The 56,696-nt window shown below is 61.9% G+C and carries 53 protein-coding genes, 3 tRNA genes and 3 rRNA genes (1 of these 59 running past the window's edge); 15 read left to right on the top strand and 44 right to left on the bottom strand.

Annotated features, from left to right (window positions below):
- Nucleotides 1-81 precede the first annotated feature (81 nt).
- The 7 genes from iscA to BTHE68_RS07810 form a co-directional block, all read right to left on the bottom strand.
- A complete protein-coding gene (gene iscA, locus BTHE68_RS07780) occupies nt 82-405 on the bottom strand; it encodes an iron-sulfur cluster assembly protein IscA (protein WP_061179369.1) in 324 nt (107 codons plus the stop codon).
- 57 nt (nt 406-462) lie between these two features.
- The gene (gene iscU / locus BTHE68_RS07785) at nt 463-891 is read right to left on the bottom strand and encodes a Fe-S cluster assembly scaffold IscU (RefSeq protein WP_162065836.1); all 429 of its coding nucleotides are present in this window, start codon (nt 889-891) and stop codon (nt 463-465) included.
- 36 nt (nt 892-927) lie between these two features.
- On the bottom strand, nt 928-2,151 hold the full coding sequence (locus tag BTHE68_RS07790; RefSeq protein ID WP_162065837.1) for an IscS subfamily cysteine desulfurase: 1,224 nt from the start codon (nt 2,149-2,151) through the stop codon (nt 928-930).
- Nucleotides 2,152-2,234: 83 nt separating this feature from the next.
- On the bottom strand, nt 2,235-2,759 hold the full coding sequence (iscR, locus tag BTHE68_RS07795; RefSeq protein WP_061179327.1) for a Fe-S cluster assembly transcriptional regulator IscR: 525 nt from the start codon (nt 2,757-2,759) through the stop codon (nt 2,235-2,237).
- Between the two features lie 141 nt (nt 2,760-2,900).
- Entirely contained in the window at nt 2,901-3,383 is a 483-nt protein-coding gene (locus BTHE68_RS07800; protein WP_162065838.1) for a low molecular weight protein-tyrosine-phosphatase, read from the bottom strand.
- A gap of 102 nt (nt 3,384-3,485) precedes the next feature.
- Complete coding sequence (locus tag BTHE68_RS07805) at nt 3,486-4,703, bottom strand: patatin-like phospholipase family protein (protein WP_162065839.1); 1,218 nt, start codon at nt 4,701-4,703, stop codon at nt 3,486-3,488.
- 15 nt (nt 4,704-4,718) lie between these two features.
- Complete coding sequence (locus BTHE68_RS07810) at nt 4,719-5,513, bottom strand: 3-hydroxybutyrate dehydrogenase (protein ID WP_162065840.1); 795 nt, start codon at nt 5,511-5,513, stop codon at nt 4,719-4,721.
- 289 nt (nt 5,514-5,802) lie between these two features.
- Between BTHE68_RS07810 and BTHE68_RS07815 the strand changes: the two genes are divergently transcribed.
- Complete coding sequence (locus BTHE68_RS07815) at nt 5,803-6,648, top strand: 23S rRNA (adenine(2030)-N(6))-methyltransferase RlmJ (RefSeq protein ID WP_162065841.1); 846 nt, start codon at nt 5,803-5,805, stop codon at nt 6,646-6,648.
- A gap of 13 nt (nt 6,649-6,661) precedes the next feature.
- On the opposite strand, the gene BTHE68_RS07820 is transcribed toward BTHE68_RS07815, so the two are convergent.
- Nucleotides 6,662-7,018 carry a hypothetical protein gene (locus tag BTHE68_RS07820; RefSeq protein WP_232077863.1) on the bottom strand — a complete coding sequence of 119 codons (357 nt, stop codon included), beginning with the start codon at nt 7,016-7,018 and terminating at the stop codon, nt 6,662-6,664.
- Nucleotides 7,019-7,130: 112 nt separating this feature from the next.
- On the opposite strand from BTHE68_RS07820, the gene copM reads away from it, so the two are divergent.
- The gene (copM, locus tag BTHE68_RS07825; protein WP_162065842.1) at nt 7,131-7,529 is read left to right on the top strand and encodes a CopM family metallochaperone; all 399 of its coding nucleotides are present in this window, start codon (nt 7,131-7,133) and stop codon (nt 7,527-7,529) included.
- Between the two features lie 112 nt (nt 7,530-7,641).
- Here the strand turns inward: copM and BTHE68_RS07830 are convergent, their stop codons facing one another.
- Together BTHE68_RS07830 and cueR are read right to left on the bottom strand one after the other, a co-directional pair.
- Nucleotides 7,642-7,788: a DUF3563 family protein gene (locus BTHE68_RS07830; RefSeq protein ID WP_008349196.1), complete on the bottom strand. Its 147-nt coding sequence runs from the start codon at nt 7,786-7,788 to the stop codon at nt 7,642-7,644.
- 235 nt (nt 7,789-8,023) lie between these two features.
- Nucleotides 8,024-8,410, bottom strand: a complete 387-nt coding sequence (gene cueR, locus BTHE68_RS07835) for a Cu(I)-responsive transcriptional regulator (protein WP_162065843.1) — start codon at nt 8,408-8,410, stop codon at nt 8,024-8,026.
- Nucleotides 8,411-8,506: 96 nt separating this feature from the next.
- Between cueR and BTHE68_RS07840 the strand changes: the two genes are divergently transcribed.
- On the top strand, nt 8,507-8,713 hold the full coding sequence (locus BTHE68_RS07840) for a heavy-metal-associated domain-containing protein (RefSeq protein ID WP_162065844.1): 207 nt from the start codon (nt 8,507-8,509) through the stop codon (nt 8,711-8,713).
- Complete coding sequence (locus tag BTHE68_RS07845) at nt 8,710-9,672, top strand: dTDP-4-dehydrorhamnose reductase family protein (protein ID WP_162065845.1); 963 nt, start codon at nt 8,710-8,712, stop codon at nt 9,670-9,672. The genes BTHE68_RS07840 and BTHE68_RS07845 overlap by 4 nt, the downstream gene beginning before the upstream one ends.
- Here BTHE68_RS07845 and BTHE68_RS07850 read toward each other — a convergent pair.
- The 8 genes from BTHE68_RS07850 to BTHE68_RS07885 form a co-directional block, all read right to left on the bottom strand.
- Nucleotides 9,666-13,127: an error-prone DNA polymerase gene (locus tag BTHE68_RS07850; RefSeq protein ID WP_232077864.1), complete on the bottom strand. Its 3,462-nt coding sequence runs from the start codon at nt 13,125-13,127 to the stop codon at nt 9,666-9,668. The genes BTHE68_RS07845 and BTHE68_RS07850 overlap by 7 nt on opposite strands.
- Before the next feature lie 7 nt (nt 13,128-13,134).
- Complete coding sequence (locus tag BTHE68_RS07855) at nt 13,135-14,790, bottom strand: Y-family DNA polymerase (protein WP_174257998.1); 1,656 nt, start codon at nt 14,788-14,790, stop codon at nt 13,135-13,137.
- The gene (gene imuA, locus BTHE68_RS07860; protein ID WP_162066828.1) at nt 14,675-15,538 is read right to left on the bottom strand and encodes a translesion DNA synthesis-associated protein ImuA; all 864 of its coding nucleotides are present in this window, start codon (nt 15,536-15,538) and stop codon (nt 14,675-14,677) included. Before imuA ends, BTHE68_RS07855 begins: the two co-directional genes overlap by 116 nt.
- 221 nt (nt 15,539-15,759) lie before the next feature.
- Nucleotides 15,760-15,872, bottom strand: a 5S ribosomal RNA gene (gene rrf / locus BTHE68_RS07865).
- Between the two features lie 134 nt (nt 15,873-16,006).
- Nucleotides 16,007-18,893: ribosomal RNA gene (locus BTHE68_RS07870) — 23S ribosomal RNA — on the bottom strand.
- A gap of 288 nt (nt 18,894-19,181) precedes the next feature.
- A tRNA-Ala gene (locus BTHE68_RS07875) sits at nt 19,182-19,257 on the bottom strand.
- Nucleotides 19,258-19,307: 50 nt separating this feature from the next.
- Nucleotides 19,308-19,384, bottom strand: a tRNA-Ile gene (locus tag BTHE68_RS07880).
- A 62-nt stretch (nt 19,385-19,446) separates the two neighbouring features.
- A 16S ribosomal RNA gene (locus BTHE68_RS07885) occupies nt 19,447-20,980 on the bottom strand.
- The 16S, 23S and 5S rRNA genes sit together here with 2 tRNA genes alongside, the layout of an rRNA operon.
- Nucleotides 20,981-21,536: 556 nt before the next feature.
- On the opposite strand from BTHE68_RS07885, the gene BTHE68_RS07890 reads away from it, so the two are divergent.
- From BTHE68_RS07890 to BTHE68_RS07905, 4 genes are all read left to right on the top strand, one after another.
- Nucleotides 21,537-22,751 carry a DUF2863 family protein gene (locus BTHE68_RS07890; RefSeq protein WP_162065846.1) on the top strand — a complete coding sequence of 405 codons (1,215 nt, stop codon included), beginning with the start codon at nt 21,537-21,539 and terminating at the stop codon, nt 22,749-22,751.
- Nucleotides 22,752-22,943: 192 nt separating this feature from the next.
- A complete protein-coding gene (locus BTHE68_RS07895; RefSeq protein ID WP_162065847.1) occupies nt 22,944-23,753 on the top strand; it encodes a LuxR C-terminal-related transcriptional regulator in 810 nt (269 codons plus the stop codon).
- 68 nt (nt 23,754-23,821) lie between these two features.
- Nucleotides 23,822-24,496 carry an energy-coupling factor ABC transporter permease gene (locus BTHE68_RS07900; protein WP_162066830.1) on the top strand — a complete coding sequence of 225 codons (675 nt, stop codon included), beginning with the start codon at nt 23,822-23,824 and terminating at the stop codon, nt 24,494-24,496.
- A gap of 147 nt (nt 24,497-24,643) precedes the next feature.
- Nucleotides 24,644-25,204, top strand: coding sequence for a BspC domain-containing protein (locus BTHE68_RS07905; RefSeq protein ID WP_162066831.1), 561 nt, complete (start codon nt 24,644-24,646; stop codon nt 25,202-25,204).
- An 82-nt stretch (nt 25,205-25,286) separates the two neighbouring features.
- On the opposite strand, the gene BTHE68_RS07910 is transcribed toward BTHE68_RS07905, so the two are convergent.
- Nucleotides 25,287-26,447: a M14 family metallopeptidase gene (locus tag BTHE68_RS07910; protein WP_162065848.1), complete on the bottom strand. Its 1,161-nt coding sequence runs from the start codon at nt 26,445-26,447 to the stop codon at nt 25,287-25,289.
- Between the two features lie 30 nt (nt 26,448-26,477).
- Nucleotides 26,478-27,257, bottom strand: a complete 780-nt coding sequence (gene yaaA, locus BTHE68_RS07915; RefSeq protein WP_162065849.1) for a peroxide stress protein YaaA — start codon at nt 27,255-27,257, stop codon at nt 26,478-26,480.
- A 56-nt stretch (nt 27,258-27,313) separates the two neighbouring features.
- Here yaaA and BTHE68_RS07920 point away from each other — a divergent pair, with 56 nt between their 5' ends.
- The 7 genes from BTHE68_RS07920 to BTHE68_RS07950 all read left to right on the top strand — a co-directional run bounded on the left by BTHE68_RS07920 (nt 27,314) and on the right by BTHE68_RS07950 (nt 34,540).
- Complete coding sequence (locus tag BTHE68_RS07920; RefSeq protein ID WP_162065850.1) at nt 27,314-27,805, top strand: putative toxin-antitoxin system toxin component, PIN family; 492 nt, start codon at nt 27,314-27,316, stop codon at nt 27,803-27,805.
- A 58-nt stretch (nt 27,806-27,863) separates the two neighbouring features.
- Nucleotides 27,864-29,045, top strand: coding sequence for a pyridoxal phosphate-dependent aminotransferase (locus tag BTHE68_RS07925; protein ID WP_162065851.1), 1,182 nt, complete (start codon nt 27,864-27,866; stop codon nt 29,043-29,045).
- A gap of 74 nt (nt 29,046-29,119) precedes the next feature.
- Nucleotides 29,120-30,661, top strand: a complete 1,542-nt coding sequence (locus tag BTHE68_RS07930) for a 3-hydroxyacyl-CoA dehydrogenase (RefSeq protein WP_162065852.1) — start codon at nt 29,120-29,122, stop codon at nt 30,659-30,661.
- Nucleotides 30,658-31,446, top strand: coding sequence for an oxepin-CoA hydrolase, alternative type (locus BTHE68_RS07935; protein ID WP_162065853.1), 789 nt, complete (start codon nt 30,658-30,660; stop codon nt 31,444-31,446). The genes BTHE68_RS07930 and BTHE68_RS07935 overlap by 4 nt, the downstream gene beginning before the upstream one ends.
- Nucleotides 31,447-31,450: 4 nt before the next feature.
- The gene (locus BTHE68_RS07940; protein WP_162065854.1) at nt 31,451-32,176 is read left to right on the top strand and encodes a histidine phosphatase family protein; all 726 of its coding nucleotides are present in this window, start codon (nt 31,451-31,453) and stop codon (nt 32,174-32,176) included.
- Nucleotides 32,177-32,202: 26 nt separating this feature from the next.
- A complete protein-coding gene (locus BTHE68_RS07945) occupies nt 32,203-33,300 on the top strand; it encodes a phosphotransferase (protein WP_162065855.1) in 1,098 nt (365 codons plus the stop codon).
- Between the two features lie 19 nt (nt 33,301-33,319).
- Nucleotides 33,320-34,540 (top strand): acyl-CoA dehydrogenase family protein, encoded by a 1,221-nt coding sequence (locus BTHE68_RS07950; protein WP_162065856.1) that lies wholly within the window; start codon nt 33,320-33,322, stop codon nt 34,538-34,540.
- A gap of 631 nt (nt 34,541-35,171) precedes the next feature.
- Here the strand turns inward: BTHE68_RS07950 and BTHE68_RS07955 are convergent.
- From BTHE68_RS07955 to BTHE68_RS08070, 24 genes are all read right to left on the bottom strand, one after another.
- Nucleotides 35,172-35,645 carry a MaoC family dehydratase gene (locus BTHE68_RS07955; RefSeq protein WP_162065857.1) on the bottom strand — a complete coding sequence of 158 codons (474 nt, stop codon included), beginning with the start codon at nt 35,643-35,645 and terminating at the stop codon, nt 35,172-35,174.
- A gap of 21 nt (nt 35,646-35,666) precedes the next feature.
- Nucleotides 35,667-36,797 (bottom strand): acyl-CoA dehydrogenase family protein, encoded by a 1,131-nt coding sequence (locus BTHE68_RS07960; protein WP_162065858.1) that lies wholly within the window; start codon nt 36,795-36,797, stop codon nt 35,667-35,669.
- Nucleotides 36,798-36,806: 9 nt separating this feature from the next.
- Nucleotides 36,807-38,003, bottom strand: a complete 1,197-nt coding sequence (locus BTHE68_RS07965) for an acyl-CoA dehydrogenase family protein (RefSeq protein ID WP_162065859.1) — start codon at nt 38,001-38,003, stop codon at nt 36,807-36,809.
- A gap of 56 nt (nt 38,004-38,059) precedes the next feature.
- Nucleotides 38,060-38,509: a DUF1178 family protein gene (locus BTHE68_RS07970; protein WP_162065860.1), complete on the bottom strand. Its 450-nt coding sequence runs from the start codon at nt 38,507-38,509 to the stop codon at nt 38,060-38,062.
- A 198-nt stretch (nt 38,510-38,707) separates the two neighbouring features.
- Nucleotides 38,708-39,307: an NUDIX domain-containing protein gene (locus BTHE68_RS07975; protein WP_162065861.1), complete on the bottom strand. Its 600-nt coding sequence runs from the start codon at nt 39,305-39,307 to the stop codon at nt 38,708-38,710.
- Between the two features lie 45 nt (nt 39,308-39,352).
- Nucleotides 39,353-39,673: a DUF2818 family protein gene (locus tag BTHE68_RS07980; RefSeq protein ID WP_162065862.1), complete on the bottom strand. Its 321-nt coding sequence runs from the start codon at nt 39,671-39,673 to the stop codon at nt 39,353-39,355.
- The gene (gene nuoN, locus BTHE68_RS07985; RefSeq protein WP_174257999.1) at nt 39,673-41,145 is read right to left on the bottom strand and encodes an NADH-quinone oxidoreductase subunit NuoN; all 1,473 of its coding nucleotides are present in this window, start codon (nt 41,143-41,145) and stop codon (nt 39,673-39,675) included. The genes BTHE68_RS07980 and nuoN overlap by 1 nt, the downstream gene beginning before the upstream one ends.
- A 25-nt stretch (nt 41,146-41,170) precedes the next feature.
- Nucleotides 41,171-42,670 carry an NADH-quinone oxidoreductase subunit M gene (locus BTHE68_RS07990; RefSeq protein ID WP_162065864.1) on the bottom strand — a complete coding sequence of 500 codons (1,500 nt, stop codon included), beginning with the start codon at nt 42,668-42,670 and terminating at the stop codon, nt 41,171-41,173.
- A 13-nt stretch (nt 42,671-42,683) separates the two neighbouring features.
- On the bottom strand, nt 42,684-44,753 hold the full coding sequence (nuoL, locus tag BTHE68_RS07995) for an NADH-quinone oxidoreductase subunit L (protein ID WP_162065865.1): 2,070 nt from the start codon (nt 44,751-44,753) through the stop codon (nt 42,684-42,686).
- A 17-nt stretch (nt 44,754-44,770) separates the two neighbouring features.
- Complete coding sequence (gene nuoK, locus BTHE68_RS08000) at nt 44,771-45,076, bottom strand: NADH-quinone oxidoreductase subunit NuoK (protein WP_016345647.1); 306 nt, start codon at nt 45,074-45,076, stop codon at nt 44,771-44,773.
- A 20-nt stretch (nt 45,077-45,096) separates the two neighbouring features.
- On the bottom strand, nt 45,097-45,774 hold the full coding sequence (locus BTHE68_RS08005; protein WP_162065866.1) for an NADH-quinone oxidoreductase subunit J: 678 nt from the start codon (nt 45,772-45,774) through the stop codon (nt 45,097-45,099).
- Nucleotides 45,775-45,928: 154 nt separating this feature from the next.
- A complete protein-coding gene (gene nuoI / locus BTHE68_RS08010) occupies nt 45,929-46,417 on the bottom strand; it encodes an NADH-quinone oxidoreductase subunit NuoI (protein ID WP_008341734.1) in 489 nt (162 codons plus the stop codon).
- Nucleotides 46,418-46,441: 24 nt separating this feature from the next.
- Nucleotides 46,442-47,506 carry an NADH-quinone oxidoreductase subunit NuoH gene (nuoH, locus tag BTHE68_RS08015; RefSeq protein ID WP_162065867.1) on the bottom strand — a complete coding sequence of 355 codons (1,065 nt, stop codon included), beginning with the start codon at nt 47,504-47,506 and terminating at the stop codon, nt 46,442-46,444.
- A gap of 2 nt (nt 47,507-47,508) precedes the next feature.
- Nucleotides 47,509-49,848: an NADH-quinone oxidoreductase subunit NuoG gene (gene nuoG / locus BTHE68_RS08020; RefSeq protein WP_162065868.1), complete on the bottom strand. Its 2,340-nt coding sequence runs from the start codon at nt 49,846-49,848 to the stop codon at nt 47,509-47,511.
- Between the two features lie 63 nt (nt 49,849-49,911).
- On the bottom strand, nt 49,912-51,234 hold the full coding sequence (gene nuoF / locus BTHE68_RS08025; RefSeq protein ID WP_162065869.1) for an NADH-quinone oxidoreductase subunit NuoF: 1,323 nt from the start codon (nt 51,232-51,234) through the stop codon (nt 49,912-49,914).
- Entirely contained in the window at nt 51,231-51,716 is a 486-nt protein-coding gene (nuoE, locus tag BTHE68_RS08030) for an NADH-quinone oxidoreductase subunit NuoE (RefSeq protein ID WP_162065870.1), read from the bottom strand. The genes nuoF and nuoE overlap by 4 nt, the downstream gene beginning before the upstream one ends.
- 152 nt (nt 51,717-51,868) lie before the next feature.
- A complete protein-coding gene (locus tag BTHE68_RS08035) occupies nt 51,869-53,122 on the bottom strand; it encodes an NADH-quinone oxidoreductase subunit D (RefSeq protein ID WP_162065871.1) in 1,254 nt (417 codons plus the stop codon).
- Between the two features lie 9 nt (nt 53,123-53,131).
- The gene (locus BTHE68_RS08040) at nt 53,132-53,734 is read right to left on the bottom strand and encodes an NADH-quinone oxidoreductase subunit C (RefSeq protein WP_061177223.1); all 603 of its coding nucleotides are present in this window, start codon (nt 53,732-53,734) and stop codon (nt 53,132-53,134) included.
- Between the two features lie 21 nt (nt 53,735-53,755).
- Complete coding sequence (locus BTHE68_RS08045; protein WP_006052903.1) at nt 53,756-54,235, bottom strand: NuoB/complex I 20 kDa subunit family protein; 480 nt, start codon at nt 54,233-54,235, stop codon at nt 53,756-53,758.
- Between the two features lie 61 nt (nt 54,236-54,296).
- Nucleotides 54,297-54,656, bottom strand: a complete 360-nt coding sequence (locus tag BTHE68_RS08050; protein WP_162065872.1) for an NADH-quinone oxidoreductase subunit A — start codon at nt 54,654-54,656, stop codon at nt 54,297-54,299.
- Nucleotides 54,657-54,870: 214 nt separating this feature from the next.
- A tRNA-Leu gene (locus BTHE68_RS08055) sits at nt 54,871-54,955 on the bottom strand.
- A gap of 127 nt (nt 54,956-55,082) precedes the next feature.
- Nucleotides 55,083-55,457, bottom strand: a complete 375-nt coding sequence (gene secG, locus BTHE68_RS08060; RefSeq protein WP_162065873.1) for a preprotein translocase subunit SecG — start codon at nt 55,455-55,457, stop codon at nt 55,083-55,085.
- An 88-nt stretch (nt 55,458-55,545) separates the two neighbouring features.
- Nucleotides 55,546-56,319: a triose-phosphate isomerase gene (tpiA, locus tag BTHE68_RS08065; protein ID WP_162065874.1), complete on the bottom strand. Its 774-nt coding sequence runs from the start codon at nt 56,317-56,319 to the stop codon at nt 55,546-55,548.
- A 168-nt stretch (nt 56,320-56,487) separates the two neighbouring features.
- Nucleotides 56,488-56,696: the 3' portion of an NAD(P)H-quinone oxidoreductase gene (locus BTHE68_RS08070; protein WP_162065875.1), read on the bottom strand. 808 nt of this gene lie beyond the right edge of the window; 209 of the gene's 1,017 nt are visible here — the last part of the coding sequence; the start codon falls outside the window, past its right edge; the stop codon is at nt 56,488-56,490.

Genomic DNA, 56,696 nt, shown 5'->3' on the forward strand with positions numbered 1-56,696 from the left:
TAGGTCTATGGATTCAGTGTGCGCTAATGAAAAAGGCGGCACGCGCCGCCTCTTTTGCCGATGCCGCCGGCGTCCTCCGCGTCAGATGCGGAACGATTCGCCGCAGCCGCACTCGTCCTTCGCGTTCGGATTGTTGAACTTGAAGCCTTCGTTCAGGCCTTCGCGGGCGAAATCCAGCTCGGTGCCGTCGAGATACGGCAGACTCTTCGGATCGATGATGATCTTCACGCCCGCCGTCTCGAACACGGTGTCTTCCGGCGCGAGTTCATCGACATATTCGAGCTTGTACGCCAGACCCGAACAGCCCGTCGTGCGTACGCCCAGCCGCAGGCCGACGCCCTTGCCGCGCCGCGTCAGATACTTCTGCACGTGTTGTGCCGCTTTATCCGTCAACGTGATTGCCATAGTCTTCGCTTCTCTCTTCGAGGCGCCACGCACACGCGTCGCGCCCGCTTTCGTCACTCAAGCCGCGTGCTGTTTCGCTTCCGACGCCTGTGCTTCCGGCGCTGCAACGCCATGACGCTGCTTGTAGTCGGCGACCGCCGCCTTGATCGCGTCTTCCGCGAGGATCGAGCAGTGGATCTTCACCGGCGGCAGCGCCAGTTCCTCGGCGATCTGCGTGTTCTTGATGGTGAGCGCCTGATCCAGCGTCTTGCCCTTCACCCACTCGGTGACGAGCGAGCTCGATGCGATCGCGGAACCGCAGCCGTAGGTCTTGAACTTCGCGTCCTCGATCACGCCATCCGCGCCCACGCGGATCTGCAGTTTCATCACGTCGCCGCAAGCCGGCGCGCCGACCATGCCGGTGCCGATGGTGTCGTCGTCCTTCGCGAAGGAGCCAACGTTACGCGGGTTTTCGTAGTGGTCCAGAACCTTGTCGCTATAAGCCATGATTCAAACTCTCCTTTATTCGGTAACGCGTGTCGCTCAGTGCGCGGCCCACTGGATGGACGAGATGTCGATGCCGTCCTTGTGCATTTCCCAGAGCGGCGACAGATCGCGCAGCTTCGCGATCTTGGTCTTCAGCAGGTTGATCACGTAGTCGACGTCCTGCTCGGTGGTGAAACGGCCGACCGTGAAGCGGATCGAGCTGTGCGCGAGTTCGTCGTTACGGCCGAGCGCGCGCAGCACATACGAAGGCTCCAGCGACGCCGACGTGCACGCCGAACCCGACGAGACCGCGACATCCTTCACCGCCATGATCAGCGATTCGCCTTCGACGAAATTGAAGCTGATGTTGAGGTTGTGCGGCACACGCTGTTCCATGTCGCCGTTCACGTACACCTCTTCCATGTCCTGCAGTCCCTTCAGCAGACGGTCGCGCAACATGCGGATGCGCTCGTTCTCCGTCGCCATTTCTTCACGCGCGATGCGAAACGCCTCGCCCATGCCGACGATCTGATGCGTCGCGAGCGTGCCCGAACGCATGCCGCGCTCGTGACCGCCGCCATGCATCTGCGCTTCGATGCGAACGCGCGGCTTGCGGCGCACGTACAGCGCGCCGATGCCCTTCGGGCCATAGGTCTTGTGCGCCGAGAACGACATCAGGTCGACCTTCAGCTTTTGCAGGTCGATCTGGATCTTGCCGGTGGCCTGCGCCGCATCGACGTGGAAAATGATGCCCTTTTCACGCGTGATCTCACCGATTGCCTCGATGTCCTGGATCACGCCGATTTCGTTGTTCACGCTCATGACCGACACGAGGATCGTGTCCGGGCGGATCGCCGCCTTGAGCTTGTCTAGATCGATGAGACCGTCGTCCTTCACGTCGAGATACGTGACTTCGTAGCCTTCGCGCTCCAGCTCACGGGTGGTGTCGAGCACGGCTTTGTGCTCGGTCTTCACCGTGATGAGGTGCTTGCCCTTGCTTTTATAGAAGTGCGCGGCGCCCTTGATGGCCAGATTGTCCGATTCCGTTGCACCCGACGTCCAGATGATCTCGCGCGGATCGCAATTGACGAGCGCCGCGACGTTCTCGCGCGCTTCCTCGACCGCACGCTCCGCATCCCAGCCGTATTGATGGCTGCGCGAGGCCGGATTGCCGAACTGCTCGCGAAGATACGGGATCATCTTGTCCACCACGCGCGGATCGACGGGCGTCGTCGCGCTGTAGTCCATGTAAATGGGCAGGTGGGGAATATCGTTGTTCATCAGTCGCTCCGGGAAAATCGGTCAAAGCTCTTGGCTGGGACGCTCTTTCTATGCGCGCGGCTCGTGCCGGCGCGGCGTTCGTGTCATCCGGCCAGGTTGAAAATGGAATTCGGACCCTTCGGCACGACGCGCGCGGCCTCGACGGCCGATTCGGCGCGGCGGTCGCGCAGGACCGTCGCCGAGCCTTCGCGTGCGCGCTGCTGGTCGACCAGATCCTTCAACGAGACGGAATCGAGATACTCGACCATCTTCTGGTTGAGCGTCGCCCAGAGCTCGTGGGTCATGCAGTGGCCATCGTGCTGCTTGGTGCCTTCGCAGGTGCCCTTGCCGCCGCATTGCGTGGCGTCGATCGGCTCGTCGACCGCGATGATGATGTCCGCCACCGTGACGTTTTCCGCGCGGCGCGCGAGGTTATACCCGCCGCCCGGTCCGCGGACCGATTCGACGATCTCATGCCGCCGCAGCTTGCCGAAGAGCTGTTCGAGATAGGAAAGCGAGATGCGCTGGCGCTGACTGATGCCTGCCAGCGTCACCGGGCCCTGCTCCTGGCGCAACGCCAGGTCGATCATCGCCGTGACGGCGAAACGGCCTTTCGTGGTGAGTCTCATAATTGGGGGCTACCGCTAATACTCGATGATTTTCGTCAAGTATAAATATCCCACAGTTTTAGTCAAGTATCCCGGGCGAGATAAGTAGCTTTTTAATTGAGTTTTTTTGCCTTCGCACGGCTGGCGCGCGAAGGCCTGCCGTCAGGCCGTCAATTGGGCGCGCAAGGCTTTCAGCAGGCCCTCGCACGCGTCCTCGCACTGATCGAGCACTTTTTCAAAGCCTTCTGCGCCGCCGAAATAGGGGTCGACCACAACGCGGCTGTCGTCGCGCGTGGCGAATTCCATCAGCAGACGAATCTTGTCGCGATGCTCGGGCGGACAGACTGCCGTCAACGCGGCTGCGTTGGCGTCGTCCATGACGATGAACAGATCGAAGCGCGTGAAATCGGCGGCGGCGACCTGACGCCCGCGCAGCGTCGACAGATCGTAGCCGCGATTCTTCGCCGCCTTCTGGGCGCGCTCGTCGGGCGGCTCGCCGATATGCCAGTCGCCCGTGCCCGCCGAATCGATCACGATCCGGTCGGCCAGATTCGCGCGCTCGACGAGCTCGCGCATCACCGCTTCCGCGCTGGGCGAGCGGCAGATGTTGCCGAGACAGACGAAGCAGACCGCGATCGAGTTCATCTAAAGCCGGGAGGAGTCGTAAAGCCCGGCGGCGTCAGCGAAGACAGCCGCCGGAATGCGTCCCGGATTATACAAAAGGGCACACTTTCCCGCCCGATCGGCTCACTCGCCGCGATGGATGTCGTGAGTGGCAAAGCGCGATTCGCCGTTGGGCATGTCGAGCCAGTCGCGATGCGCGAGCGTACGGCGGATATCGGTGAGACCGCTTTCCCAGTGCTCGCGCATCGTCGAGAAACCGAACTGGTAATCCTTGTAGTGGCCTTCGTATTCCTTGTGGCGGTAGATCAGGTGAATGATGTTGTAGCGCTTCGAACACGCGAGTTCGGCAGCGAGACGGCACCATTCGTCGCTCTTGCGAGTCTCTTCGGGCACGAGGTCGAGCACGTGCTGCAACACATTCCGGTAGCGCTGCGAGCGCTGCATCTGATCCGTGACGAGACGCGTGCGGCTCGAATACTGCACGTCCTTCATGCGCCCCATCACGTCGACGATGCTGTCCGGCACCGGCCCGCGCGCGCTCCACAAATCGACCTGAAAGGCGAGCGTGTCGCGGCGCGGCGTCGCCTGCGCGATCTCGTAGAGCGGCGTGTTCGACATGAGGCCGCCGTCCCAATAAAACTGACCGTCGATCTCGACCGCGGCGAAGCCCGGCGGCAGCGCGCCCGAAGCGATGAAGTGCTCCGCGCGCAGTTTGATCTGCGCGGTGTCGAAATAGGCGAAATTGCCGGTCGCGACGTTCACCGCGCCGACCGACACGCGCGTCTCGCCGGAATTGATGCGGTCGAAGTCGCAGAGACGTTCGAGCGTGGCCTTGAGCGGCGTCGTGTCGTAGTAGCTCGCGGTTTGCGGCGAACTCGATGCAATCGGCGACGGAGTCGGAAAGCGTGGAACGAAAAAGCCCTTTTGCCCTTCGACGAGCGCACCGAACGCCTGCATCGCGGTGAAAGCCTTGCGGATCTCATCGGCGGATTCGAACAGCGCGCGCTCGACGAAAGCCGGCAACGGGAACCCGAATGCGGGCTGGCAGATCGTCTCCCAGAACTCCACGAGACGCGTCACGCGATGCTCCGGCGCGTTGCCCGCGATGATCGCCGTGTTGAGCGCGCCGATCGAGATGCCGGCGATCCAGTTCGGGTGAATGCCCGCTTCGTGCAGCCCCTGATAGACGCCTGCCTGATAAGCGCCGAGCGCGCCGCCGCCCTGCAGCATCAGCGCGATCGTTTCGTAAGGCGGCAATGGGATGCCAGATTGCGTGCGCGCCTCGTTCTGGTTCCGCGCGCTTCCCCGTCGTACTGCTTGTTCGTTTTCGATTTCCGACATCCCGCGTGTTCTCCCTTATTGCATGAACCAGCCGTGACTCACGACGAACGATTGCCCCGTCAGCGCCGCCGTTTCGAACGCGGAAAGGAACAGCACGGTCTGCGCGACATCGTCGACGGTCGTGAACACGCCATCCACCGTGCCGCCGAGCATCACGCGCCTGACGACTTCCTCTTCGCTGATCTTCAGTTCCTTTGCTTGTTCGGGAATCTGCTTGTCGACGAGCGGCGTGCGTACGAAACCCGGGCAAACGACGTGCGAGCGCACGTTGTGCGCGGCGCCTTCCTTAGCGAGCACGCGCGCGAGGCCGAGCAAGCCGTGCTTCGCGGTCACGTACGCCGACTTGAGCGGCGAGGCCTCGTGCGAATGCACGGAACCCATGTAGATCACGACGCCGCCGCGATCGTCCTTGTACATGTGCTTCAACGCGGCTTTGGTGGTGAGGAACGCGCCATCGACGTGGATCGCCATCATCTTCTTCCAGTCGGCATACGCGTAGTTTTCGATCGGGTTGACGATCTGGATGCCCGCGTTCGACACGAGGATATCCACCGCGCCGAGTTCCGACGCGACGCGATCGATGCCCTGATTGACGGCGTCTTCGTTGGTCACGTCCATCGCGATGCCGATCGCCTTGCCGCCCTTGCCGCGAATTTCCTCGGCGACGGCGTCCGCGGCCGCCTGATTCAGATCGGCGATGGCGACCGCCGCGCCCGCGCCGGCGAGCGTAAATGCGATCGCGCGGCCGATGCCGCTCGCCGCGCCCGTCACGACCGCAGTCTTGCCGTCGAGCTTACCGTTTGATGACATGCGACACTCCTGTTCAGTGGAAGACATCGGGTGTATGACACCATTCATCGGCGCGGCCATCCAGCTGGCCGTTCGGTATAGGACACTTCTCGCCACGCATCGGAATGCTTACGCCTTTCGGCCAGCTGTTCGCGCATGCCCGGCAACGGTTATTGTGCATGAAGGACGTGGCGCGCTGCAGCGAAGCTGGCGTCACGAATAGTGCGACGGACGGCGTGGGCTAGAATGGGCGCCCTTTCGCCGCCGCTTTTCCATCCCGTTTTCTCACGCCCCGTGCGGGCCTCTCGTCATGCTCAGTTATCGTCACGCCTTTCATGCGGGCAATCACGCCGATCTGCTGAAACACGCGATCGTCATCCAGATGCTTCGCTATCTCGGCCTGAAGGACAAATCGTATTGGTATATCGATACGCACGCCGGCGCCGGCGTCTACTCGCTCACTGAAGGCTTCGCGACGAAGAACGCGGAGTTTCAGACCGGCATCGGCAAGCTTTGGGATCGCGGCGATCTGCCGCCGCTCCTCGCGGACTACGTCGATGAAGTGAAGGCGTTGAATCCCGAGGGCGACCTGCGCTTTTATCCCGGCTCGCCGTACCTCGCCTGGCGCGCCATGCGCGAGCAGGATCGCATGCGGCTTTTCGAGCTGCACAGCACGGAAATCGATGTGCTGCGCCACAATTTCCGCGATGCCGGCCGGCGCGCGATGATCTACGAAGGCGACGGCTTCGACGGCATCAAGGCGCTCCTGCCGCCGCCGTCGCGCCGGGCGCTCGTGCTGATCGATCCATCGTATGAGGACAAGCGCGACTATGCGCGCACGCTCACGTGTCTCGAGGAAAGCCTCAAGCGTTTCGCGACGGGAACCTACGCAGTCTGGTACCCGATCGTCACGCGCATGGAGTCGCAGCGCTTCGCCGACCAGTTGAAAGCGATTCAGCCGAACGGCTGGCTGCACGCGGCCCTGACGGTGAGAAAACCGCCGACGGATGGCTTCGGCCTGTACGGTAGCGGGATGTTCGTGTTCAATCCGCCGTACACGCTGGCGAAGGGACTGAAGACGTCACTGCCCTTTCTCGTCGACGCGCTCGGCGAAGACGGCGATGCGTCCTTCAAGCTGGAACATCGCGCGGACTGAGTCCGGCCGACGCTCAGGGGTAAGGCGCGCGCGGGTTCCTCGGCCGCACTCCGTGACCCGGCTGCACCGGAACGCTGCTCTGTCCGCTCGAATACTCGACGTACGGCGACACCACGATCGGCTGGTCCGGCTGCTGCGGGAGGCCGGGCAAGGTTGCCATCGGCACCATGCCGGGGCCGCCGAGCGGACCGCTCTGAAGCACCGTTCCGCCGCTCGCGCCGCTGTGGATGCCGGTCTGCGTATCGAGCACGAGGGGCTCGCCGCCTGGCTTGGCGAATGCCACGTGCGATGCGGACAGAGTCAGCGCAAGCGTGATCGCAAAGCGCATGCGGCGGCGGATAGTCGTCGTGTGATAGATGTGGCCTCGCATCGCTCGCTCTTTTATGTAGACGAAACTGCTTTACCTTACCCCGGTGGCAAGCTTTAGGCTAGGCGTTCCGATCTGGAAGCATGTTGGCAACCGCCCTTTCACAGGAGATTCGATGAAATCAACAAGAATCGCGCTGGCGATCTTCACCGCCCTCTGCAGTGCAACCGCAATCGCGCAGACCGCCGCGCCCGCGAGTGACGCGATGCCCGGCATGAACATGGAGCAGCACGCGCCCAAGGCCACGGACGTCTCGTCCACCGCCGCGTTCCAGGCCGCCGATCAGAAAATGATGTCGGGCATGTCGAGCATCGAATACACGGGCGACGCTGACCGGGACTTCGTCGCGCACATGATTCCGCATCACCAGGGCGCGGTTGAAATGGCGAAGGTCGAATTGAAGTACGGCAAGGACGCGAAGCTGCGCAAACTGGCGAAGGATGTCATCGCCGCGCAGGAAAAAGAGATCGCGTTCATGAAGCAATGGCTGGAACAGCATCCGCCCAAGCATTGACGGCGGACGTACGGCCCGGCGACGCGCATGCCGCGCCCCAAAGAAAAAGCCCCGCAATGCGGGGCTTTTTCAACTTTCACGTGCGCGCTTTTTTGCGCCAAGAACGAAACGCTTATGCGTTGTAACCGTTCGTTTCGAGCGAGCGAATGCGCTGTTCGAGCTGGACGATGTCCGTCGATTGCGCAAGGTACGCTTCGCGGCGACGCTGCTCGGCAGCTTCAAACCAAATGCTCAGTTTTTCGATCAGGAATGCAAACATGATGTTCTCCAAGGTCTCTAGACGATCCCTGGTAGTTCGGGTCAGGGATTACCCGCATCAGGGAATACCCGGATTATAGAGGAAAACCCTGACGGAGTGCTAGTGAAATGCTTGAATACTGTGCATACGGATTCGGAATGGTGCGGGCAAAATCCTTGCTTAAACTGCTGTTTTTTCAGACGATTAGTTGATTTGTCCGCATGTTCGCTCACGAGTGAGCACCGCAATGGTGCATTTACTGCGCAAGCTTGTCCAGGATCGGGCAATCCGGTCGGGCGTCGCCGTGACAGTGATTCGCAAGATGCGACAGCGTGTCGCGCATCTCCGTCAGTTCGGCAATTCGCCGGTCCAACTCCGCGACGTGTTCCAGCGCGATCGACTTCACTTCGGCGCTTGCACGCGACCGGTCTTGCCATAAGGCCAGGAGTTTTCGAATATCCTCGACGAGAAAGCCCAGCCGGCGCGCCTGCCGCACGAAACGCAGCGCGTGGACCTCCTGGTGGCCGTACACGCGATATCCCGACGATGTCCGCCCGACCGGATTGAGCAATCCGACGCTTTCGTAATAGCGGATCATCTTTGCCGTCACGCCCGACGCGCGGGCCGCTTCGCCGATATTCATGCCTGTTCCCCAAAAATGTCGCTTCGACTCTACACCTTCCTATGATGGCAAGGTATACGATGTCGTCGATCAACGCTTTTTCAAGGGGAAACCGCAATGACCGAATTCGAAGTTCAAGGCATGAGTTGCCAGCACTGCGTCGCGGCCGTGACGCGCTCGATCCAGGAAATCGATCCGCAGGCGCAGGTTCGCGTGGATCTGGAGCGAGGCCGGGTCGCCGTTGAATCGGCGCAATCGAATGATGCGTTGAAGGAAGCCATCGACGAGGCTGGCTACACGGTCGTCGGCGTCGCTTCCGCATGAGCGCGAGCGCGAGCGCGAGCGCGAGCGCGAGCGGGCGTTTTACCGTCGCGCTCATCGGCGCGTCGGGACTTCTTGGCCGTGCCGTCGCCGCCGAGCTGGCGAGCGCGCCCGGCGCTAGAGACTGGCGCATCGTGTGCACGGCTCGTAGCCGCGCCGACGCGCAGAACGTGAAACTCGATCTGCTCGACCATGACGCGGTGCGCGCCTTCCTTCGCGAACGCGCGCCCGATGCGATCGTCGTCGCGGCGGCGGAGCGGCGTCCGGACGTCTGTGAAAACGATCCGGCGCTCGCTCGCGCGTTGAACGTGGAGGCCTTGAGCGTGATTGCGAGCGAGGCGCGCTCGCTCGGCGCATGGGTGCTGTCGATATCGACCGACTACGTGTTCGACGGCACCACTCCTCCCTATCTCCCCGACGATACTCCCGCGCCGCTCAATGCCTACGGCCAGAGCAAACTGGACGGTGAACGCGCGTTGCTCGCGGGCGATCCGGCGTCCTGTGTGCTGCGCCTGCCGCTGCTTTACGGTCCGTTCACCGAGTGGAACGAATCGGCGGTGACGAGCCTCACGCCCGCGACGGTCAAGTCCGCCGATCCGGCGAACGCGCCCGCCTTGATGGACGCCTGGGCGACGCGCTATCCGACTTTCACGCCGGATGTCGCCGTGGTGATTCGCGGCATGCTCGAACATCACGCGGGAGGCGAAACGATCTCGGGCATCACGCAATGGTCTGGCGACGAACCGATGACGAAGTTCGATATCGCCCGACGCATCGCGCGCGTGCTGAACGTGGACGCGCAGCTCGTCGCGCAACGCACGCCGACCGACGCGACGCCGCGTCCGCGCGACTGCCATCTCGATTCCGGCCGGCTGGAAGCACTCGGCATCGGCCGGCGCACATCGTTCGATGTCGCCATCGCCGGACTGCTCGCACGATATCCGGACGTTTCGTCTCAGTGAAAATCGCGGCTCGGTGTGGCAAGGCGGCCGAGCAGCGCGCTATGGTCTTCGAGCCGCTGCGCCACCAGATGCCGCACCTCGCCCTCCATCTGCCAGACGCCATGCACACCGAGCAGCGACGCCCCTAGCAGCACCTTGCGCTGCTTCTCGACGAGTCCGGGCCAGACGATCACGTTGATCGCGCCGGTTTCGTCTTCTATCGAGACGAAAATCGTCCCGTTCGCCGTGCCTGGCCGCTGCCGCACGGTCACGATGCCGCACGCCCGCACGAAGCGTCCGTTTCTGATGTCTGCCAGTTCGGCGGCTGTCTTGAAACGCATGCGCGCAAGCTTGCTGCGCAAGAGAGCGAGCGGATGACGATTGAGCGTGAGCCCGAGACTCGCGTAGTCGTCGACGATTTCGCGGCCTTCCGATGCCTCCGGCAGCAGGAGCGGCGCCTCGCTCATCGGCGCGTCGCGCAGCAATTCCGGCGCGCGCTGCTGCGCGGTGACCGCCCACCATGCCTGACGCCGATGCCCCGCGATGCTCGCGAGCGCATTTCCCGCCGCAAGCGCTTCGAGCTCGCGGCGCGACAAGTCCGCACGACGCGTGAGATCGTCGACATCGGTGAATGGCGCCTGCGCGCGCGCGGCCATGATGCGCTCGGCCGCCGTCTGCGGGAGACCCTTGATCAGTTGCAGACCGATCCGTACGCCCGGACCTTTCGCGCCGTATTGCCGTCCATCCAGTTCGACGCGCTTTCTGAGCTTGCGCGCCCCGCGCCGCACCGTCTTCCGAAACACGCGATCCGACTCGGCCGCGCCGTAGAACTGCTGACGCCGCCGTTCCTTGCCTGCATCGAACACGATGCGCTCGCCGTTGCCGGAGCGCGCTTCCAGCACCGATTCCCAGTCGCTCAGCGAAACATCGGGCGCGAACACCGGCACGCCGTGGCGCTTTGCGTCCTGCACGAGTTGCGAGGGCGAATAGAAACCGAGCGGCTGGCTGTTCAGCAGACCGGCGAGGAACGCCGCGGGCTCGTAGCGCTTGATCCACGCGCTGATATAGACGAGCAGCGCGAAGCTCGCCGAGTGACTCTCCGGAAAGCCGTATTCGCCGAAACCCTCGATCTGCTTGCACACGCGCGCCGCGAAATCATGCTCGTAACCGCGCGCGAGCATCTTTTTCATGAGATCGGCCTGATATTTCTCCAGATGACTGCCGCGACGCCACGCTGCCATCGCGCGGCGCAACTGGTCGGCCTGCTCCGCCGTGTAGCCGGCCGCGACCATCGCGAGCTTCATCACCTGCTCCTGAAAGATCGGCACGCCGAGCGTGCGGCCGAGCACCGGCCGCAGTTCCTCTTTCGGATATTCCTCCTCTTCCAGCCCTTGCTTGCGGCGCAGATACGGATGCACCATGCCGCCCTGAATCGGGCCGGGCCGCACGATCGCCACTTCGATCACGAGGTCGTAATACTTCTGGGGCCGCAAGCGCGGCAGCATGCTCTGCTGTGCACGCGATTCGATCTGAAACACGCCGATGGTGTCCGCGCGGCAGCACATCTCATAGACGGCCTTGTCCTCGCGGCGAATATGCGCGAGACCGAAGCCCGGCACGCCGCGCCGCAGCGCGACGAATTCGAGCGCGCGCCGGATTGCCGACAGCATGCCGAGCGCGAGCACGTCCACTTTCAGGAGCTTCAGCTGATCGATGTCGTCCTTGTCCCACTGGATCACGCAGCGGTCTTTCATCGCGGCGTTTTCGATCGGCACGAGCCGCGACAACCGCTCCCGCGCGATCACGAATCCGCCGACATGTTGCGACAGATGTCGCGGAAAGCCGCGCAACTCGCGCGTCAAGCGGATGAGATGCTTCGTGACATGCGAATCGTCGCTGAAGCCCGCTTCCCTGAGATAGCCCGCGACCGCCGACGGCCCGTCCCACCACTGCTGCGACTTGCCGATGCGCTCGATCAGCGACGCATCGAGCCCGAGCGCCTTGCCGACATCCTTCAGCGCGCTGCGCGTGTGATACGTGATGAGCGACGCCGCCAGCGACGCGCGATGCCGTCCGTATTTCCGATAGATGTACTGGATCACTTCCTCGCGCCGCTGATGCTCGAAATCGACATCGATATCGGGTGGCTCGTTGCGCGCTTGCGAAATGAAGCGCTCGATCAGCAAGTCCATCCGGACCGGATCGAGCTCGGTGATGAAGAGGCAATAGCAGATGATCGAATTCGCCGCCGAGCCGCGCCCCTGGCACAGAATCCCTTTGCTGCGCGCAAACGCGACGATGTCATAGACCGTCAGGAAGTACTTCTCGTATTCCAGCCTGGCGACGAGCACCAGCTCCTTTTCGATAAGACCGATCGTCTCGGCGTCCATGCCGTTCGGCCAGCGTTGCAACGCACCGGCAATCACCTGCTTGCGCAGATAGCTCGCGGGCGTCTCGCCGGGCGGCACGAGTTCTTCGGGATATTCGTACCTGAGTTCGTCGAGCGTGAACGTGCAGCGTGCGGCCACCTTCAGCGTTTCCCTGATCGTCTCTTTGGGATACAGCGCGCCGATACGCAGCCGCGTGCGCAGATGCCGCTCCGCATTCGCTTCGAGCGCATAACCGCATTCGGCGAGCGGCCGGTTCAGGCGAATCGCGGTCAAGGTGTCCTGCAACGGCTTGCGCGAACGCGCATGCATCAGCGCGCCGCTCGCCGCGACGAGCGGCAATCCACTCGCTTCGGCCATCACGCGGCACGAAGCGAGACGTTCGTCGTCGCTGCCGTCCTGCCAGAGCTCCAGCGCGAGCCACGCGCGGCCCGCGGCGAAACTGGCCAGCCAGTGCGCGCGATCGAGCGTGTCGGCGAGCGTCGCCAAGCGCTGCGGCACGAGAATCAGGAGGCAATCGGGCAAGTGCTTCAGATGGGCGATATCGCCGCGCAGGTCTGCCGCATCGGATGAGGCGGCGGGATCGGTGAAGTCTTCCGGGCCTAGCTTGTAACTGCCTTTGGGCGCACGCGAGCGCGCAAGCGAAATCAGCTCCGACAGATTGCCGTAGCCTGCACGATTCGTCGCGAGCGCGATCAGTGTGCAGAATGCTTTGCCGTCGTCATCGGTGAGATGCAGTTCGCTGCCGATGATCAGCTTCAGTGCCTGCGTCTTCGGCGGCGGTTCACCGGCAAGCCGCGCGGCTTCGGCAGCGGCCTGCGCTTTCGCTTCGATATCCTTGATTGCGGCATGTGCACGCACGACGCCCGCGAGCGAGCATTCGTCCGTGATCGCGAGCGCGGTATAGCCATGTTCGAGCGCGGCCGCCGCCAGTTCCTGCGGATGCGACGCGCCGCGCAGGAACGAAAAGTTGCTCAGGCAATGCAGTTCGGCATAACCGGGCAACAACGCCGACGAGCCTAGCGATGCCGCCTTGTCGTTGTTTTCGTCGCCTTCGCCCAGGCTGATGATGTCGCTCAAATCATCCATGGCGGCATCATCCGAAAAAACCGTGCAGGAACCAGTACCCGCTCAGACGTTCGCGATAGAGCCAGAACATGCGACCGCGATCGTCGGCGGCGACGTAGTAATCGCGCTGGACGCCGTTGCCGTCCCACCATCCTGCCTCGATGCGCTCGGTCCGGCTGATGAGCTTCAGCGGACGTTGATAGAACGGCCGCTCATTGCGCAGCATCAGCTTTTGGGGCGTTTCGAGTATCCACGAAGGCCGCGGCTGCGAAGGAACGGCCAGATCGGGAAGCGCGAGCGGCACGTCGGATTCGGTTGGCGCTTCGGCTTCTGTCTCTGCTTCCGTCTCGATCGGCGCGCTCGTTTTTGCTGTTTGAGCCTCCAGCGACTTCTTTCCTCGCTTCGACTTTGCTTCGTGCCCGGGCTTACAGGCTTCGACCGTCATCGCCGCTTCGGGCCGGTGATCGTCCCGCGCGACCAGTTGCACGACATTCTCGGCGCCGAGCCGCGCGCTCAGACGTTCGAGCAGTTGCGCCATCGATTCACTGTCGGAACCTGGCATCGGAAACAGGGTGTCGGGCGGCGGCGCGTGTTCGCTGATCTTGTCGGCCAGAAGCTTCATTTCGATCACGGGCGCTGCGAGCGTCGTCTGATTCAGCTTCTCGCGCAACAGCCAGAGGATGTGATCGGCTTCGCGCGTCGGTACGGCCCACGCCACCTTGAACGTCGACGTTTTCGGCGCATGACGGGCGGCCAGTTCGTGCTCGAGCAACAGCGAGAATTCGCTGACGGCCGCATGATGCGCGCTCAGCCAGCCTGCGAGTTGCAGCACGAGACGGCGGGCGGCGAACAACAACGCGTCGGCGTTTTCCACGCGCGCCTGCAGTTCGAGCCGCGCTTCGAACGACGCCGGCGCGCAAAACGCCTCGCGCGGGTCGGGCGCCTGTCCGTATGCCTGCGCGAGCCATTGCAGGACGCCTTGCCCGAACCGTCGCGCGACACCCTTGCGCGGCAGACGGCGCAAATCGGCAAGCGTCGCACAGCCGATCTGTTCGAACGCGTTGCCGTGCGAATGCGCCGACGGCACGAGCGTTACGGGCAGCTCATCGAGCACGCGTATGAGCGTCGTCTCTTTCACGATACGCACGCGACGCGCCACACGACGCGTGCGCGCGTGCGCCAGCAACCATGCGCCCCACGCAGTCGGCGCGCAACCCATGCGCGAGGTGAAGCCGCATCCTTTCACCGTCGACGTCACCCTGGACAGCAACGCGCGCAATCCGCCGAAGAGCCGCATGCTCGCGCCGACTTCGAGCAGCACCGTGTTCGCATGGGTCAGCACGACTTTGGGCGTGAACGCGAGCAACGCCAGCGCAACGGCTTCGAGTGCGCGCTGCTCTTCGCGAATATCGACGGCGAGCAACGTCAGCTGGGGCGCCAGCGCGAACGCATGCGAGCGCGTACAGCCAGGCCGCACGCCGAGCCTAAACGCGACGAGATCGGGCATCAGGATGCGCGCGTGATCGGCGAGCGCGAAGCAGGGCTGATCGATTTCGTCGACGCGGCTGTCATTCGGCGTCGATGCTGCTCCAGGCGAGATCGAACTCGCCGATGCCGAGGGCATCGATGGCGGCCTGACTGCTTCGAGCGATAAAAGCGGCAATGTCACCGCTATCCACAACATGTTTGACCTCTCGTGCTTTCCTTGCCTGATGCGCGCGACGAATATGTTCGGGCAGCGCAGGCATCTGCAACGGCACGCTCAACCGCAACGGCTTGCCCAGCAACGGACCGCGCCGCTTGATGATGTCGATCTCGAGCATGACGGCCTGCATCCATTCGCGACGGTTCATCGTCTGCGCGTTGGCGGGAAGTATCGGCTTGCAGACCATGCGCAGCGGCGCGGCAGATGATTGCTTCGCCGCTTTGAGCGGGCGGAACAGGAACGCCAGCGACTGCGCTTCCTGAGCCGCCACTTGCAGCCTTCGCAGCGCTTCTGAACGCACTTGCGGTAGCCAGATCAGCACAGCGCCGATGCCTTCCTGCTTCAGCGACTGTTCCGCCGCCCAGAGCACCTGATCCTCCGGCGCCTTGACCCAGACGAGTTTGTTCACCGAGATGTTCATCGCCCGAAGCGCCGCCAGATTGGGCTTCCACGGGGGCGCGACGAATATGACGGAGCGGCCTTTGCTTGCTGTCAGCTCTCGAAGCGTGTGCGCGAGCAGCCTGATTTCACCGACGCCGCTCTCCTCGATCAGCAATTCGGTGACTGAGCCAGGCATCCATCCGGCGCCGGGCAAGGCGAGGTCGAGCGTCCGAAAACCGCTCGAGACGATGTTCGAGTCGGGATCGTTGATCGGACTGCCCTGCCAGACCTGACGCTGCAGATGCGATGTCAGCCCGATATCGAGCAATGAAAGTGCTGCACCCATGAGTTTCCCCGTCCAGCGCGAATACAAGGGCCTGCTCATGGTTCGAGCGCTCGGCGACCTCTGGTTTTACTGTATATTTATACAGTATTTTGCTGTGGGAAGGTAAACAACCGGTGGGCCGGCGCACGCTGTCAGGCCACGAAGGGAGAGGAGAAGGATGTGGGGCAGAAACGCAAAAACCCCACCTTTGCGGGGTGGGGTTTTTGTTTGCGGCATGAGGAGCCTGACGATTACCTACTTTCACACGGGAACCCGCACTATCATCGGCGTGGAGTCGTTTCACGGTCCTGTTCGGGATGGGAAGGGGTGGGACCGACTCGCTATGGTCATCAGGCATGACTTGTTGTTGAGCGCCTGTGGGCGCACAACCAATCTGGGAAGAAGCGGTAAAGAATTCGGGTGGCGATTGTCGCACACGCTGTGACTCGCCAGTGCGGGCTCCTGAGGAGGCACAAACACACTGGTTATAGGATCAAGCCTTACGGGCAATTAGTATCAGTTAGCTCAATGCATTACTGCACTTACACACCTGACCTATCAACGTCCTGGTCTGGAACGACCCTTCAAGGGGCTCGAAGCCCCGGGGATATCTCATCTTAAGGCGAGTTTCCCGCTTAGATGCTTTCAGCGGTTATCTCTTCCGAACATAGCTACCCGGCGATGCCACTGGCGTGACAACCGGTACACCAGAGGTTCGTCCACTCCGGTCCTCTCGTACTAGGAGCAGCCCCCTTCAAATATCCAACGCCCACGGCAGATAGGGACCAAACTGTCTCACGACGTTTTAAACCCAGCTCACGTACCTCTTTAAATGGCGAACAGCCATACCCTTGGGACCGGCTACAGCCCCAGGATGAGATGAGCCGACATCGAGGTGCCAAACACCGCCGTCGATATGAACTCTTGGGCGGTATCAGCCTGTTATCCCCAGAGTACCTTTTATCCGTTGAGCGATGGCCCTTCCATACAGAACCACCGGATCACTATGACCTGCTTTCGCACCTGCTCGACTTGTCGGTCTCGCAGTTAAGCACGCTTATGCCATTGCACTATCAGCACGATTTCCGACCGTACCTAGCGTACCTTCGTACTCCTCCGTTACACTTTGGGAGGAGACCGCCCCAGTCAAACTGCCTACCATGCACTGTCCCCGATCCAGATCATGGACCAAGGTTAGAACCTCAAACAAACCAGGGTGGTATTTCAAGGACGGCTCCACGCAAACTAGCGTTCACGCTTCATAGCCTCCCACCTATCCTACACAGATCGGTTCAAAGTCCAATGCAAAGCTACAGTAAAGGTTCATGGGGTCTTTCCGTCTAGCCGCGGGGAGATTGCATCATCACAAACACTTCAACTTCGCTGAGTCTCGGGAGGAGACAGTGTGGCCATCGTTACGCCATTCGTGCAGGTCGGAACTTACCCGACAAGGAATTTCGCTACCTTAGGACCGTTATAGTTACGGCCGCCGTTTACCGGGACTTCAATCAAGAGCTTGCACCCCATCATTTAATCTTCCGGCACCGGGCAGGCGTCACACCCTATACGTCCACTTTCGTGTTTGCAGAGTGCTGTGTTTTTATTAAACAGTCGCAGCCACCAGTTTATTGCAACCCTTTCACCCTCCTGGCGCAGGCCAGTCAAGCTACAAGGGCGTACCTTATCCCGAAGTTACGGTACCAATTTGCCGAGTTCCTTCTCCCGAGTTCTCTCAAGCGCCTTAGAATACTCATCTCGCCCACCTGTGTCGGTTTGCGGTACGGTCACTATTAGACTGAAGCTTAGAGGCTTTTCTTGGAACCACTTCCAATTGCTTCGCTTCCTAAGAAGCTCGCGCCACACCCTTGAATTACGCGCCCGGATTTGCCTAAGCGCCTTCTCCAATGCAGCGACCGGGACGTCCAACACCCGGACAACCTTCCGCGATCCGTCCCCCCATCGCATCTAACAATGGTGCAGGAATATTGACCTGCTTCCCATCAGCTACGCATTTCTGCCTCGCCTTAGGGGCCGACTCACCCTACGCCGATGAACGTTGCGTAGGAAACCTTGGGCTTACGGCGAGGGGGCTTTTCACCCCCTTTATCGCTACTCATGTCAGCATTCGCACTTCCGATACCTCCAGCACGCTTTTCAACGCACCTTCGCAGGCTTACGGAACGCTCTCCTACCACACACGTATCTTTCAACGTGTATCCGCAGCTTCGGTGACTGGCTTGAGCCCCGTTACATCTTCCGCGCAGGACGACTCGATCAGTGAGCTATTACGCTTTCTTTAAAGGGTGGCTGCTTCTAAGCCAACCTCCTGACTGTTTTAGCCTTCCCACTTCGTTTCCCACTTAGCCAATCTTTGGGACCTTAGCTGGCGGTCTGGGTTGTTTCCCTCTTGACACCGGACGTTAGCACCCGATGTCTGTCTCCCGTGATTGCACTCTTCGGTATTCGGAGTTTGCTATGGCGTAGTAATCCGCAATGGACCCCACAACCATGACAGTGCTCTACCCCCGAAGGTGATACACGAGGCACTACCTAAATAGTTTTCGGAGAGAACCAGCTATTTCCAAGTTTGTTTAGCCTTTCACCCCTATCCACAGCTCATCCCCTAACTTTTCAACGTTAGTGGGTTCGGTCCTCCAGTACGTGTTACCGCACCTTCAACCTGGCCATGGATAGATCACTTGGTTTCGGGTCTACGCCCAGCAACTGATCGCCCTATTCGGACTCGCTTTCGCTACGCCTGCCTTAATCAGTTAAGCTCGCTACTGAACGTAAGTCGCTGACCCATTATACAAAAGGTACGCCGTCACCCGTTTCCAGGCTCCGACTGTTTGTATGCATGCGGTTTCAGGATCTATTTCACTCCCCTCCCGGGGTTCTTTTCGCCTTTCCCTCACGGTACTGGTTCACTATCGGTCGATCACGAGTATTTAGCCTTGGAGGATGGTCCCCCCATCTTCAGACAGGATTTCACGTGTCCCGCCCTACTTGTCGTACACCTAGTTCTTTCAACCTATTTTCGCCTACAGGGCTATCACCTGCTAGGGCCGCACTTTCCAGAGCGTTCGGCTAATAAGTCAAATAAAGAGTACAGGCTGATCCCATTTCGCTCGCCACTACTCTGGGAATCTCGGTTGATTTCTTTTCCTGCGGTTACTTAGATGTTTCAGTTCACCGCGTTCGCTTCACTAAGCCTATGTATTCAGCTTAGGATGACCCATACGGGCCGGGTTTCCCCATTCGGACATCTACGGATCAAAGCTCGTTTGCCAGCTCCCCGTAGCTTTTCGCAGGCTACCGCGTCCTTCATCGCCTGTGATCGCCAAGGCATCCACCACATGCACTTGTTCGCTTGACCCTATAACGAGTGTGTCTGCTTGCGCTTGTCACGTCCCGTCATAGGCTGAGTATTCGCGTTGTGCCGTATTCCAAAGCGATCTCTCGATCACCTTTTCATACTTGATACAATCACTACCCTTAAATCTCTACTCACACCCATCTCTAAGTGCTTTCGCGATTCTCTTTACTACTTCTTCCAGATTGTTAAAGAACGTTTAGCCGACAAGCGTGTTGCACTGCTTGCAGCATCAACTGGCTATAGTCGCCAATGCCAAGTGCTTGCAGCAAACACTTGGCATTGAAGACTTGGTGGAGGATGACGGGATCGAACCGACGACCCCCTGCTTGCAAAGCAGGTGCTCTCCCAGCTGAGCTAATCCCCCTTCCGTGGCCTGACTAGGAACGGTTGCTCCGTCAGCACGCCTCTCTCGGGTGGTGGGTCTGGTTGGATTCGAACCAACGACCCCCGCCTTATCAAGACGGTGCTCTAACCGACTGAGCTACAGACCCTTAGCCTGTCTTTCTTACAGCCGATAAGCGTGAGCGCTTAATGTTGAAGTGCGAAGCTCGAGAAAGGAGGTGATCCAGCCGCACCTTCCGATACGGCTACCTTGTTACGACTTCACCCCAGTCATGAATCCCACCGTGGTAAGCGCCCTCCTTGCGGTTAGGCTACCTACTTCTGGTGAAACCCACTCCCATGGTGTGACGGGCGGTGTGTACAAGACCCGGGAACGTATTCACCGCGGCATGCTGATCCGCGATTACTAGCGATTCCAGCTTCACGCAGTCGAGTTGCAGACTGCGATCCGGACTACGATCGGTTTTCTGGGATTGGCTCCACCTCGCGGCTTGGCAACCCTCTGTTCCGACCATTGTATGACGTGTGAAGCCCTACCCATAAGGGCCATGAGGACTTGACGTCATCCCCACCTTCCTCCGGTTTGTCACCGGCAGTCTCCTTAGAGTGCTCTTGCGTAGCAACTAAGGACAAGGGTTGCGCTCGTTGCGGGACTTAACCCAACATCTCACGACACGAGCTGACGACAGCCATGCAGCACCTGTGCGCCGGTTCTCTTTCGAGCACTCCCACCTCTCAGCGGGATTCCGACCATGTCAAGGGTAGGTAAGGTTTTTCGCGTTGCATCGAATTAATCCACATCATCCACCGCTTGTGCGGGTCCCCGTCAATTCCTTTGAGTTTTAATCTTGCGACCGTACTCCCCAGGCGGTCAACTTCACGCGTTAGCTACGTTACTAAGGAAATGAATCCCCAACAACTAGTTGACATCGTTTAGGGCGTGGACTACCAGGGTATCTAATCCTGTTTGCTCCCCACGCTTTCGTGCATGAGCGTCAGTGTTGGCCCAGGGGGCTGCCTTCGCCATCGGTATTCCTCCACATCTCTACGCATTTCACTGCTACACGTGGAATTCTACCCCCCTCTGCCACACTCAAAGCCTGCCAGTCACCAATGCAGTTCCCAGGTTAAGCCCGGGGATTTCACATCGGTCTTAACAGACCGCCTGCGCACGCTTTACGCCCAGTAATTCCGATTAACGCTCGCACCCTACGTATTACCGCGGCTGCTGGCACGTAGTTAGCCGGTGCTTATTCTTCCGGTACCGTCATCCCACCACCATATTAGGGCGATGGTTTTCTTTCCGGACAAAAGTGCTTTACAACCCGAAGGCCTTCTTCACACACGCGGCATTGCTGGATCAGGGTTGCCCCCATTGTCCAAAATTCCCCACTGCTGCCTCCCGTAGGAGTCTGGGCCGTGTCTCAGTCCCAGTGTGGCTGGTCGTCCTCTCAGACCAGCTACAGATCGTCGCCTTGGTAGGCCTTTACCCCACCAACTAGCTAATCTGCCATCGGCCGCCCCTATAGCGCGAGGTCCCGAAGGATCCCCCGCTTTCTTCCGTAGATCGTATGCGGTATTAATCCGGCTTTCGCCGGGCTATCCCCCACTACAGGACACGTTCCGATGTATTACTCACCCGTTCGCCACTCGCCACCAGGGTTGCCCCCGTGCTGCCGTTCGACTTGCATGTGTAAGGCATGCCGCCAGCGTTCAATCTGAGCCAGGATCAAACTCTTCAGTTCAAACCTGTTACTGTTTTTCGGTTCCGTTAAGAACCGGTCGCTCACTCAACGTACTGACGATGATTAATCCATCTCTCGACAGATAAACCTTCCTCTGATACTTCGCGTGAGACTCTTGATACTTTTGCTATCGCTTCAGCCCCGAAAGACTGAAACCGCACTCGCTATCAAGCGCCCACACTTATCGGCTGTTAGTTTTTAAAGAGCACATCGCAAGAATCACATCAACTTCCGTCTTGCGTCGCTGCATCAGCAGCAGAGAAACGAGATTATGAACAACGTTTCGGCTTCTGTCAACAAGAACTTCGAACTTCTTTTCTCGCCGACCGCACCGGGAACCGCCTCATCCCGCCTCCTTCGCGTTCATCGAATCGCGAAGGAACGGAATTCTAGTCAGTGAATCCCGGCTCCGCAAGGGGTGTATGAAAAACTATTCGATCCTCCCTAAGCGCCTATCCCGTCCGACAGACCCACGTGCTGCATCGCCACACGATAAAACCATCCGCCGAGCGACTACAATCAAAGGTTCACCGCACCAATTCACTCTTGTATCGATATGCGCTCGCGACTTGCAAAACGTATTCCCCCGGACGCCGACAAGCTCGTCAGCCTCTCTCTCGCGCTCTTCGCGTCCGGCAGCCGTGTCGAGGATCGCTTCTGGGAAGATCGCCTCGACACGCTCATCGCCAAACTCGTGCGCAACGGCAATCAGACGACGCTCGACGCCGCGCTCGACCATCTGCAGCAGAATCATCCGGACGCGTATGGCGCCCTCGCCGACATGGCCGAGACCCACAGCGAGTCGTTCAACATCGATATCGACGGCACGCCCCACGAAGCATTGCTCATCGCCGCCCCGGTGCTCGCGTGGACGCGCTACGCGATCCCGTCCGGCGCGCTCAAGGGCGACGCCATCGATGCGTTGCGCACGCAGATGCAGGCGCATGTCCTCGCGGCGGGCGCGCGCGTGGCGGTCGCGCCGTACCTCTATAGCATCGACCAGCTGCCGCGGCATCACGTCGATACAGCGCGCCTCGCGCAACAGCTGCTGCAAACGGTCTTGAGCGGCAACGTCGCACGCTTGAACCTCGCCGATCTTCCGGAAACCTCGCCGATTCTCGCCGACCCGCGATTCCTGCTGGCACTGGTCGTCGTACCGGCCGGCGGGGCGTTGTTCCGCTGGCAGGAAGACGAGAACGGCGGGCGCGTCGAGCGTGGTCAATGCCTGGAGCAATGGGCCGCGCAAGGCGGGCCGAGTTTCGCGGCCATTCTGCCCGGCTGCGAGTTCGAGTGTCTCCTGCCCGACGCCTACTACTCCGCCTGCCGCGACGCCGATGAACAGGTTCGCCCGCACACGGTACGAACCGCCGTGCGCTATCTGTTCGACACGCTCGGCGCCGCGCCCCAGGACTTGCGCGCCGTCATCGCAGGTTTCGGCGAGCGTCGTATAGACGAATACCGCATCGGCTTCACACGACGCGGCAGCAACGACGTGATCTACGGCGTCGTGTGGCCGCTCTATGGACGCGAGAACGGCGAACTGGGCATGGATGAGGATGCCGCCGATCTCGAAGGCGCCAACGGCGCGGTCGAGGAGATCGTCGAATTGCTGAAGAAGGCGGGCGTGTCGGACGTGCGTCGCCATGCCGGACGCTTCGAACCAGAGTTCTGCGATGACTGCGGCGTGCCGCTCTATGCGGATCCGCTCGGCGAGATCGTCCACGCCGAAATGCCTGAGGACGCTGAACCGGCGCAGCCTCATTTCCACTGAAAACCGGCGAATAGCCGTTTTCGACCTCAACCGAACCCCGCCCTCGTGCGGGGTTTTGTGTATTTATGCCTATGCCGTTTGGATAGGGGGCCAAATCACCTCAAATTTGTCAACATAGCGCTGACGCCGACCCGTTCTCTGGCGTCAAGTCCCGAAGCCGAGGGCGACGGGTGTTTTGACGAGAGGTAAAGCATGAAAATTAATATCATTGGTTCCGACGCCGAGCGCCGGGCGGGCCTTAAAACATTGCTGCGCCGTATTGCGCGCCAAGCGCAATTCACCGAGGCGAAGGACTGGAGACAAGCCCGTTCCGCCTTGAAACGCTCCAAACCCGACATGATCGTAATCGACTGGGCGCCCGACCTGCGCACCGGCGACCTGCAGATCCTGCTCGACACCGCGCCCCGCGTGCCCGCGGCCATCATGGTCGACCGCTGTGGCGCCGCGCTGGTCTATGCGCTGATCAGCGCGGGCGCCATGGGCGTGATCCCCCGCACGCTCGAACCGATCGTGATCCTTCGCGCGCTGGAGATGGTGCTCGTCGGCGGCCACTATATTCCGCCAGACGTCGTCGATCCGGCACTGACGCTCGAACTCGCCGCCCGCCGCGCGCAGGCCGGCAGCCAGCTTCCACCCAGGCTTCGCCTGCATCCGACGCTCTCGCCCCGTCAGCAGCAGATCATGCGCTGCGTCCACATGGGCAGCACGAACAAGATGATCGCGAAGACGCTCGGCATCAGCGAAGGCACGGTCAAAATTCACCTTGCGAGTATCTTCCAGCAACTGGGCGCGGCGAATCGCGCCGCGGCGGTCGCCATCTACAACGGCGTGCAAAACTCGCATCTCGAGATTCTGCGCAACGCCAGCGAGAACGCGGCGCGAGTCGTTTCTGGCCAGCCAGGCGTAATTCCGCTGCGCAGGACCAGGACGCGTTATCCGTCGCTCCTGGACAACGATGCAGCCACGCTCCCGATGGCCGCCGAGCCGGAATCGCCGTTCTAGCAACAAACGATGCAAACGGGCTCGTCCTTCGCGCACACGTTTTACGCGCAGCGAGTAATATGCAAGGCATGGGGTTCTTCTACACACCGCTACCGCTTTGGCTGACCGTCGGCGGCTGGATCGCCGCCGCGGGACTGCTCACGCTCGCGCTACTGCAGCGACCGTTCGCTCGCCTGCAGGACGCCACGCTGCAGAACGTGTGGCTCGGCATTATCGTCGCGGTTTCAGTGCTGTGGGCGTGCAACGCATGGTTCGACGACGGACCCGTCATTCATCTGTTGGGCGCGACGCTGATGGTCACGCTGTTCGACTGGCGGCTCGCGCTCATCGGCACGGCTGCCACCACGGGCCTCGCCGCCGTCGTGCTCGATGCTTCCTGGCTCGCGGTGGCGACCACCTATCTCCTTTTCGGCGCGCTGCCTGTCGCCGTCTCGACCCTGCTGCAACGCCTGAGCAACGCCTGGTTGCCGCGCAATCTTTTCACCTTCATCGCGGGACATGGCTTCATCACGTCGGCCATCGCGGTGGCGGCGGCATGCGGTGCGACCGTGCTGCTCGAAATGGCCCTCGCAGGCGGCCCGATCGTCATCCCCGCGGCGTTCACGAGAAGCTCGATCCTTCTCGGCGCGGGTGAAGCGCTCTTCACCGGTCTGCTCACCATCCTGATCACGGTGTACAAGCCCGCGTGGATCACCACGTATGATGTGCGCCGCTATCGCCTCGATCGCGGTCCGCGCGTCTAGGTTTCGCGAAGCGCACCGACCCGTCGCCATGGGGATTGCCCGATATCGGATTTCGCGCAGTTGGAACGCGCGCAAAGTACGATAAGATTGAACTCCTTCCCCACACGGCGCATCTTACTTGCCCGTGTCTTCTTAGCGCCAGACTTGATGGAAAGTAACTACGCACCGCGCCGGCTCCTGCGGCTCGTCGGCCGGTTAGCGGTATGTGCATCGTTGGCATGCGCGGTGTCCGCTTTTGCCGATTCGCTCGACGAGCGCAATGAACTGATTCACCACTTCGTGACCGAATTCAACGCCAATCCGCTCGTGGCGGATTGCGCCGCGCATGGCAACTTCATCGCCAGCACCTCCGCGGCATTCGATCACGTCGACTTCCCGCCCGCCTCGTTCGATGCCTCGCACTCCACGATCGAACCGTGGAACGATTCGTTCGACGAGAAGAAGCAGCGAATCAAAGTGGACAACGTCGTGACCGTCGAAGGTCAGGGCATGCCGAAAAACGGCGAGCGCGATCCCACGCCGCTCAAGTTCCGCTGCGGCTATGTCGGCAGTCAGATGCTCGCATTCGGATGGAACGATCCCGTGCCGCCGCTGCGCGCACGCGCCGAGCCGTCCACGCGCAGTACGAAGGGCAAGCACAGCGCGAAAGGCAAGACGAAAGGCACTGCAAAGTCGTCGTCGACAAAGAAGACGACCAAGAAGCACTAGTCACTCTGCCACGCAGCGAAGACACGAAAAAAAGAGCCTGGCCACGCGAAGTGGCCAGGCTCTTTCTACATCCACAGGCACTTCACGCGTCGAGCGATTTGAGATGCCACAGAATGGCCTGAAGCATCGATGCGCCGAGCGCCGCACTACGCGCGCCGTTCCAGCCGACGCTCTCATCCGGCAGATTCGCGTTGTCCTTGAATGGCATTTCCAGGGTGAGCGAAAGACACTTGTACTCGTTGCCGATGTACTTCGACGCCAGCTTCAGCGCATCCGTCTGATACTTGCTCGACTCGTAGCCGTACACGTCCTGAAAATCCGGACTCGCCTGCTTGAAGAATTCGACGAATGCCTTCTGCTCCTTCGCCTGCTGCGCGGTGAAGCCCGGCAGCATCTCCGAGCCGGCGACGAACACGTACGGAATTGCTTCGTCGCCGTGGATATCGAAGAACAGGTCGCAGCCGGTCTCCTCGATGGCCTCGCGCACCACGAACACTTCAGGGCTGCGCTCGACGCTCGGCTCCATCCACTCGCGATTCAGGTTCGCGCCCGCCGCGTTGGTGCGCAGGTTGCCGAGCACGCTGCCGTCCGGATTCATGTTCGGCACGATATGAAAGATGGCCCGCTCGAAGAGCGAGCGCGCAACCGGATCGCCCGCCCAGTCGCCGAAGCCCGCGAGACGCTTCACGAGCCCTTCGACGAACCATTCCGCCATCGTCTCGCCCGGATGCTGGCGCGCGATGATCCAGATTTTCTTCTTCGGCTCAGCCTCGCCGAAATCCGGAATGCCGAGCGACAGCACCGACATCGGGCGGCCCTGCACGGTGCTGCCGAGTTCGGTCAGCGTCGCGAGCGGCATCTGCTGGACCGCGCCGAGAAACTCCGAGTGCCGCTCCTCGCTGTACGGCTCGAAGTACGCGTAATAGATGCGGTCGAAGTCCGGCGTGTGATCGATCTTCATCACCTTGCCGTCGTACTCCGTCGACACGCGGAACCAGTTCACGCGGTCGTAGCTCGCGACCGCTTCATAGTCGCGCCAGCCTTCCGGGAACGCGCACTGCGCCGCGTTCTCGAAGGTCATCACGAGACGCTCGCCGCGCGCGCCGGATACGCGGAAGTAAAACCATTGTGCGAAATCGGCATGCGAGTCCGGGCGAACGCGCAGCCGGATGTCGGCGGGATCGTCGGCGTTGATGACTTCGATCGCGCCTGCGTCGAAGTTGCTTGAAATGGAGAGAGTCATCTGCGTTTCCTTTGCTTGGCCGCCCGCGCCTCATTCCGAGACGCGGCGACGAAATACATATGTCGTATCGTTCGACGCTTTCGCATCGAACGCGTAGCCTTCCTTGTCGAAGCCCTTGAGCGCTTCCGGCTCGTCGATGCGGTTTTCGACCGCATAGCGCGCCATCAGGCCGCGCGCGCGCTTCGCGTGAAAGCTGATGATCTTGTAGCGCCCGCCCTTCCACTCCTCGAACACGGGCGAGACGACAGGAGCTGCAAGCAGCTTCGGCTTGACCGACTTGAAATATTCCTCTGACGCGCAATTCACCAGCACACGCGCGCCGCGCTGCTTCTTCAACTGCTCGTTGAGCGCGGACGTGATGCGCTCGCCCCAGAACGCGTACAGATCCTTGCCGCGCGCGTTCGGGAATTTCGTGCCCATTTCGAGCCGATACGGCTGCAACAGGTCGAGCGGCCGCAGCAAACCGTACAGCCCCGACAGCACGCGCACATGGTTCTGCGCGAAATCGAGGTCGCCCGCCGACAGCGTCTTCGCGGCGAAACCTTCGTAGACGTCGCCGTTGAACGCGAGCACCGCCTGTTTGGAATTGCGCGCGTCGAAGGTCTTCGACCAATCCGCGTAACGCTGGAAATTCAGCGCCGCGAGCGGGTCCGAAATGCTCATCATGCCGCCGATCTGCTGCGGCGAGAGTGCGCGCAGCCCGTCGATCAATTCGGCGGCGTCATCGACGAATTGCGGCAGCGTGTGTTTCTTGATATGTGCAGGCGTCTCGTAGTCGAGCGATTTGGCAGGCGAGAGAACGATTATCATGGAGGCTCGCCGGCACGCCGCCGGCGATCATTGGCATAAACCCCTGATTGTATCGAATGGAAAATTCCGCCGCGCTGCCGCCGTCACCGATGCGCGTGGTGCTCGATTCGAATGTCTGGATCGACATCCTCGTATTCGACGACCCCGCCACGCGCCCGATTCGCGCGGCCCTCGAAGCCCGCGCGCTCGAAGCGCTGATCGACGAGCGCTGCCTCAGGGAACTCACGCGCGTGCTCGACTATCCGCAGTTCGTACGCATGGCAGTCGACAAGCCAGCCGCGCTCGGGACCGTCGCGCGTCTTTCCACGCTCGTCACGGCGACGCTCGACGAAAACGAACGCCCGTTGCCCAAATGCCGCGACCGCGACGATCAGAAGTTTCTCGAACTCGCGCACGCATCGGGCGCCGGCTGGCTCGTGTCGAAGGACCGCGCGGTGCTGAAACTCGCGCGCCGCGTCGCGCGCGACTTCGCGTTTCGCATCGCCGAGCCGAAACCCTTCGTCATCGAACTGGAAGCGCACATCGCGCCGCTCGCGGTCATCGGCTGACGCTGTCTTAAAATAGCGTCCGCACTGTACCGATCGCTTCGTCCACGCCCACATGATCATGAACGCCACCCACGAATTGCCGCCGACACCGCCCGAGCTTTCCTTCCCGTCGCGCTTGCCCAACGTGGGCACGACCATCTTCACCGTGATGAGCGCGCTCGCCGCGCAAAAAGGCGCGGTCAATCTCGGGCAGGGTTTCCCCGATTTCGATTGCGATGCGCGCATCGTCGATGCCGTCGCCACCGCGATGCGCGACGGCCACAACCAGTATCCGCCGATGGCGGGCGCCGCGCCCCTGCGCCAGGCGATCGCGCGCAAGATCGACGCGCTCTACGGCCGCGCCTACGACGCCGACACGGAAATCACCGTGACCGCCGGCGCGACGCAAGCCTTGCTCACAGCCGTGCTGTGCTGCGTGCAACCCGGCGACGAAGTGATCGTCATCGAGCCGATGTACGACAGCTACGGGCCGTCGATCGAACTCGCGGGCGGCAAGCCGGTGTTCGTGTCGCTCGAAGCGCCCGATTACGCCCTGCCTTTCGACAAGATCGCCGCCGCGATCACGCCGAAGACGCGCCTCCTGATGATCAACACGCCGCACAACCCGACCGGCCGCGTGTGGCGCGCGGACGACATGAAGAAGCTGGAGGAGATCGTGCGCGGCACCAACGTGCTGATCCTCTCCGATGAAGTCTACGAGCACATGGTCTACGACGGCGCGCCGCACGAAAGCGTCTCGCGCTATCCGGAGCTGGCGAAGCGCAGCTTCGTCGTGTCGAGCTTCGGCAAGACGTTTCATGTGACGGGCTGGAAGGTCGGCTATGTCGCCGCGCCGGCCGCGCTTTCCGCCGAGTTCCGCAAGGTGCATCAGTTCAACGTGTTCACGGTGAACACGCCGATGCAGATCGGCCTCGCGCATTATCTCGACGACCCGAAGCCGTATCTCGAGCTGCCCGCCTTCTATCAGAAGAAGCGCGACTTCTTCCGCGCGGGACTCGCGAACACGCGCTTCTCGCTCTTGCCCTGCGACGGCACGTATTTCCAGTGCGTCGACTATTCGAAGATCAGCGACATGCCCGAAGCCGACTTCGCGCAATGGCTCACGAGCGAAATCGGTGTGGCTGCGATTCCGGTGTCGGCGTTCTATCACGAGAGCCATGAATCCGGCGTCGTGCGCTTTTGCTTCGCGAAAAGAGAAGAGACGCTCGCGCTCGCGCTCGAACGCCTCGCCAGACTCTGAGCGAGGCGCGCCCGCCGAGCCGCATCGAACCCGACGCCACGCGCGTTCCCATCCTCGAGGAGCAGAACCGCATCATGACTCAGCACGAATACAGGATCGAAACGCTCGGTATCGTCGGCAGCGGCGCGATGGGACGCGGCATTGCGCAGATCGCCGCGCTCGGCGGACTGAACGTGCGTCTCTACGACACCAACCCGCAAGCGCTCGCCGCCGCGCGCGAGTATTTGTCGGACACCTTCGCGAAACTCACCGCGAAGGGCAAGCTCAAGGAAGCCGATGCACATGCGGCGCTCGCGCGCATCCGCGATGCGGGCGACACGAGCGAACTGTCCGATTGCGACGCCATCGTCGAAGCGATCGTCGAGAATCTCGACGTCAAGCGCGAGTTGTTCCGCGAACTCGAAGCGGTCGTCGGCGAGCATTGCATTCTGGCGTCGAATACATCCTCGCTGTCGATCACCGCGATCGCCGCCGGATGCGCGCATCCCGCGCGCGTCGCGGGCTTTCACTTCTTCAATCCGGTGCCGTTGATGCGCGTCGTCGAAGTGATCGACGGCCTGCGCGGCGACCCGCGCGCCGGCGACGCGTTGACGGATCTCGCGCGCCGCATGGGTCACACGCCGGTGCGCGCGAAGGACATGCCGGGCTTCATCGTCAATCATGCCGGGCGCGGCATGAACACCGAGGGCTTGCGCGTGGCGAGCGAAGGCGTCGCGAGCTTCGCGGACATCGACCGCATCATGCGCGAGCAGGCGGGCTTTCGACTCGGTCCGTTCGAGCTGCTCGATCTCACCGCGCTCGACGTCTCGCATCCGGTGATGGAATCGATCTATCACCAGTTCTATGAAGAGCCGCGCTTCAGGCCGTCGCCGATCACGGGCACGCGGCTCGCGGGCGGGCTCATCGGGCGCAAGGCGGGCGCCGGGTTTTATCGTTATGCCGATGGCAAGCAGGACGTGCCGCCCGAACCCGCAGCGCCGACGAAACTCCCGACGCGCGTGTGGATCAGCCGCGCATGGCACGCGGGACGCGAGGAAGTATTGAAGCTGATCGCCAAATGCGATTGCTCGGTGCATATCGACGCGGGCCACACGCCCGAGCCGGATTCCCTGATCATCGTGACGCCGCTCGGCTTCGATGCGACGACCGCGGCCGTCAACGAACATCTCGATGCGAAGCGCGTGGTCGCGGTCGATACGCTTTTTCCGCTCGATACCGTCGCGCGCCGCACGATCATGACGACGCCCGCGACCGCGCCCGCGATGCGCGACGCCGCGCACGCCCTCTTCGCCTTCGACGGCGTGCCCGTCAGCGTGATCCGCGATTCGACCGGCTTCGTCGCGCAGCGCGTCGTCGCGACGATCGTGAATATCGCCTGCGATATCGCGCAGCAAGGCATTGCGACGCCCGAGGACATCGACCTCGCCGTGATGCTCGGCCTCGGCTATCCACGCGGCCCGCTCGCGCTCGGCGACGCGCTCGGAGCCGCGACCATCCTCACGATTCTGCGCAACATCTACGCCGTGCTCGGCGACCCGCGCTACCGGCCCGCGCCGTGGCTGACGCGGCGCGCGCAGCTCGGACTTTCGCTTACCCATATCGAGGAGCTCAGATGAGCGCCGAACTACTGACAGAACGTCCCGCGGGCAGCGACACCACGCTCGTGCTCAAGTTGTCCAATCCCGGCGCGCGCAACGCGCTGCATCCGGACATGTACGCCGCCGGCATCGAAGCGCTGAGCACGGCGGAGCGCGACAACAGCGTGCGCGTGATCGTGCTGACCGGCGCCGACAACTTTTTCTGCGCGGGCGGCAATCTGAACCGCCTGCTGGAGAACCGCGCGAAAGATCCGTCGGTGCAGGGCGAAAGCATCGACATGCTGGCCGAATGGATCACCGCGCTGCGCGAATCGACCAAACCGGTGATCGCGGCGGTCGAAGGCGCGGCCGCCGGCGCGGGCTTTTCGCTCGCGCTCGCCTGCGATCTGATCGTCGCCGCCGATGACGCCCGCTTCGTCATGTCGTACGCCCGCGTCGGCCTCACGCCCGACGGCGGCGCATCGTGGTTCCTGTCGCGCGCCTTGCCGCGCACGCTCGCGAGCGAAGTGCTGCTCGAAGCAAAGCCGATCGGCGCGGCGCGCCTGCATGAAGTGGGCGTGGTGAACCGGCTGACGAAGAAAGGCATCGCGCTGGATGCGGCCATCGCGTGGGCCGACGATCTCGGCAGCGTGTCGCCGAAAGCGCTGGCGCGCATCAAGTCGCTGATCAACGCCGCCGATGTGCAACCGCTCGCCGCGCATCTCGACATGGAACGCGACAGCTTCGTCGACGCGCTCCATCACGGCGATGCGCTCGAAGGCATCACCGCGTTCCTCGACAAGCGCCAGCCGAACTATCGCTAAGCTCATGGCTCACTACGAATTGCCGAAGCGCCGCCGCATCTTTCTGATGCGTCACGGCGACGTCACGTATTTCGACGACAGCGGCCGCGCGATCGATCCGGAAAGCGTGCCGCTCAACGAACGCGGGCGCGAGGAAGCGAGCGCTGCGGGCCGCGAATTCGCCGCGCGCAACATCCGTTTCGATCGCGTGATCGCGAGTGGATTGCCGCGCACGATCGAGACCGCGCAGCGCGTGCTGGACGCGACAGGACAGCGCATCGGCGTCGAAACGTGGTCCGAGTGGCAGGAAATTCGCGGCGGCAAACTCAAGGACCTCACGACCGCCGATATCGAGCGCGCGTTTCTGTCGGTGTTCGATGGCGTCGTGCCGGAAGAAACGCAATTCCTCGGCGGCGAGACGATCGGCCAGTTGCTCGACCGCGCGTTGCCTGCGCTCGCGCGTTTGCGTGAGGATCGCGCGTGGGACACGGTGCTGCTTGTGCTGCACGGCGGCATCAATCGCGCGCTGCTCTCGCACGCGATTACCGCGGGCGGACGCGCGTTCTTCGGGCATCTGGCGCAGGCGACGGGCTGCATCAACGCGCTCGACGTCGGCGAAAAAGCGGGCGACTGGATCGTGCACGCGATCAACCATTCGCCGCCCTCGCCGCTGCACGCCGACGTGCGCAACACGACGATGGAACTGCTCTACGCGCAATTCGTACGCTACAAGGCCGGCGACATGGACTGACGTCGCCGTGCAAACCGGAGGAGACGATGCAGGACGAAGAACAGAACAAGCAGTCCGATTTCTCCGCGTTCGAAGGAACGCGTCCCGTGCAGGACAAGCAGCGCTTCGACACCGATGCGCTCGCAAGATGGCTCGCATCGAACGTCGATGGTTTCAGCGGCCCGTTGACCGTCGAGCAATTCGCGGGCGGCCAGTCGAACCCGACCTTCAAGCTCGTCACGCCCGCGCGCAGCTACGTGATGCGCGCGAAACCGGGACCCGCCGCGAAGCTGTTGCCATCCGCGCATGCGATCGAGCGCGAGTATCGCGTGATGGACGCGCTCGCCTCCACCGATGTTCCCGTCGCGCGCATGCTCGCGCTGTGCGAGGACGAAAGCGTGATGGGCCGCGCGTTCTACGTGATGGACTTCGTGCAGGGCCGTGTGCTGTGGGATCAATCGCTGCCCGGCATGACGCCCGCCGAGCGCGCCGCGATTTATGACGAAACCAACCGCGTGATCGCCGCGCTTCATGCGGTGGACATCGAAGCCGCCGGACTGTCTGGCTACGGCAAGCCGGGCAATTACTTCGAGCGGCAGATCGGGCGCTGGAGCAAGCAGTATGTCGCATCGGAGACCGAAGAGATCGATGCGATGCATCGCCTGATCGAGTGGCTGCCGCAGCACATTCCGCAATCGCAGCAGGCGCGCGTGAGTGTCGTGCACGGCGATTACCGGCTCGACAATCTCATCTTTCATCCGGCCGAGCCGCGCGTGCTCGCCGTGCTCGACTGGGAGCTCTCGACACTCGGCGATCCGCTCGCCGATTTCGCGTATCACTGCATGGCGTGGCATGTCGATCCATCGCAGTTTCGCGGAATCGCGGGGCTCGACTGGGCCGCGCTCGGGATTCCCGATGAAGCCGCCTATGTGCAGCGCTATTGCGAGCGCACGGGCTTCACGATCGAAGGCGACTGGAACTTCTATCTCGCCTACAACATGTTCCGCATCGCCGCGATTCTGCAGGGCATCATGAAACGCGTCGTCGATGGCACCGCCGCGAGCGCGCAGGCCGTCGATGCGGGCAGACGCGCGCGGCCGATGGCCGAACTCGCGTGGCGATACGCGCAGAAAGTCGGTCGATGAGAACGCAGGAGACAAACGCATGAACTTCGACTACACGCCCAAGGTGCAGGCATTGCGCGCAAGGCTGCTCGCATTCTTCGACGCGCACATCTACCCGAACGAGCGCGCCTATGCCGAAGAAATCGCGGCGAATCGCGCGGCCGGCAACGCGTGGATTCCGACACGCCTGATCGAAAGTTTGAAAGAGCAGGCGCGCGCCGAAGGACTGTGGAATCTCTTTCTGCCTGCATCGGAGCGCGGCGCCGGACTCACCAATCTCGAATACGCGCCGCTGTGCGAAATCATGGGCCGTGTGCCGTGGGCGCCCGAGGTGTTCAATTGCAGCGCGCCGGACACCGGCAACATGGAAACCATCGAGCGCTACGGCACCGATGCGCAGAAAGCCCAATGGCTCGAACCGCTGTTGCGCGGCGAAATCCGCTCGGCGTTTCTGATGACGGAGCCGGAAGTCGCGTCGTCGGATGCGACCAATATCCGATGCAGCATCGCGCGCGACGGCGACGGCTATGTGATCGATGGCCACAAGTGGTGGTCATCGGGCGCGGGCGATCCGCGCTGCAAGGTGTATATCGTGATGGGCAAGACCGACGCGCAAGCGCCGAAGCACGCGCAGCAGTCGATGATTCTCGTGCCCGCCGACGCGAGCGGCATCACCGTGCATCGGCCCCTGAACGTGTTCGGCTATGACGACCCGCCGCATGGTCACATGGACATCACGCTCGATCGCGTGCGCGTGCCGGCGACGAACATCTTGCTCGGCGAGGGGCGCGGCTTCGAAATCGCGCAGGGCCGGCTCGGGCCGGGGCGCATTCACCACTGCATGCGGTTGATCGGCCTGGCGGAGCGCGCGCTCGAACTGATGACGAAGCGCACGCTCGGGCGCATCGCGTTCGGCAAGCCGATCGCGCAGCATGGCGTGACGCAGGAGCGCATCGCCGAGGCGCGCATCATGATCGAGCAGGCGCGGCTGCTGACGCTCAAAGCCGCGTACATGATGGACACCGTCGGCAACAAGGGCGCGCGCGGCGAGATCGCGATGATCAAGGTGGTCGCGCCGAATGTCGCGTGTCAGGTCATCGACTGGGCGATCCAGGCGCACGGCGCGGGCGGCGTCAGCGACGACTTTCCGCTGGCGTACGCGTATGCCGCGGCGCGAACGCTGCGGCTCGCCGATGGCCCCGACGAGGTGCATCGCAATGCCATTGCAAAGCTGGAGTTCGGCAAGTACGCGGATGTCTGAGGATGGCGGACTGCGCCGGATCCCGTTAGCGTGTCGGTCTATTAGCGTTGCCCCTGTGCGGGGCGGCACCTACTTTCTTTGCTGCTGCAAAGAAAGTAGGCAAAGAAAGCAGCTCGAGACGCCCGCGGTCATACGCAATTTGGGTGTTCTTCTCGTTGTTCGTGGCCTCTGTAGCGAGTGCCCTCCTGGGCCTAATCGGGCGTGGACCGCGCACGGTCTGTCACATCGCACCGCACGCGTGGCTGGTTCAGCACGAAATGGCTCCGGTCCGCTACGCGACCGATGGGTACATCGGGTCTGCGTGTGCTTCTGCGTTTCTACTTTCTCGTTGGTTTCCCTTGCATACCCAACGGCAGCGCGTAGCGCTGTGCCGGAACTCTTTCGTGCTGAACCAGCGTCCCTTGGGTACTAGCTTGTCGGACCGTGCGCGGTCCAAGCCCGGTTAGGCCTACGAGGGCACTCGCTACAGAGGCCGCGAGCGACGAGAAGAACACCTAAATTGCGTGTGACCGCGGGCGTCTCGAGCTGCTTTCTTTGGTTACTTTCTTTGCAGCAGCAAAGAAAGTGACTGCCGCCCCGCACAGGGGCAACGCTAATAAACCAACACGATCACGGGATCCGGCGAAAAACCCTAGACCACACGCGGACTTCCCTCCCCGCCTGGCTCACGCAAGCCGAACAACGCGGCCGAATCAACCGTGAGCACGAGCTCGCCGTGCTGGTTATGCGCTTCCCACCGCGTCTGCACGATACCGCGATCCGGCTTGCTCTTCGACACGCGCTTGTCGAGCACGCGCACGCTGAGCCGCACCGTATCGCCGACGCGCACGGGTTTGATCCAGCGAATATTGTCGAGCCCGGGCGAACCCATCGAGGTCGAATCGCCGACCATATCGCGCACGAGGATGCCCATCATCGCCGAACACGTATTCCAGCCGCTCGCGACGAGACCGCCGAAATGCGACGCCTCGCCCGCCTTCTCGGAAAGATGAAACGGCTGCGGATCGTAACGCTCCGCGAATCCGACGATCTCTTCTCTCGTGAACGTGTGCGCGCTCAGTTGAACCGCGCTGCCGATTTCGAAATCCTCAAAGGCGTATTTCATGCGTAAGCTCCTCGTTGAGCGTCAATCTTCGGTGACTGAAAAAGCGGGAAGCGCGGCAAAGCGCGCGAGGTGATGATCGACATCTCCGAGCGTCGTCTCGATGATCGACAGGCGCTTGAACCAGTGCGCCGCCGGCAGTTCGTTGGTCATGCCCATGCCGCCGTGCAACTGCACCGCCTGCTGACCGACGAAGCGCGCAGCCTGCCCGACGCGCGCCTTCGCCGCCGAGATGGCTTGCGCGCGCGTCGCGGCGTCGTCGCTGGTGTAGCGCGCGGCGGCCAGATACGTGATCGAGCGCGCCTGCTCCGTGTGAATCAGCATGTCGACCATGCGATGCTGCAGCGCCTGAAAACGCGCGATCGGCACGCCGAACTGCTGACGTTCCTTCGTATAGTCGACGGTCGCGCGATTGAGCGCGTCGAGTGCGCCGAGCGCTTCCGCGCACAGCAGGAAAGTCGCGTAGTCGGCGATCCGCTCGAGCGTCGCCGCGCCCGTATCGTGACCGCCTAAGCGAGTCGCCGGGGTCTGGTCGAACGTGAGCGTGGCGGCACGTTGCCCGTCGATCGTGCGGTATTCCGCGATGCCGACCTTCGCCGCATCCTTTCCGACGATGAACAGCGCCACTTCGCCTCGCACGCGCGCGGGTACGATCCAGTAATCGGCTTGCGCGCCGTGCTGCACCATCGACTTCGTGCCTTCGAGCGTGACGCGATCGCCCGCTTCGCTCGCGATCGTGCGCAGATCGAAGAGATCGTGGCGCGCATGCGGCTCGTGGAACGCGACCGCCAGACGAATCTCACCGCGTCCCGCGCGTTCGAGCAACTCACCGGCGACGGCACTGCCCTTTTCCGCTGCGAGCCGCAACGCTTCGATACCGACAGCCGTCGCCCAATAAGGCTCGACGACGAGCGCGCGCCCCAGTTCCTGCATCACGACGAGCATGTCGACCGGGCCGCCATCGAAGCCGCCTTGCGCTTCGGGGACCGGCAGCGCGAGCAGACCCAATTCGGCGAATGCACGCCAATGCTTTTCATCGACGCCCGCCTCTGACGCGACGATCTTCTGCCGCGCATCGAACGCATATTCCTTGTCGAGGTAACGGCGCAGCGCATCGCGGAACTGCTGCTGTTCATCGCTGAAAGTGAAGTCCATGCGCGCTCCTCAAAGTCCCAGAATCATCTGCGCGATGATGTTCTTTTGAATCTCGTTCGAGCCGCCGTAGATCGATGTCTTGCGAAAGTTGAAGTAGTACGCGGCGAGCGGCGCGGCATCGTCGTCGCCGGTCAGGCTGTGCGCGCGTTCGCCTTCGAGGAACGCGGGATCGAAGGCCGCCGCCTGCGGGCCGATTGCCTCGACCATCAGTTCGGTCAGCGCCTGCTGCACTTCGGTGCCCTTGATCTTGAGCATCGACGCTTCCGGGCCCGGCCCCTTGCCGCCCGCTTCGCTCGCGATGACTCGCTGCACGGTCACTTCGAGCGCGATCAGTTCGATCTCGAGCGCGGCCACTTTTGCGGAAAACAGCGGATCGTGGAGCAGCGGTTTGCCGCCTTTGGTGCGATCGAGCGCGAGACGCTTGAGAAACAGCAACTCCCGTTTCGATTGCCCGACGCGCGCGATGCCCGTACGCTCGTGACCGAGCAGATACTTCGCGTACGTCCAGCCGCGATTCTCCTCGCCGACGAGATTCGCCACCGGCACTTTCACGTCTTCGAAAAAGACTTCGTTGACTTCGTGATCTTCGTCGAGCGTGATGATCGGCCGCACAGTGATGCCGGGCGTCTTCATGTCGATCAGAAGGAATGAGATGCCCTCCTGCTTCTTCGCATCGGAGTCGGTGCGTACGAGGCAGAACATCATGTCGGCGTGCTGGCCGAGCGTCGTCCACGTCTTTTGTCCGTTCACGATGTAGTGACCGTCACGCCGCTCGGCGCGTGTGCGCAATGATGCGAGATCGGAACCGGAACCTGGCTCCGAGTAGCCTTGGCACCACCAGTCGGTGCCATCGAGAATGCGCGGCAGATAGCGGGATTTCTGCTCGGCGCTGCCGTACTTCATCAGCACCGGCGCGACCATCGAAACGCCGAAAGGCAGCACCATCGGCGCGCCGGCGCGAGCGCATTCTTCGTCCCAGATATGGCGTTGAGTGACGTCCCAGCCGGGGCCGCCGTATTCCGTCGGCCACGCGGCGGCCGACCAGCCGCGCGCGGCGAGCAGCTTGTGCCAGCTCGCGTAATCGTCGCGTGTCAGACGCTTGTGATGGAGGACTTTGTCGCGCAGCGCGCGAGGAAGACTGGCTTCGAGCCAGGTGCGGACTTCGGCGCGAAAGGCGTCGTCGGCGGGGGAATAGTTGAGGTTCATGCGCGGTGTCTCCTTCATGGCCCGGACCGGACCAGAAGAGACGCCGCGCGCGAATGTTACTGCAGCGGCTCTTTCAATGCGTCCGGAACAGGCAACGGCATCACGTCGATCCCTTCTTCGAGCAAGGCATGCGCGTCCTCGGGCGTCGTGACGCCGCGAATGTTGCGCGCCGGCGCTTCGTTGTAGTGAATGCGCCGCGCCTCTTCGGCAAACCGCTCGCCCACGTTTTCGGTCTTCCCGATCAGCTCACGCATGAATTGCAGCGCGCGCGCCTGCAGCGCCGCCGCGTCGGGCGCGACTTCCGTCTGCGCAGGCTGCGGCGCCGCCTCGCCTCGCGCCGACGACAGATTCAGGCGCGGCGCGGACGGCATGCGGCTCACTTCGGTCGCCGAACAAACCGGACATGCAACCAGTTTGCGCGACAACTGCGACTCGAACTCCTCGGTCGAGGCGAACCAGCCTTCGAACCGGTGTTCGTGCGAGCACTTTAAATCGAGAACCTTCATGCTGATGGGGCTTCGTCTGGAGTTTATCTCAAAAACGCGTTTTGTGAACGATCGTTCGCAAGATCGGAAGAATGGCGCGCGCGCGTCATCGATGGAACATTCATTCTAGCCGCTCGGCCCTCGCGACGCTTTTGTTGACGCAAAAACGACGAAAGCGGCCATCGAGGCCGCTTTCGCATGCATGCGCCTGACGCGCGCTCAGTCCGTGATCGTCTCTCCGAGCTTCCATTCGCCCGAACGGACTTTCTCCAGCCAGAACGCGCCGATGATCGTCTTCACGTCGCTGATGGTGCCGTCCTTCACCCAGTTCATCAGTTGCGCTTCATCGGCGATGAAGGTTTCGAGGAACTCGCCTTCGTCGAGCTTCGCATCGCCCGAACTCAGGCCGCGCGCGAGATAGATGTCGATGAACTCGGTCGAGTACGAAATCACCGGATGGATACGCGTGAGAAACGTCCATTCGCGCGCGGTGTAGCCCGTCTCTTCCTGCAACTCGCGTTTCGCGCACGTGAGTTCGTCTTCGTTGGGATCGAGCTTGCCCGCGGGAAATTCGAGCAGAACCTTCCCTACCGGATAGCGAAACTGACGTTCGAGCAACACACGGCCATCGTCGAAGACCGGCAGGATCATCACCGCGCCAGGATGCTCGACGAATTCGCGCGTCGCGTGCTTGCCGTCCGGCAATTCGACGGTGTCGCGCTTGAGCGTGAGGAATTTGCCCTCGTGCAGCGTGATGCTTTCGACCTTCTTTTCGATGAGGCCGTCGTCTTTGCCGGGAATCGAGGAATGATCTGCCATCTTGAGCCTTGTGCCTTGAAGCAGGCCGCTGACGGCGCGAAGCCGTCAGCGACGCTTGACGAGATATTGATACGTGAAGCCCGGAAACGCGAACACCACGAAGAGACTGAAGGTGATGGCATAGAACTGCCATTCCTGAGCGAAGCGGTTGCCGGCGCGCGCTTCCAGCATGAAGCCGAGCGCGCCGACCGCGAAGTAAAGAACGATGAGCTCGCCGATGCGAATCCACGCGCTCTTCTTCGCTGTCCTGTGTCCCGTCGGCGCCGGAAGCGGCAACGGGACGACGGCGAAGAGGCGCTGATTCAGAAACGGCAGGTTGGCGAGAACGAGCGCCAACAGCACGATGAACCAGCCTGCCGCCGACATTACAGCGGCAGCGTGTGCGAGATCGCCGTCAGGCACGCGGTCATCAGCGGGCCCGGAACCAGACCGAGCACCAGCACGGCGAGGCCGTTGAACGCGAGCAACGAGCGGTTCAGGCCGCCAGCGACGATCGGCGATGCGTCTTGAGGCGCATCGAAGTACATCAGCTTCACGACTCGCAGGTAGTAGAACGCACCCACCAGCGAGGTCATCACCGCGAGAACGGCGAGCCACGTGAGGCCGGCGTTCATCGTCGCTTCGAGCACGGCAAGCTTCGCGTAGAAGCCGACCGTCGGCGGGATGCCGGCGAGCGAGAACATCATGATCATCATGACGAACGCGAACACCGGGCTGCGCTGGTTCAGGCCCTTGAAGTCCTCGAGCATTTCGGCTTCGAAGTCGCGGCGCGCGAGCAGCATGACCACGCCGAAGGTGCCGAGTGTCGTCACCAGATAGATGATGCTGTAGAACATCGCCGAGCTGTATGCGCCGGCCGCGCCGGTCAGCTTGCCGTCGACGACGCCCGCGAGCAGGCCGAGCAGCACGAAGCCCATGTTGGAGATGGCCGAATACGCCAGCATCCGCTTGATGTTCTTCTGCACGATACCCGTGATATTGCCCACGATGAGCGACAGCGCCGCGAGAATCACCAGCATCTCCTGCCAGTCGATCGCCAGCGGCAGCAGGCCCATCACCAGCAGACGCAGGCCCCACGCGAACGCCGCGACCTTCGGACCGCCGCCGGTGAGCAGCGTCATCGCAGTCGGTGCGCCCTGATACACGTCGGGCACCCACATGTGGAACGGCACCGCGCCCATCTTGAACGCCACACCCGCCACGACGAAGATCACGCCGAACAGCAGCACGGCATCGTTGATGCGTCCCGAAGCCACGGCCTTCAGCACTTCGTTCAGTTCGAGCGAACCGGTCGCGCCGTAGAGCATCGAGATGCCGTACAGCAGGAAGCCGGATGCGAGCGCGCCGAGCACGTAGTACTTCATCGCCGATTCGTTCGACTGCGGCGCGTCCTTGCGCAGCGCGATGACCGCGTACAGCGACAGCGACATCAGTTCGAGGCCGAGATACAGCGTGAGGAAGTTGTTGCCCGAAATCATCACGCACTGGCCGAGCAGCGAAAACAGGCCGAGCAGGAAGAAGTCGCCGCGGAACAGGTCGCGATCTTCCAGATACTTCTTCGAATAGATGATCGACACCGCGTAGCCGAGGCACACCACCGCCTTCATCGCGCTCGCGAACGGATCGACGATGTACATGCGCGTGAAGAAGTAAGCCGGCGTCGGATTGAGCGCGGTCGTCGCGAACCACACGCCACAGACGATCGTCGACACGAGCGCGATCAGATACGTCGTATTACGGCTCTTCTCGCCGAACACCGTGTCGTTCAACCAGGCGACGACGACCGCGGCCATCAGGACCGCGTCGGGCCACAACATACTCATAGGAGCGTTTTGCATGATCTTTTAGTTCCTCCGCACGACGTTACTGAGCCAGCGGCAGCTTGGACTGCGCGACGTGGGAGAGCAGGTTTGCCACGGATTCGTGCATCACGTCGGTAAAGGGCTTCGGATGCAGGCCCATGTACAGCGTGAACAGCGCCAGCACGGCGAGCATCAGGAATTCGCGCTTGTTGATGTCCTTGAGCTTCGCGACGTGGTCGTTCGCGACCGCGCCGAAATACACGCGCTTGTACATCCACAGCGTGTAGGCCGCGCCGAGAATCAGCGTGAAGGTGGCGAGGAAGGCGATCCAGAAGTTGTACTTCACGGCCGCCAGAATCACCATGAATTCGCCGACGAAACCCGAGGTGCCCGGCAAGCCGCAGTTGGCCATCGCGAAGAGCATCGCGAACGCCGCGAACTTCGGCATCGTGTTCACGACACCGCCGTAATCCGCGATCTGGCGCGAGTGGACGCGGTCATAGAGCACGCCGATCGAAAGGAACATCGCGCCCGAGATGAAGCCGTGCGAGATCATCTGGATCAGCCCGCCTTCGACGGCGAGCTGGCTCGACGGTCCGAACATGAAAAAGCCGAGCGTGACGAAGCCCATGTGCGCGATCGACGAATACGCGACGAGCTTCTTCATGTCGGCCTGCACCAGTGCGACGAGACCGATGTAGATCACCGCGATCAGCGACAGCGTGATGACCACCGGCGCCAGGAAATGGCTCGCGTCCGGCGCGATCGGCAGCGAGAAGCGCAGGAAACCGTACGCGCCCAGCTTCAGCATGATCGCCGCCAGCACGACCGAGCCGCCCGTCGGGGCTTCCACGTGCGCGTCAGGCAACCACGTGTGCACCGGCCACATCGGCACCTTCACGGCGAACGCCAGGAAGAACGCGATGAAGAGCAGCACCTGTGGCGTCATGTCGAGCTTCGCGGCGTGCCACGCGGCGAGATCGAACGTATGCGTCTGCGTGTACAGATACAGCAACGCGACCAGCATCAGCAGCGAGCCGGCCAGCGTGTACAGGAAGAACTTGAACGCCGCGTACACACGGTTCGGTCCGCCCCACACGCCGATGATGATGTACATCGGAATGAGCGTGGCTTCGAAGAACACGTAGAACAGCAGACCATCCGCCGTCGAGAACACGCCGATCATGATGCCCGAGAGGATCAGGAACGCGGCCATGTACTGCGACACGCGCTCGGTGATCACTTCCCAGCCGGCAATGACGACGATCACCGTGATGAGCGCGGTCAGCACGACGAACCACATCGAGATGCCGTCCACACCGAGGTGGTACGTGATGTTGAAGCGCTCGATCCAGTTCGACTGTTCGACGAACTGCAGCGCGGCCGTGGACGTATCGAAGCCGGTGATGAGCGGAATCGTGACGATCAGCCCGAGCACCGAGCCGATCAGCGCGACCCAGCGCGCGGGCGCCGGGTTCTGGTCGTTACCAACTGCGAGCACCAGCAGGCCGAAAATGATCGGCAGCCAGATCGCGACACTGAGAATCGGAAAAGAGTGCATAGGATCCCTCGCCTTATTTGCCGCCGAGCGTCACAAACAGGGTCAAGAGCCCCAACATGCCGATAATCATGGCGAACGCGTAGTGATAGATGTAACCGGATTGAAGGAAGCGGATCACACCGGCGAACCAGCCCATGAACCGCGCACTGCCGTTGACGATGCCGTCGATGACGACCACATCGCCCTCTTTCCACAGACCGCGGCCGATGGCGACCGCGCCCTTCGCGAACACGACCTCATTGATCTTGTCGCAGTAGTACTTGTTGTCGAGCAGCACGTAGATCGGACGGAAGGTCTTCGCGACGACCGCCGGCAGATCCGGACGCTTCATGTAGAAGAACCACGCGACGATCACACCCAGCGCCGCGAGCCACACCGGACCCGGCGTGATGATGCCGTGCAGCGCCATCGCGACCCAGCCGTGGAACTCTTCGGCCATTTCCTTCAGACCTTCGTGGTTCTCGCCGATGAAGATCACCTTGTCGAACGCCACGCCGTGCGCGAAGAAGTCGCCGTAGATCATCGGGCCGATCATGATCGCGCCGATGATGATCGACGGGATCGCGAGCAGCACGAGCGGCAGCGTCACCACCCAGGGCGTTTCGTGCGGAACGTGCGCGTGGCCATGACCATGATCGTCGTGATGACCGTGCGAGTCGTGACCGTGGCCGTGCGCTTCGGCCTGGCCCATCGGCGAATCGGGATGCTTCGGACCGCGGAAGCGCTCTTCGCCGTGGAACACCATGAAATACATGCGGAACGAGTACAGCGACGTGACGAACACGCTCGCCACCACTGCGAAATACGCGAAGCCCGAGCCCGCCAGATGCGAGTACTTCACCGCTTCGATGATCGAGTCCTTCGAGTAGAAACCCGAGAAGAACGGCGTGCCGATCAGCGCGAGCGAACCGATCAGCGACGTGATCCACGTGATCGGCATGTACTTGCGCAGGCCGCCCATGTTGCGCATGTCCTGATCGTGGTGCATGCCGATGATGACCGAGCCCGCGCCGAGGAACAGCAGCGCCTTGAAGAACGCGTGCGTGCCGAGGTGGAACACGGCAACCGGGTACGCCGAGACGCCGAGCGCGACCGTCATGTAGCCGAGCTGTGAGAGCGTCGAATACGCGACCACGCGCTTGATGTCGTTCTGCACGACGCCGAGGAAGCCCATGAACAACGCTGTGATGGCACCGATGACCGTCACGAACGAGAGCGCCGCATCCGAGTGCTCGAACAGCGGCGACATGCGCGTCACCATGAAGATACCGGCCGTCACCATGGTCGCCGCGTGAATCAGCGCGGAGATCGGCGTCGGGCCTTCCATGGAATCCGGCAGCCAGACGTGCAGCGGGAACTGCGCCGACTTGCCCATCGCGCCGATGAACAGGCACACGCAGGCAACCGTCAGCAGGCCCCATTGCGTGCCGGGGAAAGTCATCGCCGCGAGCTTGTCGCCTTGGGCGAACACGTCGCCGTAGTTCAGCGAACCCGCGAACGAGAGCAGCAGACCGATGCCCAGCAGAAAGCCGAAGTCGCCCACGCGGTTCACGATGAACGCCTTCATGTTGGCGTAGATCGCGCTCTCACGCGTGAAGTAGAAGCCGATCAGCAGGTACGACACGAGACCCACCGCTTCCCAGCCGAAGAACAGCTGCAGGAAGTTGTTGCTCATGACGAGCATCAGCATCGAGAACGTGAACAGCGAGATGTACGAGAAGAAGCGCTCGTAACCCACTTCCTCGTCCGCCATGTAGCCGATCGTGTAGATGTGCACCATCAGCGAGACGAAGGTCACGATGACCATCATCATCGCCGTGAGCGAGTCGACCAGGAAGCCGACTTCCATCTTGAGCGTGCCGACGTTCATCCATTCGTAGATGGTCGCGTTGAAGCTCGCGCCATGCATCACGTCGTTGAAGACGATCGCCGAAAGGATGAACGAGATGAAGACGCCGAGGATCGTGATGCGATGCGAACCCTTGCGCCCCACCGCCTTCCCGAATAGCCCTGCGATCAGCGAGCCGGCCAGCGGCGCCAGCGGAACCGCGAGCAGGAGGTTTTCATTGAGTGTCGTGGACATAACAGCCTAGCCTGAAATTAACCTTTGAGCTGGTCGAGGTCCTCGACGTTGATCGTGTCGAGGCTACGGAACAGGGTCACGAGAATCGCGAGACCGATCGCGGCTTCAGCCGCGGCCACGGTCAGCACGAAGAACACGAAAATCTGGCCATGCACGTCGCCCAGATAGTGCGAGAACGCGACAAAATTGGTGTTCACCGCGAGCAGCATCAATTCGATGGCCATCAGGATGATGATGATGTTGCGGCGGTTCAGGAAGATGCCGACGATGCTGATCGCAAACAGGATCGCACCGAGCACGAGGTAATGGGCAAGACTCAACATATTCGTATTCTCCTTCGCGCTCAGCCCTTGTTGTCGACCGTACCCGCGCCGATATTGCCGGTCACGGCCGGTTCCGTGGTGGCGTCCGGCGCCTCTGTCTCGGACTTCATCTTCACGATGCGAACGCGATCTTGCGCGCGCACCTTGACTTGCTGGCTGACGGTTTGCGTCTTCTTGTCTTTCTTGTCGCGGATCGTGAGCGAGATCGCAGCGATGATGGCGACCAGCAGAACGAGACCCGCAATTTCAAAGGCGAAGATGTAGTCCGTGTAGATGACCTTGCCGATCAGTTGCGTATTCGGCATCACCCCCGCACCGCTGACGGCTGCGCCGACGACCGGCGTGATGGTTGCGCCGTAGCCGTGCCAGAGGATCAGCGCGGTCTCGATCACGATGATCGCGCCGACGATGCTCGCGAGCGGCACGAAGCGCTTGAAATCCCGTCGCAGGACATCAATGTTGATGTCGAGCATCATGACCACGAAGAGGAACAGCACCATCACGGCGCCCACGTACACGAGAACCAGCAGAATCGCGAGGAATTCGGCTTGCAGCAGCATCCAGATCGCGGCCGCGTTGAAGAACGAGAGCACGAGGAAAAGCGCGGATGACACCGGGTTGCGCGAGGTGATCACCTTCAGCGCGGAGACGACCAGCAGCAGCGCGAAGATATAGAACAGTACGGTTGTGAATTCCATGATTACCGGTTCATCGTTAGGCCATCATCAGGCATGGTGTGTCGGCGCTTTCGGACAGGAGCCGCCCTCGGCGCGCGCCGCAGTGTGCCAAACAGCAACAACAAAATCGCTCTGGCGCGATGCCGAACCGCGTGGCTTCGGCATCGAACTCATATCAACGATAAGGCGCGTCCGCCGCCTTCGATGCGGCGATTTCCGTTTCGTAACGATCGCCCACCGCAAGCAGCATGTCCTTCGTGAAGTACAGGTCGCCGCGCTTTTCGCCGTGATATTCGAGGATGTGCGTTTCGACGATCGAATCGACCGGGCAGCTTTCTTCGCAGAATCCGCAGAAGATGCACTTGGTCAGGTCGATGTCGTAGCGCGTCGTGCGACGAGTGTTGTCCGCGCGCGTTTCCGATTCGATCGTGATCGCCATCGCCGGGCACACGGCTTCGCACAGCTTGCAGGCGATGCAGCGCTCTTCGCCGTTTTCATAGCGGCGCAGCGCGTGCAGACCGCGAAAACGCGGCGAGATCGGGGTCTTCTCTTCCGGGAACTGCACCGTGATCTTGCGCTGGAACGTGTAACGGCCCGTCAGCGCCAGACCTTTCAGCAGCTCGGTCAGGAAGAAGGTTTTGAAGAAGTTCTGAATAGCGTTCATGATGTTTTCGTCCGCTCTTGTCTCTTACTTCCAGATGTTGAGCGGCGACATGATCCAGAAGCCGACCACCACCACCCAGATCACCGACACCGGCAGGAACACCTTCCAGCCCAGACGCATGATCTGGTCGTAGCGGTAACGCGGGAAAGTCGCGCGCGCCCAGATGAACACCGACAGCAGCAGGAATACCTTGAAAACGAACCAGAATACGCCCGGAATGAACGACAGGAAGCCAAACGGTGCATCCCAGCCGCCGAGGAACAGCGTCGTCGCGATCGCGGAGATCACGATCATGTTGATGTACTCGGCAAGGAAGAACAGCGCGAACGCCATGCCGGAGTAATCGATCATGTGACCCGCGACGATTTCCGATTCGCCTTCCACCACGTCGAACGGGTGACGGTTCGTTTCAGCGATGCCCGAGATGAAGTACACGACGAACATCGGCAAGAGCGGCAGCCAGTTCCACGACAGGAAGTTGACGCCCCAGCCCGCGAACATGCCGCGTTGCTGCGAGTGCACGATCTCGGACATGTTCAGCGTGCCCGCGACCATCAGCACCACGACGAGCGCGAAACCCATCGAGATTTCGTAGGACACCATCTGCGCCGCCGCGCGCATCGCACCCAGGAACGCGTACTTCGAGTTCGACGCCCAGCCCGCGAGGATCACGCCGTACACGCCGATCGACGAAATCGCCATGGCGTACAGCAGACCCGCGTTGATATCGCCGAGCACCGCCTTGGCCTGGAACGGAATCACCGCCCAGACCGCGAACGCGGGCACCACGGTCATGATCGGCGCGATCATGTAGATCCATTTGCTGGCCGCCGTCGGCTGAATGACTTCCTTGAGCAGAAGCTTCAGCACGTCTGCGATCGGCTGCAGCAGACCTGCGGGACCGACGCGGTTCGGCCCGAGACGCACGTGCATCCAGCCGATGAGCTTGCGTTCCCAGAGAATCAGGTACGCCACGCACAGCAGGATGACCACCGAAACCACGAGGATGCGGACGATCGCCCACACCGTCGGCCATGCGACGCCGAGAAGCTGCGTGCCGCCTGCGTTGATCGTATCGAACAAGCCCATTTTTACGCCTTCTCCACTACCAGTTCACCGAACAGGCCGCCGAGCGCGGCGCCAGCCGTCGTGCCCGCCGACACGCGGACCACCGATTCCGCGAGATTCGCATCGCGGACCGCGGGCAGCGTCACCGACAGGTTGCCTTGCTTGATACGCACCGCTTCGCCGTCCTTCAGGCCGAGCTTGTCGAAGAGCGAGGTCGGCAGACCCGCCACGTTCGCATCGCGTGCGGCCGCCGTCAGATGCAGCGACGGCGCGCGGCGCACGAGCGCGTCGGCGTGGTAGATCGGCACATCGGCGAGACGCTGCAGGCCGCTGCCGTTCAGCACGACATTCGATGCTGCGCGCTTCGCCGCCACCGTCGTCTTGTTCGACAGGCGCGCGCTCAGGTCGCCCGTGCCGAGCGCTGCAACGCGCACTTCTTCGGCCGTGTCGAATTCGAAGCCCGGCAAGCCGAGGATCGTGCCCAGCACGCGCAGCACCTTCCAGCCCGGACGCGTGTCGCCGAGTGCGCGCACGACGCCGTTGAACGACTGTGCCGTGCCTTCCGCGTTGACGAACGTGCCCGACGTTTCCGTGTACGGCGCGATCGGCAGCAGTACGTCCGCGTAGTCCATGCCGTGCTTGAACGGCGACATCACGACGACCATTTCCGCTGCCTTGAGCGCGGCGATTGCTTGCGCCGGATTGGCCGTGTCGTATTCCGGTTCGGCGTTCAGGAGCACATAGCCCTTGCGCGGCTGCTCGAACGCTTCGCGTGCGTTGAGACCGCCCTCGCCCGGCAATGCATCGACGAGATGCGCACCGACCGAGTTCGCGCCTTCCGTGAGGAAGCCGAGCGTCGCGCCGGTATTGTCGGCGATCCACTGGGCCGCCGCCTGAATCTGTGCAAAGTCCGGATGCTGAACCGCGACGTTGCCGAGCAGCACGACGCGCTCTTCACCCGCCGACAGCGATGCCGCGACATCCTTGGCCGCCGCCGACACGTCGCGACCCGCGAACGCGTCCGGCAGCGCGACGCCGCGCGCTTCGGCGACCGCCGCCGCGATGCCCGCGAGCTGATCGAGCCACGCCGAGGGCGCGGCGACCAGGCGATGCGCGGTCGGAATCAACGAGTCGTCGTTGCTGGCGTTCAGGAACGTGACCTTCGCGCCGTTCTTCGCTGCCTGACGCAGACGCGCGGCGAACAGCGGATGATCGCGGCGCAGGAACGAGCCGATCACGAACGCGGTGTCGATCATCGACAGATCCGCGATCTTCGTGCCGAGCCACGGCGCCCCGACGCCCATCGGCGCCGAGAAATCGTTCTGGCGCAGACGGAAATCGACGTTCGGCGTACCGACGCCTTCAGCCAGTTGCTTGAGCAGATGCAGCTCTTCGACCGTGCTGTGCGGCGTGGCGAGCGCGGCGATGGCGTTCGCGCCATGATCCGCCTTGATGCCCTTCAGGCCCTTCGCCACGTATTCGAGCGCGGTCTGCCAGTCGGTTTCGATCCAGTTGCCGCCCTGCTTGAGCATCGGCGCGGTGAGACGCTCGTCGCTGTTCAGGCCTTCGTACGAGAAACGGTCCTTGTCCGAGATCCAGCATTCGTTGATGGCTTCGTTTTCCATCGGCAGAACGCGCATCACGCGATTGTTCTTCACCTGAACGACGAGGTTCGCGCCGACGGAATCGTGCGGGCTCACCGACTTGCGGCGCGACAGTTCCCAGGTACGCGCGCTGTAGCGGAACGGCTTGCTGGTCAGCGCGCCGACCGGGCACAGGTCGATCATGTTGCCCGACAGTTCCGAATCCACCGTCTTGCCGACGAACGACGTGATTTCCGAATGCTCGCCGCGGCCCAGCATGCCGAGTTCCATCACGCCGGCGACTTCCTGGCCGAAGCGCACGCAGCGCGTGCAGTGGATGCAGCGCGACATCTCTTCCATCGAGATGAGCGGGCCGACGTTCTTGTGGAACACCACGCGCTTCTCTTCGCTATAGCGCGACTGCGACTTGCCGTAACCGACGGCCAGATCCTGCAACTGGCACTCGCCGCCCTGATCGCAGATCGGGCAATCGAGCGGGTGGTTGATCAGCAGGAATTCCATCACCGACTGCTGCGCCTTCACGGCCTTGTCGGAGGTGGTGCGAACGATCATGCCGGCCGACACGGGCGTCGCACAGGCGGGAACGGCCTTCGGCATCTTTTCGACTTCGACGAGGCACATCCGGCAGTTCGCCGCGATCGACAGCTTCTTGTGATAGCAAAAGTGAGGGATGTACGTATCGACCTTGTGCGCAGCCTGGATCACCATGCTGCCTTCAGGCACCTCGACCGTCTTGCCGTCAATTTCTAGTTCAACCATGATGGATTAAGATCCTCAACCCTGGTCTCTCGACCCTTGTCGCGCATCTGACTGCGCGTCTGATTACGCGGTAAGCGCTTCGGACGGCGCGTGATGCGCGTGCCCGCCGACGAGACAATGTTTGTGCTCGACGTGATATTCGAATTCGTCCCAGAAGTGCTTGAGCATGCCGCGCACGGGCATCGCCGCCGCATCGCCGAGCGCGCAGATCGTGCGGCCCATGATGTTTTCGGCGACCGAGTTCAGCAGATCCAGATCTTCCTTGCGGCCAAGGCCGTGCTCGATGCGATGCACCACGCGATACAGCCAGCCGGTGCCCTCGCGGCACGGCGTGCACTGGCCGCACGACTCTTCATAGTAGAAGTACGACAGGCGCAGCAGCGAGCGCACCATGCAGCGCGTTTCGTTCATCACGATTACCGCGCCGGAGCCCAGCATCGAGCCGGCCTTCGCGATCGAATCGTAGTCCATATCGGTGGCGAGCATCATGTCGCCCGGCACGACCGGCGCGGACGAGCCACCCGGAATCACGGCCTTGACCGACTTGCCGCGCACGCCGCCCGCCAGCTCCATCAATGTGGAGAACGGCGTGCCGAGCGGGACCTCGTAGTTGCCCGGACGATTGACGTCGCCCGACACGGAGAAGATCTTCGTGCCGCCGTTGTTCGGCTTGCCGAGCTCGAGATAATTCTGCGGGCCGATTTCCAGCAGGAACGGCACCGCGGCGAAGGTCTCGGTGTTGTTGATCGTAGTCGGCTTGCCGTACACGCCGAAGCTCGCCGGGAACGGCGGCTTGAAGCGCGGCTGGCCTTTCTTGCCTTCCAGCGATTCGAGCAGCGCGGTTTCTTCGCCGCAGATGTACGCGCCGTAACCGTGGTGCGCATACAGCTCAAACGAGAAGCCGGAGCCCAGGATGTTCGCGCCGAGATAACCGGCCGCGCGCGCTTCTTCGAGCGCCGCCTCGAACACCTTGTAGACTTCGAAAATCTCGCCGTGGATGTAGTTGTAGCCGACGGTGATGCCCATCGCGTACGCGCCGATGGCCATGCCTTCGATCAGCGCGTGCGGATTCCAGCGCAGGATGTCGCGATCCTTGAACGTGCCCGGCTCGCCTTCGTCCGAGTTGCAGACGAGGTATTTCTGCCCCGGGAACTGACGCGGCATGAAGCTCCACTTCAGGCCGGTCGGGAAGCCCGCGCCGCCGCGACCGCGCAGACCCGACGCCTTGACGTCGGCGATCACCTGTTCGGCCGGAATCTTCTCTTCCAGGATGCGGCGCAGCTGCTTGTAGCCGCCGCGCGCAACGTAGTCTTCGAGATGCCAGTTCTCGCCGTTGAGGCCAGCGAGGATCAGCGGCTTGATGTGACGATCGTGGAGTGACGTCATTTCGAAAGTTCCTCGATCAACTGGTCGATCTTCTCGCGGCTCATGAAGCTGCACATGCGATGGTTGTTCACGAGCATCACGGGTGCGTCGCCGCACGCGCCGAAGCACTCGCCTTCCTTCAACGTGAACTTGCCGTCCGCGGTGGTCTCGCCGAAATCGATTCCAAGCTTCTGCTTGAGATACTCGGCAGCGCTGTCCGAACCGCCGTCCGGACCGAGCTGGCAAGGCAGGTTCGTGCAGAGCGTGACCTTGTGCTTACCGACCGGCTTCAGCTCGTACATGGTGTAGAACGTCGCGACTTCCTGCACCGCGACCGGCGGCATGCTCAGGTAATCGGCCACGAACTGCATGAGTTCGGGCGAGAGCCATCCATGCTCTTCCTGAGCGACAGCGAGCGCCGCCATCACCGCCGATTGCTTTTGCTCGGCGGGATATTTCGCGACCGCGCGATCGATTTCTTTCAGGCCTTCAGCTGAGATCATTTTCAGACACGACTCTTTCAATTCCTACCGAACGAAAACCTGCCGCGCCCTTCGTATTGCGGCAGACCTGGCGTTCCTGCGGGTTCCTGTTATTGCTTTCGCGTTCCGTGCGCGGCGGCCCGATGAGCGCACCGCGCAAGCGGAGAATGAGATCAGCGATCGATCTCGCCGAACACGATGTCTTGCGTACCGATGATCGTCACAGCGTCGGCGATCATGTGGCCGCGCGCCATTTCGTCGAGCGATGCGAGATGTGCATAGCCCGGCGCGCGGATCTTCAGGCGATACGGCTTGTTCGCGCCATCCGAAATCAGGTAAATACCGAATTCGCCCTTCGGATGCTCGACCGCCGCGTACGTTTCGCCTTCCGGCACGTGGAAGCCTTCGGTGAAGAGCTTGAAATGGTGAATCAGCTCTTCCATGTTGCTCTTCATGCCCACGCGCGACGGCGGCGCGACCTTGTGATTATCGACCATCACAGGGCCGGGATTCTTGCGCAGCCAGGCAATGCACTGTTGGGCGATGCGGGTCGACTGGCGCATTTCTTCCACGCGCACCAGATAGCGGTCGTAGCAATCGCCGTTCACGCCGACGGGGATATCGAAGTCGAGCTGATCGTACACCTCGTACGGCTGCTTCTTGCGCAAATCCCATTCGATGCCCGAGCCGCGCAGCATCGCGCCGGACAAGCCCATTTGCAACGCGCGCTCCGGGCTCACCACGCCGATACCCACGAGACGCTGCTTCCAGATGCGGTTGTCGGTGAGCAGCGTTTCGTACTCGTCGACACAATGCGGGAAGCGGTTGAAGAAGTCCTCGATGAAGTCGAGCAGCGAACCCTGACGGTTCTCGTTCATCCGGTCGAGCGCCTTCGCGTTGCGGATCTTCGACGCCTTGTATTGCGGCATTGCGTCCGGCAGATCGCGATAAACGCCGCCCGGACGATAGTACGCCGCGTGCATGCGCGCGCCGGACACCGCCTCGTAGACGTCCATCAGATCTTCGCGCTCGCGGAACGCGTAGAGGAACACCGCCATCGCGCCGACGTCGAGCGCGTGCGAGCCGATCCACATCAGGTGGTTCAGCACACGCGTGATTTCGTCGAACAGCACGCGGATGTACTTGGCGCGAACCGGCACGTCGATGCCGAGCAGCTTCTCGATGGCCATCACGTAGCCGTGCTCGTTGACCATCATCGACACGTAGTCGAGACGGTCCATGTACGGCACGGACTGGATGAAGGTCTTGGTTTCGGCCAGCTTTTCGGTCGCGCGATGCAGCAGACCGATGTGCGGGTCGGCGCGCTGGATCACTTCGCCGTCGAGTTCCAGCACGAGGCGCAGCACGCCGTGCGCTGCCGGGTGCTGTGGGCCGAAGTTCAGCGTGTAGTTTTTGATCTCTGCCATGACGCTCTCTTAATGTTTCAGACCGCCATAGCGATCTTCGCGGATCACGCGCGGCGTGATTTCGCGCGGCTCGATCGTCACAGGCTGATACACGACACGCTTCTCTTCCGGGTCGTAGCGCATTTCGACGTAGCCCGAAACCGGGAAGTCCTTGCGGAACGGATGGCCGATGAAACCGTAGTCCGTGAGAATGCGGCGCAAGTCGGGGTGGCCTTCGAACACGATGCCGTAGAGGTCGAACGCTTCGCGCTCGTACCAGTTCGCCGACGTCCAGATGTCCACTACCGAAGGCACGATGGGCACTTCGTCGTCCGGAGCGAATACGCGCACGCGCACGCGCCAGTTGTTCGTGATCGAGAGAAGATGGCTCACGGCCGCGAAACGCGGGCCGTCGTAGGCGCCGTCGCCGTAGGTCGAGTAGTCGACGCCGGCGAGATCCATGAGCTGCTCGAAGCGCAGCGACGGGTCATCGCGCAGCTGCTTGCAGACGTCCAGATAGTTGGCCGCCTTGACGACGACCGTCACCTGACCCAGCGACTCGGTGATGCTCTGGAGACGGCCGCCAAACGCCGTCTCGAGGTTCGCTTTGAGGGTCTCGAGTTTGCTTGCCATAGTTTGGGGAGACTCAGGCCCTTACTGACGGGCGATGGTGTTGGTGCGGCGAATCTTCGCCTGCAACTGGATCACGCCGTAGACCAGGGCTTCGGCGGTCGGGGGACAACCGGGAACGTACACGTCGACCGGCACGATCCGGTCGCAACCACGCACGACGGAATACGAATAGTGATAGTAGCCGCCGCCGTTCGCGCACGAACCCATCGAGATGACCCAGCGCGGCTCGGCCATCTGGTCGTACACCTTACGAAGCGCGGGCGCCATCTTGTTGCACAGCGTCCCGGCGACGATCATGACGTCGGACTGGCGCGGGCTCGGACGGAACACCACGCCGAAACGGTCCAGATCGTAGCGGGCGGCGCCCGCATGCATCATCTCGACCGCGCAGCACGCGAGACCGAACGTCATCGGCCACAGGGAGCCGGTGCGCGTCCAGTTGATGAGCTTGTCAGCCGTGGTGGTGACAAAGCCTTCCTTCAAGACCCCTTCGATACTCATTTGTTTTCCACTCCAGATGAGCAGCCAGCCAAAGCCGCCCATGAATCCGGTGATCTAACTGTCATTCCCAGTCGAGTCCGCCCTTTCTCCAGATGTAGGCGAAACCGAGCAAAAATTCGAGCAGAAAAATCATCATAGCCATGAAGCCGGGCCAGCCGATGTCGCGCAGGGACACACCCCACGGGAACAGGAACGCCGTCTCAAGGTCGAAAATGATGAAAAGAATCGCGACGAGATAGTAACGCACATCGAACTTCATACGGGCGTCTTCGAAGGCTTCGAAGCCGCACTCGTAAGGCGCGTTCTTTTCGGTGTCGGGCTTGCTGGGACCGAGAATCTTGCCGATGCTGACCAACGCAATACCTAAACCTAGGCCCACTACAAGAAACAAGAAGACGGGGTAATAGGGTGCGAGGTTCAAGGCTATCCTCTGATCGGTAGATGTGGTCTGTTATTGATTGGGGCCTTCAGCCGGGACGGACCACCCGGCGGGAGAATTCACTTGGGACCGCTCACGATATCAGCACACTGTGACATCCGCTTTGACGATGTCGATGCCGCTGCGAAAACGTAAGGGTACTCCAGAAGTGACAATGCCAGCCGAAGCGATGCAAGCGGCTGGCATTGGATAACTTTGGTGCCGACGGCGAGACTCGAACTCGCACAGCTTTCGCCACTACCCCCTCAAGATAGCGTGTCTACCAATTTCACCACGTCGGCACTGTACTGCAATCCGGGAAAACTACTTCTAAATTGCCGCGAATCGCTTCAAGACTTGAATTATAACTGGGCCCTACGAATTGTTCAACGCACAAAATGCAGATTCTGCGAAAAATTCGTTCTGTCGTTATTTAGGCACATCGGCGCCCGGAGCGGACGATGCGACCGGCGCGGAGGCCGTTCCCGAGGCACCCGATGCAGCTGCCGCCGGCGCCGATGCCGGCACGGGACCCGCCCCCAACACGCCTGCCGAGGTCTGCGGCTTGTAGCTGCCGAAATAGGTCAGCGTCAGCGTCGTCACGAAAAAGACCGCGGCCAGAACCGCCGTGGTGCGCGACAGAAAGTTGGCCGAACCGGTCGCACCGAAGAGACTCCCCGATGCGCCGCTGCCGAACGCCGCGCCCATGTCCGCGCCCTTGCCGTGCTGAAGCAGCACGAGGCCGATAACGCCCAGCGCCGACAGCAACTGGACAACGATAATCAATGTCTTCAAATACAGCATTTCAACTCACCTGATTCCTGATATTTCCGTGACACCTTCGTGTCGCACTATGCTCTTTCGCCTGCCCTGCCTGCTTCCCGGCCGCCGATCAGTGCAGCACGGTTTGCGCTGCCTGGCAGATCGCCAGAAAATCCTTCGACTTCAACGAGGCGCCGCCGATCAGCCCGCCGTCGATGTCCTTTTGCCCGAACAGCTCCTGCGCGTTTTCGGGCTTCACGCTGCCGCCGTACAGAAGCGGCACGTTCGCGACCGTCGCGCCCTTCTCCAGCAACTTGCGACGCAGAAATGCATGAACGTCCTGCGCCTGGCCCGGCCGCGCGGTCTTGCCCGTGCCGATCGCCCAGACCGGCTCATAGGCGACCACGATGCCCGCCGCCTGTTCTTCCGTCAGTACTTGCAGAACGGCGTCGAGCTGCGTGCCGATGACCTGCTCCGTCGTACCGGCTTCACGCTCGTCGAGCGTCTCGCCGACACAGACGATCGGCGTGAGTCCCGCTTCGATCACGCGCTGCGCTTTCGCCGCGACGATCTCCGGACTTTCGCGATGATACGCGCGTCGCTCCGAATGCCCGACGATCGCGTAAGTCACACCGAAATCCGCCGCCATTTCCGCCGCGACTTCGCCGGTGAATGCCCCGCCCGCATGCGCGGACACGTCCTGGATGCCCCACTGCACGACCGAGCCGCTCAAAAGCGCCTGCGATTGCGCGAGATAGGGACACGGCACGCACACGCCCACGCGCACGCCCTTTTGCAAAGCCGATGCCCCTGCGGCGACTTCGGTCAGCAGGGTCGCATTGTCGCCGATGCGGCCGTGCATCTTCCAGTTGCCCACCACCAGTTTCGCTCGTTCTCTGGACATATGTCTCGTCAGTCGGCGGCGGCTTTCGAGAGCCGCCGTGTTATAGGAGTGAAGCCGCCACGAACTGCAAACTGCCTGCAAAACAGGCGATTTTACTGTGTTACGACGAAACCGGTCAAACCACCAAAAGCGAATCGCAAGGTGAAACGCTGCGACGCGCATTAAACCTCACGCATCCTCGCGCCAGTCCAGCACGATCTTGCCGACATGCGTGCTGCTTTCCATGAGCGCGTGCGCGGCGGCGGCATCGTGCGCCGGGAAAACCTGGTGGATCACCGGCTTGATGCGCCCCGCCTCGATTTCCGGCCAGACACGCTCCTTCAGCCTGGCCGCGAGCTTCGCCTTGAACGCGACCGGACGCGGACGCAGCGTCGACC

This window comes from Burkholderia sp. THE68, from assembly GCF_009938265.1.
In the GTDB taxonomy this organism is placed as follows: Bacteria; Pseudomonadota; Gammaproteobacteria; order Burkholderiales; family Burkholderiaceae; genus Caballeronia.

Bases quoted from the DNA above. Each gene is read 5' to 3' on its own strand.
- BTHE68_RS07905 (WP_162066831.1), top strand. From the start codon at position 24,644: ATGGAAAGTAACTACGCACCGCGCCGGCTCCTGCGGCTCGTCGGCCGG.
- BTHE68_RS07935 (WP_162065853.1), top strand. From the start codon at position 30,658: ATGAGCGCCGAACTACTGACAGAACGTCCCGCGGGCAGCGACACCACG.
- BTHE68_RS07805 (WP_162065839.1), bottom strand. From the start codon at position 4,703: ATGTCGGAAATCGAAAACGAACAAGCAGTACGACGGGGAAGCGCGCGG.
- BTHE68_RS08045 (WP_006052903.1), bottom strand. From the start codon at position 54,235: ATGAGTATCGAAGGGGTCTTGAAGGAAGGCTTTGTCACCACCACGGCT.
- BTHE68_RS07930 (WP_162065852.1), top strand. From the start codon at position 29,120: ATGACTCAGCACGAATACAGGATCGAAACGCTCGGTATCGTCGGCAGC.
- cueR (WP_162065843.1), bottom strand. From the start codon at position 8,410: ATGAATATCGGCGAAGCGGCCCGCGCGTCGGGCGTGACGGCAAAGATG.
- nuoE (WP_162065870.1), bottom strand. From the start codon at position 51,716: ATGATCTCAGCTGAAGGCCTGAAAGAAATCGATCGCGCGGTCGCGAAA.
- BTHE68_RS07910 (WP_162065848.1), bottom strand. From the start codon at position 26,447: ATGACTCTCTCCATTTCAAGCAACTTCGACGCAGGCGCGATCGAAGTC.
- BTHE68_RS07900 (WP_162066830.1), top strand. From the start codon at position 23,822: ATGGGGTTCTTCTACACACCGCTACCGCTTTGGCTGACCGTCGGCGGC.
- BTHE68_RS07970 (WP_162065860.1), bottom strand. From the start codon at position 38,509: ATGAAGGTTCTCGATTTAAAGTGCTCGCACGAACACCGGTTCGAAGGC.
- BTHE68_RS07945 (WP_162065855.1), top strand. From the start codon at position 32,203: ATGCAGGACGAAGAACAGAACAAGCAGTCCGATTTCTCCGCGTTCGAA.
- BTHE68_RS07855 (WP_174257998.1), bottom strand. From the start codon at position 14,790: ATGTTGTGGATAGCGGTGACATTGCCGCTTTTATCGCTCGAAGCAGTC.
- BTHE68_RS07925 (WP_162065851.1), top strand. From the start codon at position 27,864: ATGAACGCCACCCACGAATTGCCGCCGACACCGCCCGAGCTTTCCTTC.
- nuoG (WP_162065868.1), bottom strand. From the start codon at position 49,848: ATGGTTGAACTAGAAATTGACGGCAAGACGGTCGAGGTGCCTGAAGGC.
- nuoH (WP_162065867.1), bottom strand. From the start codon at position 47,506: ATGGGCTTGTTCGATACGATCAACGCAGGCGGCACGCAGCTTCTCGGC.
- secG (WP_162065873.1), bottom strand. From the start codon at position 55,457: ATGCTGTATTTGAAGACATTGATTATCGTTGTCCAGTTGCTGTCGGCG.
- BTHE68_RS07815 (WP_162065841.1), top strand. From the start codon at position 5,803: ATGCTCAGTTATCGTCACGCCTTTCATGCGGGCAATCACGCCGATCTG.
- yaaA (WP_162065849.1), bottom strand. From the start codon at position 27,257: ATGATAATCGTTCTCTCGCCTGCCAAATCGCTCGACTACGAGACGCCT.
- BTHE68_RS07810 (WP_162065840.1), bottom strand. From the start codon at position 5,513: ATGTCATCAAACGGTAAGCTCGACGGCAAGACTGCGGTCGTGACGGGC.
- BTHE68_RS07820 (WP_232077863.1), bottom strand. From the start codon at position 7,018: ATGCGAGGCCACATCTATCACACGACGACTATCCGCCGCCGCATGCGC.
- iscA (WP_061179369.1), bottom strand. From the start codon at position 405: ATGGCAATCACGTTGACGGATAAAGCGGCACAACACGTGCAGAAGTAT.
- BTHE68_RS07980 (WP_162065862.1), bottom strand. From the start codon at position 39,673: ATGTCGGCGGCAGGCTGGTTCATCGTGCTGTTGGCGCTCGTTCTCGCC.
- BTHE68_RS07920 (WP_162065850.1), top strand. From the start codon at position 27,314: ATGGAAAATTCCGCCGCGCTGCCGCCGTCACCGATGCGCGTGGTGCTC.
- nuoL (WP_162065865.1), bottom strand. From the start codon at position 44,753: ATGTCCACGACACTCAATGAAAACCTCCTGCTCGCGGTTCCGCTGGCG.
- BTHE68_RS07840 (WP_162065844.1), top strand. From the start codon at position 8,507: ATGACCGAATTCGAAGTTCAAGGCATGAGTTGCCAGCACTGCGTCGCG.
- BTHE68_RS07975 (WP_162065861.1), bottom strand. From the start codon at position 39,307: ATGGCAGATCATTCCTCGATTCCCGGCAAAGACGACGGCCTCATCGAA.
- iscU (WP_162065836.1), bottom strand. From the start codon at position 891: ATGGCTTATAGCGACAAGGTTCTGGACCACTACGAAAACCCGCGTAAC.
- nuoN (WP_174257999.1), bottom strand. From the start codon at position 41,145: ATGCAAAACGCTCCTATGAGTATGTTGTGGCCCGACGCGGTCCTGATG.
- copM (WP_162065842.1), top strand. From the start codon at position 7,131: ATGAAATCAACAAGAATCGCGCTGGCGATCTTCACCGCCCTCTGCAGT.
- tpiA (WP_162065874.1), bottom strand. From the start codon at position 56,319: ATGTCCAGAGAACGAGCGAAACTGGTGGTGGGCAACTGGAAGATGCAC.
- BTHE68_RS07850 (WP_232077864.1), bottom strand. From the start codon at position 13,127: ATGGATGATTTGAGCGACATCATCAGCCTGGGCGAAGGCGACGAAAAC.
- BTHE68_RS07790 (WP_162065837.1), bottom strand. From the start codon at position 2,151: ATGAACAACGATATTCCCCACCTGCCCATTTACATGGACTACAGCGCG.
- BTHE68_RS07955 (WP_162065857.1), bottom strand. From the start codon at position 35,645: ATGAAATACGCCTTTGAGGATTTCGAAATCGGCAGCGCGGTTCAACTG.
- BTHE68_RS07800 (WP_162065838.1), bottom strand. From the start codon at position 3,383: ATGAACTCGATCGCGGTCTGCTTCGTCTGTCTCGGCAACATCTGCCGC.
- BTHE68_RS07990 (WP_162065864.1), bottom strand. From the start codon at position 42,670: ATGCACTCTTTTCCGATTCTCAGTGTCGCGATCTGGCTGCCGATCATT.
- BTHE68_RS07965 (WP_162065859.1), bottom strand. From the start codon at position 38,003: ATGAACCTCAACTATTCCCCCGCCGACGACGCCTTTCGCGCCGAAGTC.
- BTHE68_RS07960 (WP_162065858.1), bottom strand. From the start codon at position 36,797: ATGGACTTCACTTTCAGCGATGAACAGCAGCAGTTCCGCGATGCGCTG.
- BTHE68_RS07890 (WP_162065846.1), top strand. From the start codon at position 21,537: ATGCGCTCGCGACTTGCAAAACGTATTCCCCCGGACGCCGACAAGCTC.
- BTHE68_RS08005 (WP_162065866.1), bottom strand. From the start codon at position 45,774: ATGGAATTCACAACCGTACTGTTCTATATCTTCGCGCTGCTGCTGGTC.
- BTHE68_RS07895 (WP_162065847.1), top strand. From the start codon at position 22,944: ATGAAAATTAATATCATTGGTTCCGACGCCGAGCGCCGGGCGGGCCTT.
- nuoI (WP_008341734.1), bottom strand. From the start codon at position 46,417: ATGAACGCTATTCAGAACTTCTTCAAAACCTTCTTCCTGACCGAGCTG.
- imuA (WP_162066828.1), bottom strand. From the start codon at position 15,538: ATGGGTGCAGCACTTTCATTGCTCGATATCGGGCTGACATCGCATCTG.
- nuoF (WP_162065869.1), bottom strand. From the start codon at position 51,234: ATGACGTCACTCCACGATCGTCACATCAAGCCGCTGATCCTCGCTGGC.
- BTHE68_RS08040 (WP_061177223.1), bottom strand. From the start codon at position 53,734: ATGGCAAGCAAACTCGAGACCCTCAAAGCGAACCTCGAGACGGCGTTT.
- BTHE68_RS07830 (WP_008349196.1), bottom strand. From the start codon at position 7,788: ATGTTTGCATTCCTGATCGAAAAACTGAGCATTTGGTTTGAAGCTGCC.
- nuoK (WP_016345647.1), bottom strand. From the start codon at position 45,076: ATGTTGAGTCTTGCCCATTACCTCGTGCTCGGTGCGATCCTGTTTGCG.
- BTHE68_RS07950 (WP_162065856.1), top strand. From the start codon at position 33,320: ATGAACTTCGACTACACGCCCAAGGTGCAGGCATTGCGCGCAAGGCTG.
- BTHE68_RS07845 (WP_162065845.1), top strand. From the start codon at position 8,710: ATGAGCGCGAGCGCGAGCGCGAGCGCGAGCGCGAGCGGGCGTTTTACC.
- BTHE68_RS08035 (WP_162065871.1), bottom strand. From the start codon at position 53,122: ATGGCAGAGATCAAAAACTACACGCTGAACTTCGGCCCACAGCACCCG.
- BTHE68_RS07940 (WP_162065854.1), top strand. From the start codon at position 31,451: ATGGCTCACTACGAATTGCCGAAGCGCCGCCGCATCTTTCTGATGCGT.
- iscR (WP_061179327.1), bottom strand. From the start codon at position 2,759: ATGAGACTCACCACGAAAGGCCGTTTCGCCGTCACGGCGATGATCGAC.